Source organism: Dyella sp. 05T440, assembly GCF_056395965.1.
In genome coordinates, this window is record NZ_JBFTKN010000008.1 from 115344 (window position 1) to 172527 (window position 57184).

Here is a 57184-nt window from a genome sequence, read left to right on the forward strand (position 1 = left end):
AAACCGGTCCACAGCGAGAACACTGCCCATAGCGCGTGGCGCGCGCTCTTGCGCAGGATTTTTTCGCGCGTCCATGGCGACGCATCGAGCTTCATGCGCTTGTTGCGATCGCCTTCGCACCAGCGTTCGATCCACAGCGACACTTCGGTCCATACCGTCTGCGGGCAGGCGTAGCCGCAGAACAAGCGACCTGCCAAGGCGGTGAAGAAGAACAGCGCCAGCGCCGCGATGATCAACAACACCGAAAGAAACAGGAAATCCTGGGGCAGGAATAGCCATCCAAACACATGGAATTTTCGGGCAGGCAGGTCCAGCAGGACGGCCTGCCGCCCCTGCCAGGTCAGCCAGGGAAAGCTGTAGTACATGCCCAGCAGCCAGATAACCGCTGCCACCCGCAGACGGTTGAAACGGCCCGAGACATCGCGCGGATAGACCTTGCGTTCGCTGACGTAGTACGAATCGCTCCCGTCATCGATGACCTGGAGCGGAATGCGGCGACTCATGGTGTCTTACCCGAACGTGGAAGTGATCGCACCGCACGACTCGGGCGCAGCAGGATCCAGGTGAACAGGCTGGACGAGGCCGTCGCCAGCCAGATCAGGAAGAAACCCAGCGTGTAGCCGAGTTCACGTCCGATCTTCAACGCGGGAAAGGTGATGTCGCGCAGGGCGATCGGATCGATGAAGGCAAAGAACACCACCGTCACCACACCAGCCACGAAGAAGCTTGGCCAGAGCAAGGCACCCAGACTCTGCGCGACCGGCGCGGGCTGGTGTCCGTGGGTGACGGTGGTATTCCTGTCGATCATTCGGCGACCACCGCACCCGCGGGTGGCGCATCCTTGTGGGGCGACAACGTCCATACATAAGCACCGACCAATCGCGTGCGCGTATCGCCAAGCACGGGCTTCCACGCAGGCATGACGCCCTGCCGGCCTTCGTTCAGCGTTTTGTGCAACGAGGCCTTGCTGCTGCCGTAGAGCCAATAGCTGTCGCTCAGGTCGGGGGCGCCCACGATTTGGTTGCCCTTGCCCTGGGGACCATGGCAGGCCACGCAGATCGTCTGGAACAGCTTCTCGCCGCGCTCGCTTGCCTCGTCCCTGGCTTGCGTCGGCTTGGACAAGGACAACACATAGGCAATGGTGTCGTCGACGGCCGTCGGGCCGCCTTGCGCGGTAAGCGTGGTCGCCCAGGCGGGCATGACCGCCTGCCTGCCCTCCTGGATCGTCTCCAGGATGCGATGCGGTGTGCCGCCCCAATGCCAGATGTCATCGGTCAGATCGGGAAAGCCGGTGGCGCCGTGGCCGGTCGAACCATGGCAGGCCGCACAGCGATTGATGAAGATCGTGCGCCCCATCGCGACCGCCTGCGGGTTCTTCGCCAGCACGTCGATGGACTGGCCGGCATAGAGCTTCAGGGCGTCGTCCAGGCGTGCGTCTTCGGCCGCCGACTCCAACGCCCATTCCTTGTGCGAGCTCCAATGTCCCAGGCCCTGCAACGTGCCGACGCCGAACCAGATCAGGTAGCCCACGGCGAACACGATGGTGATGTAGAACAGATTGATCCACCAACGCGGCAGCGGCTTGTTGTACTCGGTGATATTGCCGTCCCACACATGGCCGGTTTCATCAGGCTTGGGATCGGTGGGGCTACGGCGCGTATTGGCGCGCAACAGCCACACGCAGCCGACCAGGTTGGCTACCACGATGGCGATGACGTACCAGGTCCATCCGGAAGTCATGCGATTTCCTCCTTGTCATCTTCCAGCGGCATTTTCGCGGCGGCGTCCATCGCCGGCTTCGTGGCCGGACGCCAGATCCAGATGCAGGCGCCGACAAAAAGCACCAGCAGGAATGCGGTGATCAGTCCAGGAACCATGTCACTCCGCTCCTTCGGCAGCCTGCATGTCGGCCTGCGACACATGCGTGCCCAGCGCCTGCAGATAGGCGATCACCGCATCGAGCTCGGTCTTGCCTTCGACGGCCTTGGCCGCGCCTGCGATGTCTTCTTCGCTATACGGATCGCCGATGCGTTTTAGCGCACGCATGTGCGTGGCCACTTCCTCGCCGTCGAGCTTGTTGTCCGCCAGCCACGGATAACCGGGCATGTTGGACTCGGGCACGACGTCGCGCGGGTTGTGCAGATGCGCGCGATGCCAGTCGTCGGAATAGCCGCGCAATCCCACGCGGGCGAGATCCGGACCGGTGCGCTTGCTGCCCCATTGGAACGGATGGTCGTAGACCGATTCGCCCGCCAGCGAGTAATGGCCGTAACGCTCGGTTTCAAAACGCAGCGTGCGCACCATCTGCGAATGGCAGTTGTAGCAGCCTTCGCGGACGTAGACGTCGAAGCCCGCCAGCTGCAGCGCGGGATACGGCTTGACGCCCGGCAACGGCTTGATCGTTTCGGCCTGGAACATCAGCGGCACGATTTCGGCGAGACCGCCAAAGGAAACGGCAACTGCCACCAGGATGGCCATGAGGCCGATGTTCTTTTCGAGTTTTGCGTGTGTCTGGCTCATGTCTGTTCCTTCAGGCACGGGCGTCGGCGGCATCGGGCGCCAGCAGCGGTTGCGGCTCGGTGCTCGCGGCGGCCAGGCGGAACGTCTTGAACACGTTCCAGCCCATCACCAGCATGCCGGACAGCACGATCAAGCCGCCGCCGATGCGCACGAGGTAATACGGCTTGGTGGCGTTGAGCGCTTCGACAAAGGCATAGGTGAGCGTGCCGGTGTCAGGATCGGTGGCGCGCCACATCAGGCCCTGCGTCACGCCGGCAATCCACATCGCGGTGATGTAGACCACCACGCCGACGGTATGCAGCCAGAAATGCAGATCGATCAGCCTGGTCGAATACATCCTGGGCAGGCGCAGCAGGCGCGGCAGCATCGCGTAGATGGAGCCGATGGAAATCATCGCGACCCAGCCCAGCGCACCCGAATGCACGTGGCCGATGGTCCAGTCGGTGTAGTGGCTGAGCGAGTTGACCGTCTTGATCGACATCATCGGTCCCTCGAACGTGCTCATCATGTAGAACGAGAGCGAGACGACGAGGAACTTCAGGATCGGATCGGTGCGCAGCTTGTACCAGACGCCCGACAGCGTGAGGATGCCGTTGATCGCACCGCCCCACGAGGGCGCCAGCAGCACCAGCGAAAACACCATGCCCAGGTTCTGCGCCCAGTCGGGCAATGCGGTGTACTGCAGGTGATGCGGACCGGCCCACATGTAGATGGCGATCAGCGCCCAGAAGTGCACGATCGACAGTCGATACGAATAGATCGGGCGATCGGCCTGCTTGGGCACGAAGTAATACATCATGCCGAGGAAGGCGGTGGTCAGGAAGAAACCCACCGCGTTATGGCCGTACCACCACTGCACCATCGCATCCACCGCACCCGAATACACCGAGTACGACTTCATCGGGCCGGCCGGAATGGCCAGATGGTTGACCACATGCAACAACGCAATGGTGATGATGTACGCGCCGTAGAACCAGTTGGCGACGTAGATGTGCTTCACCTTGCGCTTGACGATGGTGCCGAAGAACAACACCGCATACGCCACCCACACGATGGTGATCAGGATGGCGATCGGCCACTCGAGTTCGGCGTACTCCTTGCCCTGGGTATAGCCCAGTGGCAACGAAATGGCGGCGGCCACGATCACCAGTTGCCAGCCCCAGAACACGAAGGCGGCGAGCTTGTCGGAGATCAGGCGCACATGGCAGGTGCGCTGCACGGTGTACAGGCTCGTGGCGAACAGCGCGCAACCGCCGAACGCAAAAATCACCGCATTGGTATGCAGTGGGCGCAGTCGGCCGTAGCTGAGCCACGGGATATCGAAATTGAGGGCGGGCCAATACAGCTGGGCAGCGATGAAGACGCCCACCAGCATGCCGACCACGCCCCAGACCACGGTCATCACGGAAAACTGCCGTATGACCTTGTCGTTGTAACTCCCCTCGACGCCCACCATGAAGCCCACTCCTAGGCATAACTGAACGGAAGGGAGTCTGGGGGCCGGGCGGAAGTGGCCAATTGATCTGGATCAATGGCGACGCCGTCATCGCCTGCCGCGGTTTGTCGCAGGCGGGCGCGGCAGCGAGGCTGAACGCCCACCCTGGTCTAGACATCTCTATATCGCGAGAAAGAGATATATACTCTCGCCCAACGCCACCGCAGGGACCATCCCGATGTCGAGCATCAGCTTTGAGTTCTTCCCGCCCAAGACCGACGAACAGCGCACGCAGCTCGACCAGTCCGCGGCGCTGCTGAAGTCCCGTGCGCCCGAGTACGTCTCGGTGACGTTTGGTGCAGGCGGGTCAACGCTGAGCTACACCGGTGAAACCGTGCACCGGCTGCACACGACCCACGGGCTTAGCGTGGCGCCGCACCTTTCCTGCGTGGGCGGCACGCGCGCGGAGCTGGGCGCCCTGCTCGACGACTATCGCGCGGCCGGTTATCGACGCATCGTCGCACTGCGCGGCGACCTGCCCTCGGGCATGGCCACGCCCGGCGACTTCCGTTACGCATCCGAACTGGTGCGTTTCATCCGCGAGCATTCGGGCGATCACTTTCATATCGAAGTGGCCGCGTACCCGGAAATGCATCCGCAGGCCGACGATGCACTGGCGGACCTTCGCCATTTCAAGGCCAAGGTGGACGCCGGCGCCGATGGCGCGATCACGCAGTACTTCTTCAACGCCGATGCCTATTTCCGCTTCGTCGACGACGTGCGGCGTCTTGGCGTGAAGGTGCCGATCGTGCCCGGCATCATGCCCATCTCCAATTATTCGCAGCTCAAGCGTTTCTCCGATGGCTGCGGTGCCGAGATCCCGCGCTGGATCGCCAAGCGCATGCTGGCCCACGGTGACGATGCCGCTTCGATCCGCGAGCTGGGCGCCGACGTGGTGGCGCAAATGTGTCGCCGGTTGCTGGAAGGCGGCGCGCCGTCGTTGCATTTCTATACCTTGAACCGCGCACGTCCCACGCTTGCGATCCTCGACCGGCTGCACGGATAGGCAACGACATCGGGCGTAAGCTCGATGGATGAAGCGAATCGGCTGCGCGCTACTGCTGTTCCTGTTGCCGCTCTGCGCGATGGCGCAGGACGGCATTCATCGCTGCATCGGCGCGGACGGCAATCCCCTGTTCACCGATCAGCCGTGTGCCGCCCTGCAGGCGACGCCGGTGAATACGCCACCTGCGGCCACGAAAGCACCGGTGACGCAGGACGTCTCGACCCTCGGCGCCAGCACGCCGCCGCCGGTGAGCTGCGCCACGTCGGTAGGCGCGCTGCGCCAGGGCATGATCGACGCGTTCGCTGCGCGCGATCCCAATCGACTGGCCGGGCTGATGATCTGGAACGGCTACGGCCGTGATGCCGTGGTTGCAGACATCCGCTCGCTCGGTTCGCTGATGCAGCGTCCCTTGCTCGATATCGGCACGGCGTCGGAAATCGACGACTCACCGCCGCCCCCCAGCGACGATCCACTGTTGAGCTCGCCCGCCGCCGAGGCGACGCGGCCCCCTTCCTCATCGAGCGGCGACCAGCAACTGGTCGTACGCACGGCATCGGGGGACGCCAGCGGCGTGGCACGCGAGACCCGCTTCACGGTGGTCAAGCGCTCCGGCTGCCTGTGGTTGCGCGCTTCGGGCTGACCCGCATTGGTGCTGCGCAAAATCGCCCATGCCGCCGCCGCGGTATCATGGCGCGATTTTTCCCCGGAGATCCCCCATGGCGCAGCAGTACCCCGATTGGATCTGGCAGAACGGTGCCATCAAGCCCTGGCAGGACGCCACCACGCACGTGATGGCGCATGCGCTGCACTACGGCTCGTCGGTGTTCGAAGGCATCCGCAGTTATGCCACGCCGGACGGCGCGGCGATTTTTCGCCTGACCGACCACCTCAAGCGCCTCTACCAGTCGGCCAAGATCTACGACATGGTCGTGCCCTACTCGCAGGACGAGCTCGCTGCAGCCTGCCGCGACGTGGTGCGCAAGAACGGCCTCTCGGCCGCCTACCTGCGCCCGGTGGCTTACCGCGGCCTGGGTGGTTTCGGCCTGTCGGCGGAAACGCCCATCGATGTGGCCGTCGCCGCCTGGCCGATGGGCCCGTATCTCGGTCCGGAGGCGTTGGAAAGCGGCATCGATGCCTGCGTGTCGAGCTGGCAGCGCTTTGCGCCCAATACCATTCCGGCCGGCGCCAAGGCCGGCGGCAATTACCTTTCCGGCCAGCTGATCGCGCGTGAAGCGCGCCGCCTGGGCTTCGGCGAAGGCATCGCCATGGCCTCCACCGGCCTGCTCAGCGAAGGCGCGGGCGAGAACCTTTTCCTGGTGTTCGACGGCGTGCTGCACACCACTCCGGCCAGCGCATCCATCCTTGCCGGCATCACGCGCGACTCGATCAAGACGCTGGCCCGCGAGGACGGCATCGAAGTGGTCGAGCGCGATATCCCGCGTGAATACCTCTATTTGTGCGACGAACTGCTGATGTGCGGCACGGCCGCGGAGATCACGCCGATCCGCGCGGTGGACGGCAAGCAGATCGGCAGCGGCAAGGCCGGCCGCGTGACGCGTCGCCTGCAGGAGCTGTTCTTTGGCCTGTTCAATGGCAAGACCAACGACCAGTGGGGTTGGCTGGAGCCGCTTTGAGTTTTTGAAGGAAAGCGGCGGTCATGAAGGCGGCGCCGTGATGGCGCCGCTTTTGTTTTGATGGGCTCTAAATCGCGGCGCTCTCAGGTGCAGGCTGCCTTCCTACTCGTCATTCCGGCGCAGGCCGGAATCCAGTAGCGTCTGTGCCCGGCTGTCGCGTCATGACACCCTGCTGTGAAGGCTCTTGCGAAAACTTAGCTGGATCGCCACTGGATTCCGGCCTGCGCCGGAATGACGAGCAAACAACGAGGCGCACCTCGCGCAATGTGATCAACCGAACACGATGCTCGCGACGGCCCCATTGGTATCGGTACGCGGACGCATCGACACATCCCAACCGTAGAGATCACACAAGCGGCGCACGATCGCCAGGCCCAGCCCCGCGCCGCTGCCACCGGCACCTTCGCCGCGCACGCCACGCTGGAAAAGACGCTCGGCATCTTCAGGCTTGATGCCCGGGCCGGTGTCGATCACTTCGATGCGATCGGCGCTCACCTCCACCGTGACACGCCCTTCGAGCGTGTACTTGATGGCGTTGCCGATCAGGTTGGTGAGCGCCACGGCGAGCACCGATGCCGGCGCATTGATGCTTGCCGAATGCTTGACTCGCAGTTCCACTTCCAGCGGCTTGTCGCGCATTTGCGGACGCTGGCTTTCGATCACGTCCGAGGCCACCTTGCACACGTCGGTGGTTTCGCCACGCGTGGGGCCGCGACGTTCCGCGCGCGACAGCAGCAGCAAGGCCTCGATCAGTTCGGTCGCCTGACGCGACGAGCGCTCGATGCGCTTGAGGCGCTCGCGCAACTTGTCGGTGAGATCAGGCGAGCCCTGCAGCAGTTCGGTGGTGCTGGAAATGACCGCCAGCGGCGTGCGCAGCTCGTGGCTCACGTCGGAGTTGAATTCGCGGTCGCGCTCCACCATCGCGGTGAGTCGTTGCGAGTATTCGTCGAGTGCGAACGCGAGCTCGCCCACTTCGTCATCGGCAAAATGCGGCGCCAACGGTTCGGCTTTACCGTTCTTACGGAAGTCGCGCAAACGACGCGCCAGTTCGCTGACCGGCTTGAGTACCTTGCGCGACAGCCAAAAACCAAGCACCAAGGACAACAGACCAAACAGGAACACTGCGGCGATCACGCTGATGACCAGCTGGCGCTTGCCCAGCTCTTCACGCGATACGTCGTAGCGGACAAAGCTGATGATGCCGTTCTCGCGATACACGGCCAGCTTGTAGTGGTGTTGCGTGCCGTCATCCGCTACTTCGTTGATGTCGTGCACACCCGTGTCCAGGTTCTGCCACGTCAACGGCGCCTTGTAGAGGGTGCGCTCGCTCTTGGTCATGCCGGTGATCAGGCGCGACCCGGGCCCGGGCGCATCGGGGTGCGCCTGGGCAAACTGGTTGGCGTATTTCGCATCGTCAATCAGGCTGGAGTTGACCAACTGGTCCTCCACCCTGCTGCGAATATTCAACGCCGCAAACGCAAACAACGCGCTGAGGCCGAAACCGAACAGCGCGAAGGAGACGACCAGGCGAAACCTGAGCTTACGCCTGGACTGCATCCGGTTCGACCATTCGATAACCGATACCGTGACGCGTGTGGATCAGCGGCTTGTCGAACGGCTTGTCGATGGCTGCACGCAGACCATGGATGTGCACGCGCAACGAATCGCTGTCGGGCAGTTCTTCGCCCCACACGCGCTGTTCCAGGTCCTGGCGGGTCACCACCGAGGGGCTCGCTTCCATCAGGGCCTGCAGCAGCTTCAGCCCGATCGGGTTGAGCTGGATCGACTTGCCTTCACGGGTGACCGTGAGCGTGTCGAGGTTGTAGGTGAGATCACCCACCTTGAGGACGCGGCTCTGCGGACCCTTGCCGCGACGGGCCAGCACTTCCAGGCGCGCTGCCAGTTCCTGCAGGGCGAACGGCTTGGTCATGTAGTCGTCGGCGCCAGACTCAAAGCCGGTGAGCTTCTGCTCCAGCGCATCACGCGCGGTCAGCATGAGGATCGGCGTTTGCTTGTGGGCCTCGTGGCGCAGCTTGCGGGCCACGTCCAGGCCGTCCATGCCCGGCAGGGTCAGGTCGAGCACGATCACGTCAAAGTCGTGCACGACGGCCAGATGCAGCCCCGTGACGCCATCGCCGGCGAAATCGACCACATGGCCGCGGTCTTCCAGATAATCGCCGATGTTGGTGGCGATATCGCTGTTGTCTTCGATCACCAGTACGCGCATGCGTCCTCCATACGCAGCCGGCATGAGGCCGGCCGAGGCAACAAGCTTAACAAGCTTGTGGTGGGGAAAGGGGCCTCGCGGGGAAGAAAGCTGAACGAGGCCGGGCATCGGGCAAGAAAAAAGCCCAGGCCGCTCGACTCGTGGTCGCTCGCCTGGGCTCAAGCTACTGCCCCGATACCGAAATCTGCTGTCACCAGCCCTTACGGAAGTGCCAACAAATTGCAGTGGGGACTTTATAGGTGTCGTGCAGTTACACGGCGGTTAACCGCTACTCACAACGCCGTTAATGGGCTTAATTGCCGCCCCGCGGATTCTGGACCTTCATCATGTCCTGCTTCATGCGCTGCGACTGATCATTCTCTTCGTTGATCTGACGCTGGGTCTTGCACACCGTCTTGGGAATGTTCGAGCCCATCGGCTTGACCTGCTCGCACACTTCGCGATTGCCGTCGTTGCGGGTCAGGATCGCGTTCACTTCCGACTGCTTGTTGTACAGATCGACCTTGGCCGACTGATCCATGGCGTCGACCGTGCCGAACTTGTCGTACAGCGATTCCATGCTGCTGAGGTCGCGATCAACCGTCGCCTGGTCGCCTGCCTTCACGGAATCGAACCGACCGCCGGGAGCCATCTGCTGACGAACATGGTCGGCTACCGCAGCGAATTCGTCCTTGGTAGTGGCCTTGACGTCAGGCTTGGTTTCCTTTGCTTGAACCGTCGCCACCTGCAACACGAGCATCATCGCCGCCGTGACCGGCAGCCAGTACTTCCGCTTCATTGATTTCCTCCACCCTGCGGCATCCCCCCTCGGGACGCGCCCTGCAGGAACTCCCATGCTAGGCCGGCTTTCGGCGTGGGGTCAAAGGCCAAAAGTGGTAGTCCTGCACAAATGAACTCAGCCGGCCCGTTGCGAGCGCCGTTTGATGGGGGCCGCAACGGCGCCCGACTCGTTTTCCAGGAGCTGGATGATCGCGCCCGCCACATTCACGCCGGTGGCGGCCTCGATGCCCTCCAGGCCAGGCGAGGCGTTCACTTCCAGGATCAAGGGGCCGCGTTTGGAGCGCAGCATGTCCACGCCGGCCACGCCCAGGCCCAGGGCCGCGGCGGCACGAACGGCAATCCGGCGCTCCTCGGCGCTCAGCGTGGCGGCCTTGGCGGTGGCCCCGCGATGGATATTGGCGCGGAATTCGCCCGGGCTGGCCTCCCGCTGCATGGCCGCGACCACCTTCTTGCCCACCACGAAGCAGCGCAAGTCGGTACCCTTGGCCTCGGCGATGAACTCCTGCACGAGGAAGTTGGCGTAGAGGCCGCGGAAGGCTTCGATGACGCTCTGCGATGCACTGCGCTTTTCGGCCAGCACCACGCCGGTGCCCTGGCTGCCTTCATTGAGCTTGATCACGTGCGGCGGCTCGCCCAGCATGGCCAGCACGTCGGCGGTGTCGTCGGGGTTGTCGCCGAACACCGTGGCCGGCATGTCCAGGCCCTTGGCCGCCAGGATCTGCAGCGAGCGCAGCTTGTCGCGTGCGCTCAAGACCGAGTCGGAGGTATTGGGCGTGTACACACCCATCATTTCCAGCTGGCGCAGCACGGCAGTGCCATAGAACGTGCTGGTGACGCCGATGCGCGGGATGACTGCGTCAATGCCCTTGATCGCCTTGCCCTTGTAGCGGATGGACATATTGCCCGGCGCGATGCGCACGTAGCAGCGCAGCGGATCGAGCACGCGCACGACGTGTCCCCGCTCGCGCGCGACATCGACCAGGCGCTGCGTCGAGTACAGACGAGTGTTGCGCGAAAGTATGGCAATTTTCATGAAACACCCGTCGTGCCCGCCCGGATCGGTCGAGGCTGTGTGTAGGAAAGCGCAGGATCCACCGCAAATCGCCCGTGCAAGGCGCTACGGCCGAGCAGCATGGGAAACAGCATATGGCGCCTGTCGGTCAGATTGATGTCGACGGCAAAGCGCTCACCGCCCACCACCACGTCGGTGCGGATAAACCAGCGCAGCGTGCGCCGGCCACCCGTATCGGTGACGGCACGCCGGTCCAGCGCGAGGGTTTCGCAGGTCACGGCAACACGATGGCGTCCACCCACGGTGACGGAGAAACGCAGCCACGTATCGCCGGCGCGCACAAAGCTTTCCAGCGAGTCCACGTGCAACGAACTGCTGCGCGCGCCGGTATCAAGTTTGGCCTTGAGCAGAGGAATGCCGAGCATCGGCAATGCCAAGCGCTCCCGCCAGCCGAGGGTAGTCACATCCGCCATGATCAGCGCACGCCGCAAGGGTTACGTGTAGGGAGCTCGGTGGGGTCCAGAGCAATGGAGTCGAGAGCAACGGGGTCGAGACCAACTATGGAGCGGGTGAAGGGAATCGAACCCTCGTCAGTAGCTTGGGAAGCTACAGCTCTACCATTGAGCTACACCCGCATCGTTCGACGATGGTAACCCGCCTCCGCGGGGCTTGGGAACCGCCGCCCCCGGATGAGGACTGCGCATCAATGGCCGCGGGTTTACGGCGCAGTTTTCCCGGTATGCCTGGATTTGGCTATCCCAACCCGGCGTGAACCGGACATGGCGGCCGGCTGAACCACTTTTTGACGCGGCCTTGCCAGTCCTTGCTAGGGATGGATCGCTCATCCGCATAATGCAGCCGTCGGCGCCGGCAATCCCCCATGCGTTCTTGCGGGCGACGAAACCATTCCGCGATAACCATCGCGTCCAGCTCCGGAGAACCCGATGCGTGTGCTTTCTGCTTTCCTGACATCGCCGCAAAGCTGGCGATGGATGGCAGCGGCCCTGTTGATCTGCGCCAGCGGGCTTAGCCAGGCGCAGACGCAGGCGCCACCCGATGACAATGGCGCCGGCGATCCGCCTTCGCGCGTGGCACGCCTGTCCTATCGCACCGGCGACGTGGGTCTGCTCCCCGCTGGCGAAAAGGATTGGGGCGATGCCAGCCTCAACCGCCCGCTGACCACCGGCGACCGCCTTTCCACCGGCGACGGCGGGCGCGCCGAGTTGCAGCTGGACAGCGGCGTCCTGCGTATCGCGGACGACTCCAACTTCGGCTTCCTCACCCTCAACGACCAGCTGACCCAGGTCGAACTGACCCAGGGCACGGCTAACGTGACGGTGCAGGGGCTCGACGATGGCCAGAGCTACGAAATCGATACGCCCACCGTGGCCCTGGTGATCGATCAACCGGGCAGCTATCGCATCGATATCAGCGAGGATGGCAAGTCCACCCGCGTCACCGACTTCGCCGGGCACGCCACGGTCTATGGCGAGGGCGGCGCGCAGCGCATGGTGGCCGCGGGCCGCTCGTACGAGTTTGTCGATTCCTCGCTGAGCGTGGTGACCATCAACGACATCCAGGGCGGCGACGAGTTCGACAACTGGGTGGACAGCCGCAACCAGCAGTATGCCTCCATGCCCGCCGACCCCAATGTGTCGCCGGACATCGTGGGCGCGCAGGATCTCAACCAATACGGCAACTGGCAGAGCGATCCCGATTACGGCCAGGTCTGGTATCCCGCAAGCGTGGGCGCCGATTGGTCGCCTTACAGCGATGGCCACTGGTCGTACGTCGGCCCGTGGGGCTGGACCTGGGTGGATGCCGCGCCCTGGGGTTTCGCGCCCTATCACTATGGCCGCTGGGCCCATGTGCACAACCGCTGGGGCTGGGTGCCGGGGCCGGTGGGTGTGCGCCCGGTCTACGCGCCGGCGCTGGTGGCCTTTGTCGGTGGCGGCGTATCCATCGGCGTGGGCGGCCCGGTGGGCTGGTTCCCGCTCGGGCCGGGCGAGGTCTACAACCCGTGGTATCGCGCCAGCCGTGGCTACTACACCAACGTCAATGTCACCAATATCTATGTGCGCAACAACCGCAACCTGGTGATCAACCACATCAACGAGCGCTACAACTACTACCGCGACGGACGCGCGGCGCCCAACGAGCGCTACATCAACCGCGACGTGCCGCATGCGTTCCGCGCCATGTCGGGCCAGGATTTCGTGGCGGCGCGCAATGCGCGGCAGCATATGGCGGGTATGGATCCGCGGCGGTTCGCCGATGCCCAGGTCGCCCCGCGCGGCGTCGCCGGGATCGCGCCTGTACGCAGCAGCTTTGCGCCGCCGCGCGCCAACAACGGACGCCCCCTGCCGGCTGGCGGATTCCAGCGCGAAGTGGTGGCTCGTACCCCGCCGGCCGCGAATTTTGGCGGTCGCCCGGCCAACGTCGCCGGCAATCCGCGCATGACTCCCGAGCGGGATAATGTGCGACTCCTCAATGGCCAGGGGCCGGCCATGCGCGCCGGTGCGCCCAATCGCCCGCAAGAGGTTGCCGCTGGCCAGCCCAACCCGTCGATGCGCGGCAACCCGGCCGCGCCCATGGCGCGCCCGCAACCCCGCGGCGACAACGAACCGGGCGCCATGCGTCCGGGCGAGCTGCCGTCCTCGCGTTTTGTTCGACCGAACGGCCAGGCCCAGATCCAGCGCGGCGGAGACAACCAGCCGCGTCCGGGCGTGAGCTTCATTCCCAGCGCGGAATCCGATCGCATGCGCAGCCAGCAGGTGCCCCCGGGCAGCCTGCCCACGCCGCCGCGCATCGAACCGGCTCAACCGCAACAGGCGCGCCAGGACAACACCGCGCAGCAGCGCCAGGACATACAGCAACAGCAGATGCAGCAGCGACGGGCCGCGCAACAGCAGCAATTGGAGCAGCGCCAGCAAACCCAGCAGCAGGACGTCCAACAGCGCCAGGTAATGCAGATGCAGCAACAGTCGCCGCAACGCGACCTGATGCAGCAACGCCAGCAGATGCAGCAGCAAGAATTCCAGCAGCGCCAGGCGATGCAACAGCAGATGCAGCAGCGTGACGCCGCGCAGCAACGCCAGCAAATGCAACAGCGGCAGGAGATGCAGCAGCGCAACGAGGTGCCCCGCGGCAATCCTCAGCCGCAACAACCCCAGGCGCGGCCGGAGCAGCGTCAGCCGCAGCCCAACCATGAGGAGCACCGGGCGGCTCCGCGTCGGGACGACCAGCAGCGCAATTGACACGCCCTTTGATGTCCTCTGGAGGCCCGGCACCGCCGGGCCTCTTCACGCCAGGGCGGCATTCGGGCCGGCAGCCGCTACAATGGACGGATGCACATCACGCTCAATGGCAGTCCGCGCGACTGCGCCCCCGCCACCACCGTCGCCCAATTGCTTGAAGACGCCGGCTACGGCCAGCGCCGCGTCGCCGTGGAAGTGAACCAAGAGATCGTCCCGCGCAGCCTGCACGCCAGCCATAGCCTGGCCGACGGCGACCGCGTGGAAATCGTCCATGCCATCGGCGGCGGTTGATCGCCCGGGCATGCGCGTTCATGCGACGCCCAGTCGTCGCCGCAGACTGAAGACCTCACGATGAATATCAAGACGCTCGATGCTTCCGACCCGCTGATCATCGCCGGCAAGAGCTATGGCTCGCGCCTGCTCACCGGCACCGGCAAGTACAAGGATTTCGACGAGACCCGCCGCGCCAGCCAGGCCGCCGGCGCCGAGATCGTCACCGTTGCCATCCGCCGCGTGAACGTTGGCCAGGACGCCGGCCAGCCCAACCTGCTGGACGCGCTGCCGCCCGAAGAATTCACCCTGCTGCCGAATACCGCCGGCTGCTACAACGCAGTGGACGCCGTGCGCACCTGCAAGCTCGCACGCGAGCTGCTCGACGGCCACAAGCTGGTGAAACTGGAAGTGCTGGGCGACCAGCGCACGCTCTTCCCCGATGTGGTGGAAACGCTCAAGGCGGCCGAAGTGCTGGTGGCCGACGGCTTCGACGTGATGGTCTACACCAGCGACGACCCGATCCTGGCCAAGCGCCTGGAAGAGATCGGCTGCGTGGCGGTGATGCCGCTGGCCGCGCCGATTGGCTCGGGCCTTGGCATCCAGAACCGCTACAACCTGCTGGAAATCATCGAGAACGCCAAGGTGCCGATCATCGTCGACGCCGGCGTGGGTACTGCCTCGGACGCCGCCATCGCGATGGAGCTGGGCTGCGATGGCGTGCTCATGAACACCGCCATCGCCGGCGCCAAGGATCCGGTGCTGATGGCGCATGCGATGAAGCTGGCGATCCAGGCCGGGCGCGCTGCCTTCAAGGCTGGACGCATCCCGCGCAAGCGCTTCGCCTCGGCATCCAGCCCCATCGACGGCACCATCGGCTGACCATGAGCGACCTGCACGACCACGACGGCGAGCACGAAGACGCCGGACAGCCGCCCTTCATGCGCCGCATCCGCAGCTTCGTGCTGCGCGAAGGCCGCATGACGCCAGCGCAGCAACGCGCCTTCGACGACCACTGGGCGCGCTTCGGCATCGATTACAGCGGCACGCCGCAGGACTTTGCCTCTCGCTTCGGCCGCACCGCACCGCTGGTGCTGGAAATCGGCTTCGGCAATGGCGAGGCGCTGGCCTGGGCCAGCGAGCACGACCTCGCCCGCGACTTCCTCGGCGTGGAAGTGCACGGCCCTGGCGTGGGCCGCCTGATGAATGCACTGGCCGCTCGCGATGCCAGCAATGTGCGCCTGTACAAGCACGATGCGGTGGAAGTCCTTGAAAACGAGATTCCGCCCGGCACCCTCGCCGAAGCACGCATCTGGTTCCCGGACCCGTGGCACAAGAAGCGCCACAACAAGCGCCGCATCATCCAGCCCGACTTCGTCGCCCTGCTCGCCTCCCGCATGGCCCCCAACGGCCTGCTGCACCTGGCGACCGACTGGCAGCCTTATGCCGAGCACATGCTCGAGGTGATGGAAGCCGCTCCCGACTGGCGCAATGACCTCGGACCTGGCCAATACGCTGAAAAGCCCGCGTGGCGCATCGAGACCCACTTCGAGCGGCGTGGTCTCAAGCTGGGTCATGGGGTGTGGGATTTGTTGTACCGCAGGCGCTGAACGCAGCGCTTTGCACCCCCTCTCCCCTGCCGAAGGCGCGCCTCTCTAGAGCCAAAGAGTGCCTGTAGGACCGCACCCTGTGCGAGACCAGCCGACGAAGCGGCACGCCGCAGCGCGGCGGTCGCGCACAAAGGGCGCTCCTACAAGGGTTGCGCAGGGTCGTGGGCATATCGGATGAACGTTGCGATCCGCCATCTTGTGGGAGCGCACCCTGTGCGCGACAAGCCTACGGAGCGGTACACCCCAGCGTGGCTGTCGCGCACAGGGTGCGCTCCCACAGACAAGCAGGCGCGGCAAAGGTAAGGAGAGCGGACCAAAGCCGATGCGCAGCGACGCCCCGCATTAAGTCCTCAGCGATTCGGGCGCGTTGCGAAGCGCTTGGAAGTATCCCCTGTGTACCCTCGGAGGTTGTCCCACAACGACGCGCCTCAAGCGTTCGGGCTTATCCCAACACGATGCTGCGGGCGTTATAGGCCATTCTCTTTGGGTTACTTTTCTCTTGGGCCAGCAAGAGAAAAGTGACTCGGTCGGCGGCAGCCGATCGAAACGCCCGCCGCGTAGGCGGCACTCTGGCCTCGACGCGACAATCGAAGCGCAAAGTCACTGGATTCCTGCGTTCGCAGGAATGACCAGCAAGACCAGATACCCGCCCGCGCCGGGATGACGAGCCCACAACCAAAACCAAAAATCGCGCCCACTTTGCAGCCTGGGTTCACCAGCCCACCTCACCACGCGCTTATACTCACGTCTCAAACAGGGACGAGTCGTCGTAGCGTGAAGCTCCCACTGCCCACATCCAGCCGTCATCAGGACGCCCAATTCGGGGGCGCACCCTAGTGGGACTCGCCCTCACCCCTGAAATGATCCTGGTGCTGGGGCTGGTGGGCTTCACCATGCTGATGTTGGTGCTGGAGTGGATCCGCGCCGACATGGTGGCCCTGCTGGTGGTGGTCGTGATCGGCCTCACCGGGCTCATCCCTTCCGATCGCGTGTTCAACGGCTTCGCCGGTAACGCCGTTATCGCGATCATCGCGATCATGATCATGGGCGCGGGCCTGGACCGCGCCGGCGTACTCACGCTTACCGCCAGCTTCGTGATGCGCATGGCGCGTGGCGTGGAATCGCGCCTGGGCCTGGTCATCAACCTGGTCACCAGCCTGTTCAGCGCTGTGATTCCCAGCCAGGCGCTGGCCGCGTTGATGATTCCCGTCACCAGCCGCCTTGCCGCGCGCACCGGCGTGCCGATCTCGCGCCTGCTGCTGCCGATGGCGTTCTGCATCCTCACCGCCACCAATACCACGCTGATCGCCAACTCGCCGCTGATCGTGCTGAACGACCTGGTCGCCAGTTCGAACGCGAACCTGCCCGCCGGCGCGCACACGATTCCCAAGTTCGGCCTCTTCAGCGTCACGCCCGTCGGCCTGGTGCTGGCGCTCACCGGTGTCGCGTTCTTCTACTTCTTCGGCAAGAAACTACTGCCCGAGCGCGAAGACGAACGACTCAAGGTGACCCCGGGCCGCACGGAAAGCTACTTCGCCGACACCTATGGCATCGTCGGCGAAACAGCAGAGCTCACGGTCACGGCCGAAAGCCCGCTGGTGGGCATGAGCATCGGCGAAGTCGAGCAGCTGTACGGTGCGCCACTGATCCTCGCCATCAAGAGCGGCAACGATGCGCGCATGGCGCCACCGGCGGATCACGTGATCTGGGTGGGCTCGGTGCTCGGCGTCCTGGGCCCGCGCGACCAGCTCAACCAATTTGCCAACAACCAGCTGTGCAAACTCTCGCCGCGCATGCGGCAGTTGGGCGAGCTGTTCAACCCGTCGCGTGCGGGTATTTCAGAAGCGGTGATTCCGCCGAGCTCGCGCTTCCTCAAACAGACCGTGGGCGACCTGCGACTGCGCAAGCGTTACGGCATCTCGGTGCTCGCCGTGAATCGCGGCGACCAGGTGTATCGCGACGACGTGCGCTCGGTGAGTCTGCGCGCGGGCGACACGCTGGTGCTGCACTCGAGCTGGCGCGACCTCGTGCTGGCCAGCGAAGACCGCGACCTGGTGATCGTCACCGACATTCCGAAGGAAGAACAACGCCCCGGCAAAATCTGGCAGGCGGTCGGCTTCTTCCTTCTCGCCAAGTGCCTTGCCTTGTTCACCCACCTCGACCTTTCCGTGGCCATGATGACCGGCGCCATCGGCATGCTGCTCACCGGCGTGCTTAACATGGACGAGGCGTACAAGGCAATCAACTGGAAGACCATCTTCGTCACCGCCTGCCTGATTCCGCTGGGCTGGTCGATGGACGCCACCGGCGCCGCTGCGTGGCTTGCCCAAGAAGTGCTGCATCAACTGGGCCACACCAACCACTGGATCCTGCAACTGTCGCTGGCCATCCTCACCTTGCTGTTCTCGCAAGTGATGTCCAACGTCGGCGCCACCGTGATGATGGTCCCCATCGCCATCAGCGTCGCCGTAGCCACCGGCAACAACCCATCCGCCTACGCGCTGATCGTCGCCGTCTCCTCCTCCAACACCTTCCTCCTCAGCTCAGGCCACCCCGCCCTGATGATGATCGCCGGCCCCGGCGGCTACCGCGGCAAAGACTTCCTCCGCGTAGGACTGCCACTCACTGCGATTGTGCTGGTGTTGACGTTGGTGACGATTAATTTGATGTATCACTAGGCTTGCAAAAGCCCTAAGAAAGATCCGGCTCTTCATTGGCTCTCACTCAGAAGAGCCTGGGAGCTAAACCAATATCCGATCGTCATCCCGATTTATCGAAACTCTCGGATGCCCTTGAGATCGCTGGCTGGAGTGCCACCGCCAAGCACTTCCAACGATTTCGTCCAGACCGCAGAACTGCGGCTTCCAGCCAAGCTCGACGCGAGCTTTTGCGTTCGATGCAACGAGCACCGCTGGATCGCCTGGGCGCCTTGGCGCGATGTCATAAGCGACCGAGTGCTTCGTAATTCTTTCTGCAGCGGAAATCACTTCGCGCACCGAAAACCCTTTGCCGCTCCCTAGGTTGAATACGTGAGCGCCGTCGCGGTCAGACATATAGTCGAGCGCCAATTGATGCGCTTGTGCCAGGTCTTCAACGTGCACGTAGTCACGAACACACGTGCCGTCGGCGGTAGGGTAATCGTCCCCGAAGACCTTCAGACCAGCGCCACCTCCCAATACTGATCGAAGCACATTGGGAATGAGGTGAGTTTCCGGCTCATGCGCTTCGCCAATATCCCCATCTGCGCTGGCGCCGGCCGCATTGAAATACCGAAGGCAGACGGAGCGCAGACCATAGGCGCGCGCGGCGTCCGACAGTATCCGCTCTACCATCAACTTGCTCTGCCCGTAAGGGTTGATCGGGTTCAGTGGGTGGTCTTCGTCGATCACGCCGTGCAGTGGATGCCCATAGACCGCGGCCGTGGATGAAAACACCAATCTGTCCACTCCGTACTTGCGCATGACTTGGAGCAGATTGAGCGTGCCGCACACGTTGTTGGCGTAATACTCGTAGGGCATGGTCATGGACTCGCCCACAAGTGACCTAGCGCAGAAGTGCATCACGGCATCGATGCGGCGGCCGGAAAAGACATTCTCTAGCGAAGTGCCGTCCAGCAGATCAGCTTCAACGAAATCACCCCACTGGATAGCGTCGCGGTGCCCGGTCGATAAATTGTCGAGCACCGTCGCAGAGAAACCACGCACGGCAAGCCATTTGGCCATGTGGCTCCCGATATAACCGGCACCGCCGCAAAGCAGAATATTCATCGAGCCTCTCAACGAGCAAAGCCAAACCGACAAGTGACGCGCAATCCCAGTCTTCGGGCGGCGCCAGACGCTGGGATTTCGCGGTTCACGCTTAGGACTCAAATGTCCCGCAGCACTTCCGTCTCATCCGAAGGATTAGAACGGATCGCCAATACGCTTTGGACGAACAGATCAATCTCTTCACGAAAGCGTTTGGCCGAAAATTTCTCGGCATGGGCACGGCAGCTCTCGGCACTAAAGCTATGCCTCTTCGTTTCAAAGGACAGCACCGCGGACTTTACGGACGCTGCGCTTTGTTCTTCGAAGAACACTCCTGTCGGCTCGCTTCCGCTTGCACGAACGGTTTCGAGAGAGCCCCCTTTTCCAAACGCTATGACGGGCGTCCCGCAAGCCTGCGCCTCGACTGGAGTGATGCCAAAGTCTTCCTCGGCGGCGAAAACAAAAGCGCGTGCCTTGCCCATGAGTTCACGCAGGCGTTCATCAGATTGGTAGCCCAGGACCTCTACATTCTTTCCAGCCAGTGCCTTGATCTTTGCGTAGTCCGGCCCATCGCCTATAACGACCAATCGACAGTCGGGCATTTGGTTGAACGATTCGACGATGAGATCAACCCGTTTATAAGGAACGAGGCGCGAAGCGGTGAGATAGAAATCCTCTTTCTCCTTGACCATCTGGAAACGATCGCAGTCAACCGGAGGGTAGATCACCTTCGCTGTTCTTCCGTAGACCTTCTTGATCCGTCGTGCAATGAACTTCGAATTGGAGACAAAGTGATCCACGCCTGGTGACGTACGTATATCCCACAGGCGCATTTTGTGCAGAAACCAACGCGCGAGCCACGCTTTGATCCCACGATCCAGATTGGATTCCCTCAGGTACTGATGCTGCATGTCCCATGCATAACGAATCGGCGTGTGCACATAGCTCACGTGGATCTGGTCGGGGCCAGTCAAGACACCCTTGGCGACGGCGTGCGAGCTGGATATCACCAGGTCATATCCGGAGAGGTCCAGTTGCTCGATGGCCAAAGGCATGAGCGGCAGATAACTGCGATACCGTCGTCGCGCGAAAGGGAGTCGCTGGATGAAGGTCGTGCTCACCTTGCGCCCCCCGATAAATGCACGCTCGTGATCGGGCAGGAAGTCACAAAGGGCAAACAGATCAGCCTGAGGATAGATCGTCAGTATCTGCTCCAGAACGCGCTCTGCACCGGCGTAGGTGACGAGCCAATCATGGACAACCGCAACCTTGATGTTCATCGAGCGGTCTCCGCGACGATCTTCAGCATGCGGTCCATGCGCGCCTCATACGTGTGCTGGCGAGCCAGACCCAACCTATCGTCCAGGCTCGCGCAACGACCAGACAATGCATCTGAAATGCCGTCAATGAACTCGTGAGCGGATTTGGCAAGGCACGCGTGCTTCTCGTATGCCTTGAGCGAGGCTAGCGATGTACTGACGACTGGCCGGCCCGCAGCGAGGTATTCAAAGAATTTCATGGGAAACATGGCCGCCGTATAGTCATTGAGCCTGTTCGGCAGGATCGCCACATCAAATCCTTTGAGATATTGCGGCAGCGCCGAGTACGCCCTCGGTCCCAACAAATGGATGTTCTTTGCGCTTTTCAGGACTGATGGATCGGTCCAGGGATCACCCTCGCCGACCTCGCCGATCATCACGAGGGACCACTCCGGCCGCTGTTCGGCCACTTGGCGCAGCAGGTCAAAATCGATCTTGTAGCCGCTGATTGCGCCAATGAAACCAATGCGAGGCCCGGGAATCAACGCCAGATCTGCCGGTATGGCCGTGTCGCCGCTCATGGCCTGCGAAAAATGGTCGTAGTCCGCAACGTTGGGCAAATAGTACGTACGCGGATTGATTTCCCTGCGCGACAGCTCCAGCGTGGTGGACGTCACGAAGACCACGTCAGCCTTTTGGACCAGCTCGCCTTCGGCTTGCTCGAGGACAGAGACCGGCATGCCCGGCTGAGCCTTTATCTCGTCCACACAGTGATACACGACCCGCGGCCAAGAACGTAAGCGAAGCAGCTGATCGCTGAGAGGGTTGTACGTCCACAACCATGCGTCTCCCAGCCCGAGCCATCGCTTCCAGCACCACAGGCCCATTTCAAGGAGGCGCCGATTCAGAGCGCGAACAACTGGCAGGCCATGAAAGGGAAGCAAAATGGGGGACCAGACCCAGAGATTCGGGCGCACGCGTCGTGGCGACCGAACGCCCTTCCTGAGGCGCCGCAGAACACGTAGAAAGTCTCGCGAAGACAGACTAGGCCGACGCAAGCCCAAAGAATCCACGTAAAGAACACGAAAGCCGCGTTTGGCCAGACTCACCGCGACGTGCTGCTTATTGGTCCAGAACGGATTGTCCCAATCAGCCGTCGATAGGAGAACGATGTTATTTCCACTCATGCGGATCGGAGCCTCCACTTTCTCCACAAAGGCTGCAGGTCTTGGCGCAGGGCCGGCACAAGGGCGACATAGGCAATCCAATAGACAGCGAACAGAGCACCTGCGCTTACGACACCCGCCCAACCACGTGAGGGAATCAACAAGGTCATCGGGCCATAAGCGGCCGAACCTACGGCAAGCCAGATCAATCGCGAAGCGACCAGATATTGCACACCAAGGGCCCGTGCACTCAAAGCTAGAAGAACTGCGCCGTAGACGCATCCTCCCAAGCCCAGTACCACCGGTCCGAGCCATCGATAAAGCCCGAAATTGACAGCTGCGTTGCACACCAGGGCGATCGCCATAAAGCGAAATACTTCCCTGTTTCGCAACTGCGCACTGAGTGCCTTCATCAAGACATAGCTCACAACTTGCGCCCAGAATCCAATCGCGAAACCCCAGAGTATGGTTTTCGTGAGCGTCGTCGATGCTTCGCCGAAGTTCCCCCGCTGATAGATGATCGAAACAACCAGTTGGCCATGCATAGCCAAGGCGACAGACACGGGAATCGTCGCCAGCAGCAGAGGTGGGATTACACGAGCCAGCAGTTCCGTCGTCTCGGAAGCACTCATACGGCTGATCGCAGATAATCCAGCCAGGCCAAGCGGCACCGCCAGCAGTAGCACGCCCGTATCCGTAATGAACTTGGCATAATCAAGCGCTGCAGAGACATCCACACCGAGGAGCGACGCGACAGCACGCTCAGCCGCAATGTTTCCTTGCAATAGTAAGGGGAGCAGTAGCAGCGGTTTGACGACGCCCCAGAACTCCGCACCAATGCCCCGCATCTCGACTCGCGTCAGCCCTTGCGGTCGTGGCGCCCACCCCCGTCGTACTACACGTATGCCACCCCACAACGCAAAAACCAGGTAGGCGGCCGTGAATCCCCATGCGAGAAGCGAGGGCGCCTGCAACACATAGGCCGCGAGCGTGCCCACTATCATCCCCGCGCTCTGTAACGTAGCGCGCGCTGATGCCAGACCGTAAGAGCCGTGCCCCATCTCGAGGTACGAAAAAAGGCCACCGGCGATATAGAACGGCACGCCTAGACCCATGATTCTGACGAACTGGATCGTTTGCTCTCGTTCGTCTCTGCCAAATCCCGGGACGAGAAGGCTGATCCAGCTCGATACGCCCAATAAAAGAATGCCCAACACCACCAACGATGCCAGGAGCAACAGCCCGGCCACCCACCAGAAAAGGGCGCCGGCTCTCCTGGGATCTATCTGGTGATAGCGGCTATATAACGGCAGAAATCCGGCCGACAGACTATCGGCGGTGAAGAAGTTCACCGGAATTAGGGTTGCGGACTGGGCAGCGCGCAGTGCGGCGACCACGCCGGACGTACCAAACAGTGCCGCAAGTAGCACCTCGCGCAACGCACCGACCAGCTTGCCTGCCAGTGAGCCCCAGAACAGTTTCAATGATGCCTTCAGCACTACAGGCATCTCCGTGGTTCGAGCGCCTGCCTAGCCTCGACGAGCTCATCGAAGAGTCGTCCGTATGCGCGAGCACACCCAGCCAGCGAATACTCCTCTTTCAATACCGGAGTGAACGCGAACGGCATCGCCAAGGCGGATGCCATTGCGTTCGCTACAGCTGGGGCGTCGCGTGGGTCGACCTGCAATACGTGGGTGTCACTGGGCTTGGTATCCACCTCGAACAAGTGACTGGAGATCACCGACGGCAGTCCGCAAGCCAACGCCTCGAGCACATTCAGCGGCAAACCTTCGACACGCGTAGTCGAAAAGAGCATCACGTCGGCGCTCTGGAGATAGGACGCTATTTCCTCGCGCTCAACGCTGCCAGTGAAGCAAATTTTCTGCGCAAGCCCGAGGTCCTCGGCCTGCTGCTTGAGCGCGTTGAGTTCGGGTCCATCACCAATGATAAGGTATCTTGCGCTGCCCACGCGGGTGGCCAACAAGGCGAACGCATTGATGCCAAGGTGCACTCCCTTTTGCTTGTGCAGGCGGCAAGCTGTGACTACGACCTTCGCGTCATCAGGCCAGCCGTTTTGAGCACGCAACGTGGTCCGACGAGTGGCTGACGCCTTGAATTTCCCAGTATCCACGCCGTTTGCGATGGCATGAATTCGCCGACTATCGATGGACCAGCTGTAGGGCGGACATCGCAAGTCGTTGGCCACGGCCTGACCCACTGCAACGATGGCATCGAATTGACGATAAGCGAGTGAGTCTTTGACCACCCAAAGCAGGTTTCGTAGCGACGTTAGGAGAGCCTTGGCGGAGAGCGTTCTCCACTTGGAAACGGCTTCGCCCCAGGACGTTCCATGTGCCTGCATGACGAAGGGCGTGCCGGGCATCTTGTCGCGCAGCGGCAAGAGACCTATCGCACCGGCGCTGATGCTGAGCACCACATCGCAGTCGTCCATGAGGTGGCTCTGGAAGTACTCCCTCGATCTTCGCCACCAGCGTGCACCGTAGCGACGCCAGTTGGTTCCAGGCACGGCAAAGATGGCTACGTCTTGATCGACGAACCGCTCCGATTTGCCCTTGATCTCCGTAGTTAAGATGCTGACGCGCGCGCCCGCATGGACGAATTCGCGCGCAAGATCCCAAGCGACTGCCTGCATACCGCCAATACTGTGGTGAGGCAACACGCGCGTAAGGATCACGAGATGCTTCATAGCAGACCCCGATAGATTTCAGACAGCACGGCAGACTGCTGCGCCAAGTTGAACTGCGTCTCTACTCGACTCCGTGCAGCGGAACCCAGCTGATCTCTCAGCGAAGCGCTTCCGACCAGAGTGCAAAGATGATCAGCCAAGGCATTGGCATCTCTCTCATCGGAGAGCAGGCCTGTGACTCCATCCAATACAGCCTCGGGAATACCTCCATGCCTGCTAGCAACAACAGGAATGCCCGCTGCCGCGGCTTCCAGAAGGACAATGCCAAAGCCTTCCGTCTCTCCGGCTTGAGTGGTGTTGCTCGGCAGGCAAAGCACCCAGGCGCGTCGCATCATCTCCACTACTTCCGCGTGTGAGCGAGCACCAAGAAAACGGACTCGATGGCCCAGGCCGAGCCAGTTAGCCATGGAACGAAGTGACGATTGGAGAGGACCGTCCCCAACCAGATGTAGTTCTGCCTCGGGATGACGGCCTGCGAGCGATGCGAAGGCCTTCAGCAGAGTATCGACGCCCTTCACCTCCACATGGCGACCCACGTGGAGGATGAGGGGGACAGGCGATTTCAGCCCCGGCGTGATGCCGTCGGTGTCTACGCCGATGTAATGAACGCGTGTTCTGGCCTCGGGAAACCCAAGCTGCAGCACTTTGCCGCGAATGAACTCTGAAACGCAGAGAAACACGTCGCCACGGCGAGCAAGGACTTTGCGTCGCAACAGATAATTCATCCGGGCAGGTGAGCGCGAATGCAGATGAGCCCTCACGCTTGCCGTGGCGTCGAACCCGTGGAATGTCGTGACCAGAGGCACCGACATTCGGGAGGACACGCGTTCCGCGTACACAGCATCCACGCCGAAATGGGCATGAATAAGTTCGGTGCCACTGTCCCGAAGCAATCTTGTGACCGGCTCGGGATTCATCGTGACGGCATGATTCACCCGGCGCAGCAAGCTGCCCTTGGGCCAAAAGTCCGCAAGTGCGACGCTCTTCAGAGAAGAGTGACCCGGGCCAAGCCGTTCTCGCCCTATGAGCAAGGGGGAAACGCCAACAAGGTGCTTGGCCTGCTCCGCAATGAAGGGCTCTGACCGCTTAAACAGTTGGTGCCGGTAGATAGCGACATTACGCATTATTTCGGTCCGTCTTGGCGTCAAATGCCACGAGGCGCGCGCGAAACAACGCCATCATGGCGGCCAACACCGGCGCCATATGCGTTTCACCCAGCAGACCAAGGTTTTCACCCAGGCCCTGAGACGTCAGCCAGAGAAAGCCCATCCCCAAAGCCAAAGCGAGGCCTCGGCACTCATCATCCACGTGCCTGATCTGCGCAAACGCTCGCTTCAACACGGCGACGGCGAAGCACAAGCCCAGAAGCATCGCCAGAATGCCGCTTTGCGACCAGAGATAGAGAAACGTATTGTGCGGCGGAAAATTGGGCGAAAGCCCCACCTGCCGCGCGTACGCTGGAAACGTGGCCTGCCAGCCTCCAAAACCCTGGCCAAGCAACGGACTCTTCGCCAGGCTGCTCACTGCAAACTCCCAGATCAGGAAGCGAGTATCCGTCGTGCCTTGCACTTCGCTACCGAAGCCAGCTGCCGAGCTTCTTGTCTCAATGGGGCCCAGCAAGCCGAGGAGCAGCAGAATGACGAGCCCTCCGCTGATAGCCAGGAATCCTTGTGCCACACCACCCTTTCGGAACAAGTACAGCAGATAGAGCAAACCACACATTGCTCCGATCAGCATGATCCCCGCCTTGGAGCCCGTAAACGGAATCACCCCTATCAAGACAATCGAGCTGATTAGCAGCAGGCGGTCACCGTAGGCGCGCGACACACCGAAAAGCATCATGGCCAACATGCCAAGCTCCGTCGAAGCAACGTTGGCGTTGACAAAGCCGAAGCCTCCTGACTTCAGCGGGTCGAAAACGTTGTTCTTGCCATCCAAAAAGAGCTCGTTGAGCACGTTTGCGTTAATGAAAATGCTGCCTAGCGGTGATTGAAGGAAGCCCATCTTCACCAGAGGCAGCAAGCGAAAGGCAACAACGCTGAAAGCGAGGAAAAGGGCGGCCAACGCCATCAGCCTCGTGCCACGGACGATCCACTCTGCACCGCGGCGTGACTGCGCGGTAAAACCTGCGTAGACAATGAGAAAGCCGAGTAGATTGCTTAGTGCGGCAAGAGCAAGGTGCAGATCGACCGACCAACTAAAGCTAAGAATCGTCACCAACACTAGTCCCAGCAGCGCGAGCGTCGGCCGGAAGTTGATGATTGACCTCGCCTCCCTAATAGCGTCGGGCCAAAATGAGCACGACAAAACAAAGACGAGAGATACAGGAGAGTCGCCTAGGCCCAACCCAGGCGGATAGATCTGCAGAATGCTGCTCGGCAAGATAGCTGCGATGCGCCACCGTCGCGGAACCACTGGCAGCCCGGCGATCAAGGCAAGTACAACCAAGAATGACATCGACTTAGACCTGCTAGCGCTCTTGCACATCAAAAGTGAGGATGGACTTACAAGCGCCTCGACTACGGCGCATCAGAGAGGACGTTCACTACAAACTCCTTTGTCCACGGGCACCAGGATCGGCTCTTGCGTCAGATGCAACAGGTTCGAGCTGCCGTCCTTTACTCTTGGCCCGTCCTTGGGATCACACTCGATCTGAATTGACCCAGCCCCAGAGCCTGCATTCCAAGCAAGAAACCCTTGCTCCGGCCCATCGGCGGCAAGCAGGCGAATCGCTACAAAACCCTCTCTCAGTTCGGACTTTTCACTGAGCTCAAGATCGTGACTCCGAACAAAGCCCGCGATCTTCGCCATGGCGAGATAGGCCGGCTTGGGTGAGTAGTCTTGCCGCAGCAAACCGAAACGGCTTTCTTTGTCGGCAGGGTTGGCTCCATCGTCGACGAGGTCGTACCACCAGACCCCGCGGACATACGGCAAGGACATCAGTAGCGCAGTGACCCTAGTGGCAAAACCGCCCACCACGGACTCGGGCGTGCCGAATCGTCCTGTATTGGTTGGCCAGCCGATCTCAGTGATGTAGAAGTCGATGCTCGGCCTGCCTGTCATTCTCGAAAGCCTTGCCTGCAGGGCGCGGATATTCACCGCCACGTCCTCTGGCCCGAGCAGGCTACCCTTCTGATAGTTGTAGGGATGAACTGCGATCCCGTCGGCTTGTTGCAGCACGCCGAGTTTGGCCAATCTTTCATACCATCCCGGCTTTACACCCGCCCCGACCAAAAATCGTGTATCAGGAAAGGCGTCTTTCAGCGCGGGATAGACGCGTTTAAAGAAAGCCGCATAGTCCTCGGGGCTTCCATCAGGGAAACCACCGGTATGGTTGTCCCACTCATTCCAAATCTCAAACGTCTTCACGCGCCCATGGAAGTGACGAACGACGAATTGCGCGTAACGGACGAAGCCATCAATAGCCTCCGAAGAGCGCGGCTTGTCACCGCCGTCGTAAGACGGATTTCCATAGTCAAGGATGAGCACTGGCTGGATACCGCGCTTCAGGGCTTCATCCACGAAATGATCCCAAGACGCCGGCACTGCCATCTGTCCCTGGACTTGCTCCACGTACTTCCAAGCCGCGTCGGTGCGCACGGAACCAAGGCCGGCCCTCTGCACCAGATCCAACTGACTCGTCTGCGCATCAGCGCCGATGCCGATTGAGTGAACACCTACGCCGACCAACTTCGTCGACACTTGGGCAAGTGCAGGAAGCGCCAGCCATGAAGCCAGCAACGCGAGGCCCGCCTGCGCCAACAATTTGCACACTTTCATGGAATTCCGCCTGCCAATGAACAACTCGCAGGTCCAGAAATCGTGCGAGTCAACGAATCTGTTGGTCTAACGACATCAACGGCCGACGAGCCGTTGTGCCGAGCATGCTCAGTACGCGTTCTTTCCCCTCAGCAGAACCAAGGGGGTTCGAATGATGATTTTTATATCGAGCCAAATCGACCATTGCTTGATATAGGAAATGTCGCATTCGACGCGCTTCGCCATCTTCTCTAGCGTATCCGTCTCGCCGCGAAATCCCTGGATTTGTGCAAGCCCCGTCATGCCTGGCTTAACGCCGTGACGCTGCATGTACCCGCGCAATCTTTCGCTGAATTGATGGTTGTGCTCCACGGCATGCGGTCGCGGGCCCACGATAGACATGTCGCCGCGCAGCACGTTGATGAGCTGGGGGAGCTCATCGAGGCTGCTCGCTCGCAAAAATCGACCAAAGGGAGTAACACGGAAATCTTTGCGCTTGGCCTGCGTAATATTCCCGGGTGTTTCCGAATGCACTCGCATCGAGCGAAACTTCATCACTTCAAATTCTTTGCCGCCGAGTCCGTGGCGCTTCTGTCTGTAGATGGCGGGGCCTGGGGAACTAAGTTTGACGCCAAGCGCAATCAGCATCATGAGCGGTCCGAGGACTGCCACAAGAAGAAGAGCGATTGAACGATCCTCTACTGCCTTCCACAAACCAGCGTGGCCTTCGACCCTGCTGGAACGCAGGGTGATCACAGGCACGCCCGCAACAGCTGCAGCATGGTGGTTGATCAGCTCATAACCGAAGAAATCGGGTACCAGGCGAATCGTCGTAGGCGTATCCAGGGTCAGCTGCAGTATTTTCTGGATGGTTTCCTCGGCGCGCATGGGCAGCGCGATCCATATCTGGTCCGGGGCGCATTCGCTGACAATCGGCGCGAGATCAGGCAGCTCACCGAGATGAGGCACTCCTGTGATCTCGGCCTGATCATAGGGAGTACTAATGTAGCCAAGCACATCCAGGCCCAACCACGCGCTGTTGCGCGCAGCGGCTACGATGCGCTGTCCAGCCTGGGTACTTCCGATAACAAGCACGCGACGCGAATCCACGCCGCGTATACGGATGTGTCCAAGAAGCCAGCGCAGTGCCAGACGATCGATCGTCAAGAGCACCCCGGCGGCAATGAACCATGTACCGGCACCCACACGTGAATACGAGCCTGTCGTCTTAAGGGCCCAGGCCATGGAAAGGAGCACAGCCATCGTGGCTGACCACGCCATCCAAAGCCGCCCTATTTCGCGAAGTCGGCTTTCTCCTCGCCAACTACGGTAGAGACCCAAGGCAGGAAAGATCACCAGCACCAGCAAGACCGTCCGTATCAAACCGGAGACGTAGTGAAGGCCCATCTCAAGATTTCCGAACTCCAGGCGATAAACTGCCAACGCCACCAGAGTGATGACGAATACATCGCTCACTCGCAGCGTGATGTCCAGAAGTGCCGCGTATTTCGAAAAGAAATGGGATTCCGCTCTTTTCAGCTGCGGAAGACCTGGAATCGTCAACATTACCGCACTCCATCCATGTAGCTGTCTGCGACCGACGTGTTCTCACGGCAGCACCACGTTAGACACTGCTGCGGATCACCAGCGCAAGACCGCCCATCCTTCGGGCTGCGCCACTTGCTTTCATTGCCCCTCATTCACTCCCCCCGTGAAAGAGCCGCGAGATCATCACTGATCGCACGTCAAGCAACCAATAGACTGTTCGTACTACCCGGACCCGCAGGCCCGGTCACAATTTCCCACAAGAATTTTCTCGAACCTGCTTACGCGGGACTACTGCTGTACTCGTAGTAGCCGTACGAGTAGTAGCCCGTGCTCCTGCGTTCAACGGCGTTGAATACCGCGCCCTTGATCTGCACGCCGTTCTGTTCGAAACGCTGCTTGGCGAGCGCGATCTCGCGCGCCTGGTTAAGGCCAAAACGGATCACCAGCAGACTGGTGCCAACGTGATGGCCCATGATCGCGGCGTCGGTCACTGCGAGAATCGGCGGCGTATCGATGATCACCAGGTCGTACTTCGGCTTGAGCGTTTCGAGCAGGTCTGCGAAGCGCACGTGCATCAGCAGTTCGGACGGGTTCGGCGGCGCCTTGCCGCGCGAGATGAAGTGCAGGCCTTCGACGTCGCCCACTGTACGCAGGGCATCTTCCAACGAAAGCTGGCCGGCGATCAATTCAGACAATCCCTTATCGGGACGCCCGCCAATCACCGTGTGAAGCGCACCTTTGCGCATGTCGCCGTCAATCAGGAGCACGCGCTGCCCACCTTTTGCGATCACCGCGGCCAGGTTGGACGAGATGAACGTCTTGCCGGCCCCCGGGCTGGCGCCGGAGATCATGAGGATGTTGTTCTTCGCTTCGATGCGCGCGAAGTGCAAGCTTGTGCGCAGGCTGCGTAGTGCTTCCACGGCCAGGTCGGCCGGAGCATTGACCGCCAGCAATTTCTGTTTGCCGTCCGCGCGCCCGCGACGTCCCTGCAGGAAGCTCTGCTTCTCGGCCACGCTGCTGGGCACCGATGCATAAACGGAAAGGCCCAGCTGTTCGATCGCGGTTGGATCTTCCACGCCGCGGCTCAGCATCTGGCGCACCAGCACAAAGGCCACCGCCAGGAGACCGCCGAGGAAGGTGCCACCAAGGGCAACCAGCGCCTTCTTTGGCTTGGCCGGCTTGGAGATATCCACAGATGCGGGATCAATCACGCGTACATTTCCTACGGTGCCCGCACGCGCGATATCGAGCTGCTGTGCCTGATTGAGCAGACCGGTGTAGGTCGCATTGAGGACTTCGACGTCGCGGGTCAGGCGCAGCAGTTCCTGCTGTGTGTCGGGCAAGCCGCCCACCTGCTTATCGATGCCGTTTTTCTGTGCCTGAAGCTGCGCAATCTGTTCAAGCAATGCCTTATAGGCGGGATGTTCGGCGGTGAAGCGTCGCTCCATGTCGGCCTGCTGCATGCGCAACTGCTGGATGCTCGTCTCGATGGCGACGACTTGATCCAGCAGACCTTTGGTCTGCAGCGTGATATCGACTGAATGCGCCTTGGTCTGGAAGGCGTTTAATGCGGTCTGCGCCTTGTCCAGATCCTGACGGATACGCGGAAGTTGCTCGCGTACAAATTGAAGGCTATTGGCGGCCTCGGCAGAATTGCGCTCGACGTTCTGCTTTACGTAAGCCTGGCTCACATGATCTAGCAGCTGGCCAGCCAACTCCGGATCCTCGTTGTCGTACATGAGCTGGATGATGCCGGAGTCCTTACCCTGCTCCGTGGCGTTGATATCCAGTTGCAATTGATTGATCACGGCAAGCGCCGTGTGATGCACGACGGCAAAGTGCGTGCCGGGATTGGCGCGCAGCTCGCGCACCTGCATGGTGAATCCATGGCCAGTCGCCACGGTGCCCACCTGACCGGTCAGCATCACGTCGCCGCCGTAGTACAGCGAGTAATTGCCGTGCTCACCTGCGATGAGCACGAGCTTCTTCTCTTGCAGCGACGCAGGCACCTTCAACTGGAAGATGTCTAGCTTGGAGCCGCCCCAGTCGTAACGGCTAAGACCCATGAGTGGCGACGCCACGTCGGTGGGCTGGTCCGGCACGTAGTGACGCGCGGCCCAACCGCCAAAAATCGGAAAGTGGTAAGGCGCCACTTCGATCTGCAGGTTGAGCTCACCCACCGCCTTGCCAATCACGGAGCGCGAGGTGATGAGAGCGATCTCGGTAGTTGCCTCCGAACTGGAGGCGCCCAGCGTCTGCGTAATCGCGCTCAGGCCGGGTAGATTGGGCACCTTCTGTTCCACCTGCACCAACGCATCGGCTTCGTAGATCGGCGTGCCGAGCACCGCATAGCCCACACTGAGCACAAAGAACACGCCGGTAACGATACCGATCAGCCACTTGTGATCAAGCAGCGTGCCCAGCAGTTCGCGCAGGTCGATTTCGTCGTCTTGCGGCGCGGCGGTCTGTGTTGCGGTCATGCTGAGCTAGTCCAGGAAGGTCAGATTAGGATGGATGAAATTCGCGAGGCCTTATATCGGAACTCTCCGATACTGCTTTAAAGGCGCTTTCTTACCGGTTCCACGCGTCACTACGTACGCAGATACGGCAACCAACTCTGCACAGCACGATCGATCAGTTGGTAGACGTGTTCGAAAGCCTCGCGGCTCTGGCGATACGGATCAGGAATGTCGCCGCCTCGCCCCCAGCGATCCAGCAACATCACTTTGCCGCTGGCCTCGGGCGCCATGCGCATCAGGCTGGCGACGTGTTCGCGCTCCATGGCCAGTACGAGGTCAGCATCGCGCAGCATCGATGTGCTGATTTGCCGCGCACGGTGCTCGCCGCCATCCACGCTGTGTTCGCCAAGAATCTGCAAGGCCTGTGCATCCATCGGCTTGCCCACCAACGCGCCCAGGCCGGCGCTCTCGATGGAAGCACCAGCCGTGGAAAGGTGATGACGGAACAAGTACTCGGCCGTAGGACTACGGCAGATGTTCCCCACGCAGACGATCAAAATCCGTTTGAACACAAACACCAACTCTTCCGATACGCATCCACTGCCCAAGCGCAAGCCTCGCGCTAGCGCGAGCTTTGTCGTTCTGGCAGGCCCCTGTAAAAACGCGTCGTATGCCGATCTTGTTATCTGGACGGGAGGCGCAACACCTTACCCGTCAAGTGAATCAGATCACAAAATAGCAACACTACTCTTGCGCTCAGCTTACAATCATAGCCACAAGTTTGATGGCCGTCACCGATCGGGAATCAGGATCGTCCCGTTCATTTTCCGGTAAGGTTGTGTTTAGATGTGCCCGAATGACCACCAGAATGGAGTTCTCGTGAAGAAGTTGCTTGCAGTCGTTTTGATGACGGCCATGATCGGCCAGACCTTTGCCCAGACCGCTCCGGCCCCGGCTGCTCCTGCTCCGGAAGCAGCCCCGCAGGCTGGCGCAGCAGCGGGCGCAGCCGGTGCTTCGGGCGCCGCCGCCGGCACCCTGACGGCTGCCTATGTTGGCGCTGCCGTACTTGGCGCAGCCGCAGTCGCCACGGCCGTTGCCGGCGGTGGCAGCGATAGCCACGGTAACCAGAACACCCCGCCGAGCACCGGCGGTGGCACGGGCGGCACCGGTGGCACGGGTGGTACGACCGGCACCACCGGCACCCACTAACCACTCCGCAGTACACGGCACATCCATGCTGGATTCGTCCGGCATGGATGTGTGCTGTCTGTAACTCAAAGAAACCGAAGTCATGAACGTACGCACTGCCGTGGCGCTTGCCGCCGCGACCCTCCTGCTGCACGGGTGCATTTGGGCTCCCGGCCAGCACATGTCCACTCACAGCATGACGCGCAGTGAGGACGAAAACAGTCGCGTCGACATCGTGCCCATCACGCCCAAGCAGCTGGCGATGGACAAGGCCGGGCTCGCTGCAGCGGCGCTGCCGTCGGAGCTGCTTGCTTACAAGCCCGAGTCGTATCGCATCGGCGCGGGCGATACGCTGTACATCACGGTGTGGGATCACCCGGAGCTGACTTCGCCCGCCGGCCCGCAGCAACAGACCCTCGCCAACGGTCGTCTCGTGCGTTCGGATGGCACGTTGTTCTACCCGTATGTGGGCGAACTGAAGGTGTCTGGCCTGACCATCGAGGAACTGCGCAAAGCCATCAGCGACAAGCTGGCCAAGTACGTGGAAAAGCCGCAGGTCGACGTCAATGTCATCGGTTATGGCAGCCAGCGCGTCACCTTCCAGGGCGCCTTCGTCAAGACCGATCCGCAGCCGATCACCGCTATTCCCACCACGCTGGCGCAAGCACTGGGCGCGGCAACGATCAACACCGAGCAGGCCGATCTCTCTGGCCTGGTGCTATCGCGTGACGGTCACGACTACCGTATCGACCTCGATGCGCTGAACACCAACAAGTCGATGGCTCAGGATGTCTACCTCAAGCCTGGCGACCGACTGTTTCTGCCGTACAACGACCACCACGAGGTTTACGTCATTGGCGAAGTGAATCGCCCGATGGCGCTCACCTTCAAGACCTCCAACCTCACCCTGACCCAGGCGCTGGGCCGTGCCGGCGGACTCAATCCGTCAACCTCCAAGGGCAAGGCGGTGTACGTGATCCGCGGCATCGAGGGTCTGGACATGGCCAGGGGCACGGTCTATCAGCTGGATGCGCGCTCGCCGGATGCCTTCATCCTGGCGGACCAGTTCAAGGTGAGGCCGGGTGATGTGGTGTTCGTCGGGCCTGCCGACGTGACGCGCTGGAACCGCTTCCTGTCCCAGTTGTTGCCGTTGACCGGCATCATCAGCAACGCGGCCAACGCCTCGTACAACCTCGACCACTGATGTTGTCGCGGCGCCCGAACAACGGCCGGCGCAAGCCGGCCTTTGCGATGCCCTTGCGTCCCGCGCGGGGGCATCGTTCGTTCGCGCGCCGATGCGGGGAGCGGCTCGCGGTGGTTGCGGCATCCGGCCTTCTGCTCGCCGGATGCACCAGCGTCTCGCGTTCCACCGTGGACACCTTGCAGCTGGTTTGGCAAGGCACGCCGAAGCTCTCGCCCACCATCGAACAGGTGCAGGCCAAGCCCTATTTCCAGCTGCGCGCCATCACCGCGCATGGCGATGCGATTCTCATCCTCGGCAATGTCGTCGGTGCTCGCCAGTATTGGTACGGCACGAGCGGCGTGGCCCTGGTGTTGGAACACGGTCGCGTGGTGCAGACCATCGGTCTCGCACAGAATCTCGACGGCAGCCGTATCGATCGTGCCAACGATCCTTTCGTCCATGGGCTGCAAACGCTTGGCGCCGCCACCAGCTACGACCGCATCGACGACTGGTCGCCTGGTTATCGCTACGGCATTCCGGTGCACGCGACGCTCAAGCCCGCAGGTGAAACCAGCATCGACATCCTCGGCACGGCGCATCGCGTCTTGCTGGTGACCGAAGAAGTTTCCGCCAAGGTAGCCGGCCTTCGCGTCAGCAATCGCTATTGGGTCGACCCCAGCGATGGCTTCGTGTGGATGAGCGAACAGGAAGTCATGCCTGGCATGACGATCAAGCTGGTGCAGTTGCGCCCGTATCGCGGGAGCAAATCGTGATGCGCCGATACATGCTGCTTGCGGCCATGATCTGCCCGCTCGCCGCGCATGCAGTGGACGTCCAGATCACGGGCGCCGTAACCGCTCCCGGTTTGAAGCAACTTTCCGGTCACGCGCGCCTGAGCGATGGCGCGCTGGCCAGCCCCTTGGGTGCCGATGCGTATCCGCTGGGCGCGTCGTGGCAGCGACCGTCGCTTCAGGTGGAGCAGTCGCGCCTGAAGGCAGGCGTCCTGTTTGACCTGGATAGCGCGCGGCTGCAGGCGTTGCGCGATAACCGTACCGCCTTGGCCGACACCCTCGCTTCGCTGCGCGACTGGTTGCAGCCGATGCCCGTGACGGGGCGTGAAGTGGCCTTGCTCGACCCGCGCTCGGTGGAAGTGAACGCCGTCGAAAATCGGCCTGTGGGCGAAGGCGACACGCTTTTTTATCCCCGTCGCCCAACCACCATCCAGGTGGTCGGCGCAGTGAACCAGCGTTGCGTGCTGCCGTTCGTGCCGATGCAAAACGCGCAGGACTATCTCGACGCCTGCAAACCGTCGAATGTGGCCGATGGTGACTGGATCTTCGTGATCCAGCCCGATGGCCGCATCACGAAACAGGGCGCGGGGCTGTGGAATCGCGGCCCATCCATGCCATTGGCGCCAGGAGCGGTGATCTACGTGCCACTGCGTGAAACCGGCTTGCATGGCGTGTCGCCGGAGCTCAACCAGGCATTGGCCGCCTTTCTGGCGACCCAGCCGCTAGCTGCGGCGGAAGGCGATCGATAATGCGCAAGCGGACAGGACGTCCCTCGGGGATCATCACCACGCCCCGAGGCCGCACCCAGTTGCGGCGGCGTTGCGGTTGCCTGCTGCCCTTGCTTGGCGGCTTGCTGATGGGCACGGCGTATGCCGACAACGCTCCCACGCAAAGTGATTTTGGCGGCGTCGGCCTGTGGCAGACGCCCACCGCACGCATGGCCGACGATGGCGAAGTGGCGCTGACGGCCAGCCATGTCCAGCCGTACGACCGCTACAACGTTTCGTTGCAACCGCTGCCGTGGCTGGAAGGCATCTTCCGTTACACCGCGGTGAGCAATCGCCGGTATGGCCCGGAATCACTGAGCGGTAGCCAGAGTTACAAGGACAAATCCATCGACGTGAAGATACGTCTATGGAGCGAAAGCCATTACCTGCCCGACCTCAGCGTGGGTGCCCGCGATATCGGCGGCACCGGTCTGTTCGCCGGCGAATACGTGGTGATGAACAAGCGTTTCGGGCCGATCGACGCCAGCCTGGGCATGGGCTGGGGCTATGTCGGTGCGCGCGGCGACATCAACAATCCGTTGTCCATCATCAGCGACAAGTTCGATGTGCGCCCGAGCGATAGCGACGGCACCGGCAAGTTCTCCAGCAATCGTTATTTCCGCGGCCCGGCAGCACTGTTTGGCGGCATCAGCTACCAGACGCCGTGGGACTGGCTGGTGCTCAAGGCCGAGTACGACGGCAACAACTATCAGCACGAGCCGCAGCACAACAATCAGAAGCAGAGCTCGCCGGTCAACGTCGGCGCTGTGTTTCGTCCCGGCCGCAACCTCGATCTGAGCGTGGCGATCGAGCGCGGCAACACGGTGATGTTCGGACTGACACTGCACGCCAATATGGCCGAAGGCACCGGACCGACGAAGTTGCTGGATCCGGCGCCGCCCAAGCAGAACACCGCACCCGTGACGCAGACGCCGGAAGAGGTCGACTGGGCGAACGTCGCGCGAACACTTCGCGACAACGCGGGCATCCAGGTGTCGAGCATCACCCGCCGCGGCAGCGAAGTGGTGGTGAAAGGCGAGCAGGAGACCTATTTCTACAGCGCCAAAAGCGTGGGCCGTGCGGCGCGCGTGCTCGACAACGCGCTTGGCGCCGGCGTCGACTGGTTCACCATCGCCTCGCAGCAGGAAGGCCTCACCACGGCGGAAACCAGCGTCAACCGCCAACGTTTCGATGAGCTGTTGAACCACGACATCACGTTGGGTGAATTCCGCCAGAGCGTGGAGCAAAACGCGCCGACACCGCGCAATGATGACGTGCTCTACCACGCCCCGACCAAGCGTTTCGACCAGTCCTTTGCACTGGTTTACGCGCAAAATCTCGGCGGCCCGGACGCCTTCCTGCTCTATCAGATCGCCGCCGTCTACAACCTCGATTTCCACTTCACGCCCAACCTCTGGTGGAGCGGTGTGGCGTCGGTGGATCTGCTCGACAACTACGACAAGTTCAAATACGACGCACCCAGCGACCTGCCGCGCGTGCGTACCGATGTGCGCAAGTACATCACCAGCTCGACCGTCACCATGCCGGTCTTCCAGCTGACTGGTACGCAACAGCTCGGCCACGATCTTTACGGCATGGCGTATGCCGGCATGCTGGAGAGCATGTTCGGCGGCGTGGGCGGCGAAGTGCTCTATCGCCCGTTTGGCGAGCGCTGGGCGATCGGCTCGGACATCAACTGGGTCAAGCAGCGCGGCTACGACCAGGACTTCTCGTTCCGCGGTTATCACGTGGTCACCGGCCACGTCACCGGCTATTTCGACCTGGGCTACAAGGATGTGCTAGTCGCGGTGAGCGCCGGTCGCTATCTGGCTGGCGACTGGGGTGCGACGGTCGACGTGTCGCGCGAGTTCCGCAACGGCGTGCGCATGGGTGCGTATGCGACCAAGACCAATGTGTCGGCGGCGCAGTTTGGCGAAGGCAGTTTCGACAAGGGCATCTATGTGTCGATTCCGTTCGACCTGATGCTGCCCCGCTCCACGCTTTCGCGCGCCGCCTTTGTCTGGGATCCGCTGATCCGTGACGGCGGCGCGAGCCTGGGCCGGCGCTACTCGCTCTACTCGCTCACCAGCGATCGCGACCTGGACAACTTCAACAGCAATCTCGACAAGATCGTCGAGTAAGGCTTTGGGCCCGAATAGTCACCGGGCCACCTCGCCTGCGAATGCATCGACATTCTTAGCCGTCGAGCCACACCTCGCCGTCGGTGACGCGCACGCCCACGCTGCGCAAGTGCTCGCCGCGACACGGGCCGCCGATGCAAAGCCCATCGACATCCTGGAACGACGCGCCATGCGCCGCACAGATCAGCAAGTTGTCCTTGATCAGGAACTTGCCCGGCGCCCAGTCCAGGCGGCGTCCGGCATGCGGACAAATATTGAGATAGGCATACGCCGCGTCATCGCGACGCAGCACGATCACGTTCTCCTCGCCGTCGCGCAGCACGGCATCAACCGCGATGGCGCCGCCATCGGGAATATCGTCCAGTCGGCAAAGCGCCTGGTCGGGTGTTGCTGTATCCATCGGCACTTGCCTCTTTCGCCCTAAGGCCCCATCGTTACGCACGTAAGTCGTTGATTTTACCACACGGATTTTTAACACATGCGCTTTTCACTGCCCATGCCGCGTCGCTCCCGCCATCCCCTGGTCCGCGCTTTGTCGCTGCTCGTGGGCCTCGCCGTGGTGGGCATCTTGCTGGTGTTTGGTCTCGTGGTAGCGAGCGTGCTGCTCGTTGGAGGCGCTGTGGTATTCGCGCTACGCCAATGGTCGCGCAAGCGCAGTGCCGTGTCGCCTGTGGGCACGCGCAGCCACAAGCCCGAAGTCATCGAAGGCGAATTTGTGGTGCTGCAGCGCACGCATCACGTCGCGCATTGATGATCCGGCCTGCGGGCCGTCCGGCAATCAGCAAGTCCTGAAGCGTCGGCGCCGACGACGCTGGTGCTGCGTCACGCACCCAGGAGACTAGCCGCGCAAGATCCGGATGGCTGGCCAGGCAGACTGGCACTAGGCTGGACTCATCGGTTCTTCGGAGGTCCACCATGACGACCCGCCACACCAACGAATCCACCCTCGAACAGGTCCGCTTGCTGCTGGAACGCGCCGACGAAGCGCCGACCCTGCAGGATCTTGCCGAGGTTGCCAAGCTCAGTCCCAGCCATCTGCAGCGGGCGTTTCGGCGTCGCTACGGCATGAGTCCGGCGGAATATCATCGCGCGCGCCGTTTCGGCCAGCTCAAGACGGCACTGCGCAAAGGCGCGGCGGTATCCGATGCGGTCTACGACGCCGGCTTCGGTTCGGGCAGCCGCGTCTACGAACATAGCGACCGGCTGCTCGGCATGACGCCCGCCAGTTATCGCGCCGGCGGCGCGGGCGCTGCGATCCGCTACACCACCACCGAGACCTCCCTGGGCCGCCTGCTGGTCGCCACCACTTCACGCGGCATCTGCTCGGTAACGCTGGGCGATACCGATGCGGAACTGGAGCAGCGGCTCGCCGACGAGTTCCCGCACGCAACCCGCGAACGCGTGGATGCCGGCCGCGAAGAATGGCTGGACGCGGTGATCGCGCGCATCGCCGGCGAACTGGGCTGGAGCACCACGGATGCACCGGATCTTCCGCCGCTCGATGTCGCCGCCACGGCCTTCCAATGGCGGGTGTGGAATGCACTCACGCGCATCCCCGCCGGCACCACCAAAAGCTATGGCGAATTGGCCGCGGAACTGGGCATGCCTCGAGCTGCCCGCGCCATCGGCAATGCTTGCGGCAACAACCGGCTCGCCTTGATCGTGCCGTGCCACCGCATCGTCCGCGAAGATGGCTCGCTCGGCGGCTGGCGCTGGGGCGTGGAACGCAAGCGCGAGCTGCTTGCCAGCGAACAGCGTGGCGGCCGTCAGCAGGGCAAGCGCTCAGCCGCCTGACTTGAGCAGCGCTCAACCCTGCCTTGCGGAAGCCTCGCTTCTGCCGCCGCTGCGCCCGGACTATGTTGCTTGTGCCTGTAAACTATGAGCGGCATCCACCCCGCGATGCTCCCCGCGCAGCCTGCCATGACAGATACCACGACCACCTCCGTCGCCCCCGCGGCGACCGCGCCCTTTGCCGACACCCGCGTGCTGGTGCCGTTGGCGCTGTTTGCGCTGTACATCATCTGGGGTTCGACCTACCTGGGCATCCGCTATGCCCTGGAAAGCTACCCGCCCTTCCTGCTTGCGGGCATTCGTTTTCTGGGCGCCGGCGTTGCGCTGTTTGCCTTCCTTCGCCTGCGCGGCGTGGCGCTGCCCACGGCGCGTCAGTGGCGCAATGCGGCCATCACCGGGTTCTTGCTGCTCGGCGTTGGCAATGGCCTGGTCTGCTTCGCCGAGCAGCGGGTGAGTTCGGGGATTGCCGCCGTGGCGGTGGCCAGCATGCCGCTGTTCGCGGCGCTGTTTTCGGGTCTCTATCGGGAGTGGCCGACGCGCCGCGAAGCCATTGGCCTGGTGATCGGTTTCGTGGGCGTGATCGTGCTCAACCTTGGCGCCGGACTTTCCGGTTCGCGTATCGGTGCGATCGCGCTGCTCGTGGCCGCGATGAGCTGGGCCTTCGGCGCGACCTGGAGCCGTCGTCAGGATATGCCGGCTGGCCCCATGAATACGGCGGCGCAAATGCTCTGCGCAAGCGTGGCCATGTTGATCGTAGGCTTCGCCAGCGGCGAACAGCTGCCAGCCCATCCCACCGCACGCGCCACCGCAGCGCTGGTCTATCTTGCGGTGTTCGGCTCGATCATCGCGTTCAGTGCCTTCCTATATGTGCTCAAGCACGCGCGGCCCGCACTGGCGACCAGCTACGCCTATGTGAACCCGCCAGTGGCCGTGCTGTTCGGCGTGTTGCTCGCTGGTGAAAGCGTGGGGCCGTATGACTTGATCGGCATGGCCATCATCCTGCTGGGCGTGGGCGCCATCACCTTGGCGCGCCAGCGCCGCTGATCTCCAGCGCTTTTCCAGAGCCCGCACTTTCCGACGCCGGCAGCGGCGTGAAGGTTGGGCATGCCGTGTGAGGTGATGCCAAGGCATGCATCCAGTCGAGCAAGGGTTGCATCAGGCGGTCCGTGCGCAACGGCAGGCTGAGGTGATTTTCGCTCGGGACTTCGACATAGCGCGCCTGCGGTGAACTGGCGGCCAGTGCTTTCAAGGCTGTCGCCGACACGAGCGGATCGCTGGCGCCACGCAACATCAAGGTGCAGGGTGCATGTCGCAACGCGCTGGCGGTGTCGATGTGCTCCAGATCGACGCCCAGATCGCTGGATGCACGCGCAATGGCCGCATCCACGCTGGATCCACCTATGGCATGACCTAACCAGCGCGGACCGAACAAGCCCGTCGATGGCGCGCGACGAATGACGTCGGCCGCATTGCCATATGGCTCCAGCGCGATCACACCATCGACATCGTCCAGCTCAGCGGCCGCGAACACCGCTGCGGTGGCGCCATAGGACACGCCCATCAAATACAGCGGCGACGGCAACCGCCCCGATGCACGAAGGCTGCGCACCAGCTCGGCCACGTCCTTGCCTTCACGCGGCCCGTAGCCGACTGGTGCGATGTCAGAATCACCCTGGCTGCGCAGATCCGGCATCACCGTCACATAGCCTGACGATGCAAACCGATACGCCCAGGTTGCCAGCATGGCGCCCTCGCCTTCCCACGGGTGCAGCAACACGATGCTGCCCTTTACTGCGAGCCGCGAACCATCGAACGGGGCCTGCGGCATTTGCCACTGCCATCGGAGGCTCGAGCCATCGGCTGATGCCCTGAAGGTTTCCTGCATGGCGTATGCATGCGGCTGACCCAGCCAATAGGCCATACGCACACCATCGGACGTGCGTATCGATGCCTGCACAAAGCCCTGCTGCCGCAGGTTGTCGTGGATGGCTAGTTGCAACGGCGTATGGCTGCGCGCCGGATGTTCGATCTTGTGGGTCACATAGCTTGCACAGCCGGCAAGCCAAGGCAGCAGGGCCAGCCCTATCGCATATCCCTTGCGCATGACGATCTCCCCAGGCGTCACCGACGGCGCGAGCGTTGCGCGGCGCCGCCAGATTCGCAAGCGGTGGCGCGGTGAGGCCGCGCCACCGCCGCTCTTACAGTTCGCGCAACGCGGTCGTCACCGGCAATCGCGCGGCGCGGATGGCCGGGAAGATGCCGCCGATGAAACCGATGGCGAGCGCCCATTTGAGACCTGTCCAGAGCAGGGCTGGCGACACGCGCAACTCGAAGCTCAATTTGCCCACGGTGCCCGCAGCGAGCGTCGAGGCGCTATAGCCATTGAAGATCACCCAGGCGAGCAAGCCACCGAGCAAGCCTCCGATCAGCGCCAGCAACATGGTTTCCAGCATCACCGCGACGACCACCGGCACGCCGCGAAAGCCAATCGCACGCAAGGTGGCGATTTCGCGCGCACGTGCGGCGACTGCGGCGAACATGGTGTTGAGTGCGCCGAACATGGCGCCGATGGCCATGATCAGGCCGACCGTAATGCCGACTACCTTGATCACCTTGGTCATGCCTTCGGACTGCTTGCTGAAGTAATCCAAGGTGGTGCTGACATCCACCTTCAACTGCGGATTGCCTTCCAGCTCGGCCTTGAACTTGTCGTAGGACTTGGGATCGGCCAACCGCACCATCACCGACGCACGACTGCTGCCGCGACGATAGGTGTCGGCCACCACGCTGGCGTCGCCCCATATTTCCGAATCCATGGCATCGCCGGACGAGAACACGCCAACCACCGTCCACTGCTGGTTGCCCAGTTTTACGGTATGGCCAGGCACCAGGCCATCGAACTGCTTGGCCGCGCCCTTGCCCACGATCAACTCGCGCATGCCGGGCTGAAAGTTGCGTCCCTCGATGACTTTCACGTTGGGACGCACGGCCCAGGCCTGGTCGCCGACGCCGCGCAGCTGCACGCTGCCTTCGTCGTCCGGGTTGCCGCCCTTGAGTGGAAGATTGGCGGCTACCACCAGCTCCGGCGAGGCGATGGGCTGGCCTTTGCTGTCCTTGGCGATGCCCGCGGCCTGCGGAATAAGCGTCACGCTGTCGTGATCGAGCACCGACATCACTTCGGCCGCCGATGAACCGCGCATCACGATGGCGGTGTCGGCACTGCCGGTCTTGCGCAGCGTCTCCGCATAGCCCTCGCCCATCGCCAGCAAGGCGACCAGCACGCCAACCACGCCGGCAATACCGATCACGATGACCGCCGACGAGCCGATGCGCTGCCTTAGTGTGCTGATGCCGACGCTCGCCACCGATGCCGCACGCCGACCGCTGCGGGTGAACGCCATCCACAAGGCAAACACCACGGCTAGCCCGATGACGCCCTGCCAGGGCAGGATGACCCAGGCCCACAGCACGATGGCGATCACGATCAGCAAGCCCAGATTGAACAGGAAATTCTTCATGTCGCTCTCCTTAGCGGCCAGCCAATGCATCGACGATGTTCAGCCGCATCGCCCGCATGGCCGGCAATACGCCCACCAGCAGTCCGATGGCGATCATCAGCACCAGGCCCAGGATCCAGCTGCCCGCACCCACGCTGGGCAGGTTGAGCATGCCGCCGCTGCCGGCGCTCACGACGGGAATGATCAGCGAGGCCAGGCCAAGCCCGATCACACCGCCGAGCAACAACAGCAGTACGGACTCGGCCAGCACGATGGCGAGCACGGCCTGATTGGAGAAGCCAATCGTCTTGAGCACCGCCAGTTCGCTGGTGCGTTCGCGAACCGCCTGCATCATGGTGTTGCCGGACAACAGCAACAGCGTGAAGAACACCGCGCCCATGATCGAGCCCACGATCAGGCCGATATCAGCCAGCTGCTTCATCCAGTTGGCGGTCGCCGCCTGTTCGGTCTGGGTACGCGTCTCGTGATCGGAGTTGGCTGAGATCGCGTCGATCGCCTTGGCCACCTTGTCGGCCTGGTTCACATCGCTGACGCGCGTGACATACCAGCCCACGGTGCCGCGATTGAACGGCGTGGTCTCGTCGAAATACTTCCAGTGCAGCAACAGCATCTGGTCGAAGAAGCCGCCGCTCTTCTTGTCCTTCGAATGCAGGATGCCGACGATGTCGAACGTCCAGTTCTTGCTGCCCTGGCGATCCGGGAAGATGGTCGACTGCAGCGGTATCTTGTCGCCCACTTTCCAGTTGAAGCGCTTGGCCAGTTTTTCGCCGACGAGGATGCCCGTGCGCGTATCGTCAAAGGCCTTGCGCTCGGCCGCACTCACCTCGATCTCCGGATAGAGGTCGATGTAGTTCGGTTCCACCGCAAAACTGAAGACCTGGTTGTGCGGGTCCTGATAGGCGCCGCCGAACCAGTTCGCGTAGGTCACCATCTTCACGCCGGGCACCTGCGCAATCTGGGATTCCAGCGATTGCGGCAAGGTCTGGATGAAGGAGAGTTTCGAACCGGTCTGCAGGCGTTGTGCGCCATTGGCGCTCTGGCCCGCCTGGTTGAACGAGGTGCGCACCGCGTCGAGCATGCCAAACAGCAGGAACGCGGCAATGATCGACACGAGCGTAAGCAAGGTGCGGGTCTTGCGCCGGAACAGCGCCGCCCAGATGAGATGGAGATATTTCATCGTCGCATCCTCACGCCAGTGCCTGTTCGACCAGCGTACCCTTGTCCAGATGCAGCGTGTGGTTCGCGTATTCGGCCGCCTTGGGATCGTGCGTGACCATCACGATGGTCTTGCCGTGCTCGCGATTGAGCACGCGCAGCAGCCCGAGCACTTCCTCGGCGGACTGGCGATCGAGGTCGCCTGTCGGCTCATCGCAAACCAGCAGCGTGGGATCGGAAACAATGGCGCGGGCAATCGCCACGCGCTGTTGCTGGCCGCCGGAGAGTTCGCTGGGCTTGTGCGTCGCGCGCTCATCCAGACCTACCAGCTGCAATGCGATCGACGCGTTCTTGCGTCGCTGCGCGGCCGAGAGCTTGGTGAGCAGCAACGGCAACTCCACGTTGCGCTGCGCGGACAGCATCGGCATCAGGTTGTAGAACTGGAACACGAAGCCCACATGCGCCGCCCGCCACTTCGCCAACTGGCCACCGCCGAGCTGGTCGAGGCGCTGACCCGCCACCGTGATGCTGCCGCCGCTGGGCGTATCCAGGCCTCCGATGAGATTGAGCAAGGTGGTCTTGCCCGAACCGGACGGCCCCATCAACGCCAGGAAATCGCCTTCGGCAATATCGAGGTTGATGTGATGCAGCACTTCCACTTTCTGCTTGCCGCGCTCGTACACCTTGGAGAGGTCGCGGGTTTCGATCAACGTGCTCATGCGTTAGCTCCTGATGCGAATTGTTTGGCACCGCTCCAGGCGATGCATCCGATCACGCGTTGACGAGACGGATCACTGCGCGGCTTTTGCCGCCAGCTTGACCCGGTCGCCGTCCTTCAATGGCTCCGGCGGCGACACGACCACGGTGTCGCCCACCTGCACACCTGTCGGCAGCAGGCTCTGGTCGCCGATCTTCGAGGCGGCCGGGGATACCGTGCGCTGCTGCACGGTGTCGCCGCTGACGATGAACACCACGCCATGACCGTCGCGCTGCGCGATGGCCGCGGTCGGCACCAGCGCGCCCTGCGGTGCCTGTGCCTGCGGCGCTTCCTGCTTCTTTTCCAGGAAGGACACGCGCACGCCCATGTCCGGCACGATGCGTCCGTCCTTCTTCTCCAGCGCCACGCGCACTTTCACCGTGGCCTTGCCGCGATCGGCGGCAGGAACGATGGCGATGACGTGGGCGGGAATCTTCCAGTCCGGATAGGCGTCCAGCACGGCCTCGGCCGGCATATGCGGCTCCACGCGGCCGATATAGGCCTCGTTGACGTCCACGTCGACTTCCAGCGAATCCATGTCCACCACGGTGCCGACGCCCGTGCGGGTGAAACCGCCGCCGGCGGAGAACGGCGAGACGATTTCGCCGACTTGCGCGTCCTTGGTGGTGATCACGCCATCGAACGGCGCGCGGATCACGCAATAGTCGAAGTTGACCCGCGCCTCAACGACCTGCGCATCGGCCGAGGCCGCACTGCGCTGCTGCGAGAGCAGCTGCGCGCGCGTGCTGTCCACCAGCGTGCGCGATTGCTCGGCGACCTGTTTGGCGACCAGGCCTTTCACGGCGAGTCCTTCGTTGCGCACCGCGTCGCGCTCGTTCTGTGCAAGCTGCACCTGGTACTGCGACACCAGGGCGTGCGATGCGGCGGCCGCCGTACGGGCCGCATCAAGTGCGGCCTTGTACTGCGAGTCATCGAGGCGTGCCACCACCTGGCCCTGCTTCACGTGATCGCCCTCTTCAATCAGCACGTCGGTCAGCGTGCCGGTGATCTGTGCCGACACGGTCGCCTGCCGCCGCGCGGTGACATATCCGGTGGCCTGCAGCACCGCACCGGCCGCCGCATTGGCGACCGGCGACTGCGCCTGGGCCGTCTGCACTTCGATGGCCTGCCGGCCCAGCACCAACCACGCCACCCCAGCCGCGACCAGCAAGACGAGCAGCACGCCGCCAACGATCCACGGCCAGCGACCGGGTCCCTGGCCATGCTCCTCGCGCAGGTGTTTCTCGATGCGCAGTTCCTTCAATAGATCCGCATTCGCCACACGCTCTCCCTGCCGGTCCGAGCCGGTTCCATGATGCGATACACAATGCTGGAGCGACGCTTCCGCCTCCAGAGGCCCTCATCAGCCAAAGGCGGTGACAGCTGTCACACGGGCTGACTTGATCGAGGGCAGAGAACGGCCCGGTTGTACTCGCAAGCCCGGATCGAAAAAAGCTGACGTGACAGGGGACTGGCAGGACGGGTCAGCGGTGATACCCTTTCGGCCCATGTCATACGCCATTTCTCCCCCGCCTGTACCGAGCCTGCCGATCATCGGCAGCGACCAACGTTTCCCGCTGCGCCGCATCTTCTGCATCGGCCGCAACTACGCCGAGCACGCCCGCGAAATGGGCGCGACGGTGGACAAGGACACCCCGCTGTTCTTCACCAAGCCGGCCGATGCCGTGGTCACCGACGGTGCCGACGTCGTCTACCCGCAAGCCACCCACGATCTGCACCACGAAGTGGAAATGGTGGTGGCACTGGGCGCGGGCGGACGTGACCTGACCGAACAGCAAGCCGGCGCGCTGATCTGGGGCTACGGCGTGGGTCTGGACCTGACCCGCCGCGACCTGCAGGCCGTGGCCAAGGCCAAGAGCCATCCCTGGGACGTGGCCAAGGGCTTCGATCATTCCGCGCCCGTCTCCGCGCTGCGCCCGGCCAGCCAGGTGACGCTGGATGCCGATACCGCACTCACCTTGACCGTGAACGGCCAGCAGCGCCAGCACGGCCGCCTCGGCGACATGGTGCACAGCGTGAACGAGATCATTGCCCTGCTCTCGACGCTGTTCGAGTTGAAGGCCGGCGACCTGATCTTCACCGGGACGCCTGCCGGTGTTTCAGCGATGCAACGCGGCGACCGGTTTCATGCCGAATTGGCCGGTGTGGCCACGCTCGAGGGCAAGGTCGTCTGAACTTGCGGGCGCGGCTACATGCCGCGTCCACACGGCCCTGAGCTAGAGTGTCGCTGCCATCAAGCCCAGGGAGAGAAGCATGAGCATGCTCAAAGAGTTCAAAGAATTCGCCATGCGCGGCAACGTGATCGACCTCGCGGTCGGTGTGGTGATCGGCGGCGCGTTCGGCAAGATCGTCACCTCGCTGGTGGACCAGATCATCATGCCGCCGATCGGCCTGCTCACCGGCGGCGTCGATTTCTCGCAGATGAAGTGGGTGCTCAAGCCGGCCGACAATACCGATCCGGCACACAAGATTGCCGAAGTGGCTATTGGCTACGGCAACTTCATCAATACCCTGATCCAGTTCCTCATCATCGCGTTCGCGATCTTCCTGGTGGTCAAGGCGATCAATAAACTCACCCGCCGCGAGGAAGCCGCACCAGCGCCTCCGCCGGCAGACGTGGTGTTGCTCACCGAGATCCGCGACCTGCTGAAGGCGCAGAACCCGAAGTAAGCGACGAGGAACGTTGCGCGGAAAAGGCGCCCAGGGCGCCTTTTTTGTTTTTGATGTTTTTATCCCCGCACCGTGACTTCTGGCCTAAGCAGCCGGAGGCATGCGGGCCATAATCGAAGTTTCCGCCCAAGGAACGTCCCCATGCGTCAACTGCCGCTCACCTTGCTCGCCGCCAGCCTGATGTTTGCCATCGGCTCGGCCAACGCCGCCACCCAGACCACGGTTCCCGCCGCAGCCGTAAAGACGGCCGAACAGCTGCGCGACAAGGCGATGAACGACAACACGGCCTACCAGATCGTCGAGTCGCTGACCACGGAAGTGGGCCCCCGCATTGCCGGTGGCCCGGCCGATGAGCGCGGCCGCGAGTGGGCCATCGCCAAGTTCAAGGCACTGGGTTTCGACAAGGTCTATACCGAGCAGGTCACCTATCCGCTGTGGGAACGCCGCAGCGAACACGCAGCCATCGTGGCTCCGTTCCCGCAGCCGCTGGACCTGATCGCACTGGGCTACTCGGCCGGCACGCCCAAGGGCGGCCTCACTGCCGAAGTGGTGCGCTTCGATAGCCTCGATGCACTGAAAAAGGCCGATCCCGCCAGCGTGAAGGGCAAGATCGTTTACGTCGATGCGCACATGCAGCGCCACAAGGATGGCGCGGATTACGCCATCGGCTCGGGCGTGCGCGTCGGTGGTCCGGTGATCGCCGCCAAGATGGGCGCCGCCGGCTTCCTGCTGCGCTCGGCCGGCACCGACGCCAATAGCCGCACGCCGCATACGGGCGTCACCGGCTTCACCGATCCGAAAGACGCGATTCCCGCGGCTGCGCTCTCCAATCCCGATGCCGACCAGCTCACGCGCATCCTCGGCTATGGCAAGCCGGTGAGCGTCAAGCTCGATCTCGATGTCGGCTTCAACGGCAGCTATACCGGCGCCAACGTGATCGGCGAAATCACCGGCAAGAAGCACCCGGATCAGGTCGTGGCGATCGGCGGCCATCTCGATTCGTGGGACCCGGGCACCGGCGCCATCGACGACGGCGCGGGCGTGGCGATTGCCATGGCCGCCGGCAAACTGATTCACGACATGCCGCAGCGTCCGGACCGCACCATTCGCGTCATCGCGTTTGCCAACGAAGAGATGGGCCTGTGGGGCGGTCGCGCGTATGCCGACAAGCATGCCAAGGAAGTCTCGAAGTTCCAGCTCGGCACCGAGTCGGATTTCGGCGCGCGCAAGGTGTGGCTGATGACGGCCAGCGTGAAGCCCGAAGCGCGCGGCGCCATCGAGCAGATCGCCAAGGTGCTGGCGCCGATCGGCGTGGACTACGACGCCAAGAAGCCGGGCGGCGGTGGTTCGGACTTGTCGCAGATGCACGGCAAGGGCATGGCCGCGCTGTCGCTGGTCCAGGACGGCACTGATTACTTCGACTACCACCACACCGCCAACGACACGCTCGACAAGATCGACCCCAAGGAGTTGGCGCAGAACGTGGCGGTGTATGCGGCGTTCTCGTACATGGCTGCACAGGCCGATGGCGATTTTGGCTCGGCACCGGGGGCGTTTGCGAGTGACGGGGCGGAGGAGTGATCGCTCACCACGTGTGATCAAAAGGGCGGCCCACGGCCGCCCTTTTTTTGTCCAGCCATTCACTGTGGGAGCGCACCCTGTGCGCGACAAACCTACGAAGCGGAGACGACGCCTCGCCGCAGTCACGCACAGGGTGCGCTCCCACAGGAGGTGAGGTGAGGTGACGCTCAGTGGGCTGCTTCGGCTTCGCCCACACGCCGCTTGCGCGACAACCGCGCATTCAAGCGATCGAGGTACAGATAGATCACCGGCGTCAGATACAAGGTGAGCACCTGCGACACCAGCAAGCCACCCACCACGGCCAGGCCAAGCGGACGACGCGTGTCGGCACCCGCGCCCAATCCCAGCGCAATCGGCAAAGTGCCAGCAAACGCGGCCATCGTCGTCATCATGATCGGGCGGAATCGCACCTGGCACGCTTCGACGATCGCCAACGCCGGCGCAGTGCCTTCGCTGCGCTGCTTCTCCAACGCAAAGTCGATCATCATGATCGCGTTCTTCTTCACGATGCCGATCAGCATCACGATACCCACGAAGGAGAACAGGTCCAGCGGCGCGTGGAAGATCATCAGTGTCAGCAACGCACCCACACCGGCCGATGGCAGTCCGGAGAGGATCGTCAACGGATGGATGAAGCTTTCGTACAGAATGCCGAGCACCAGATAGATCACGAACAGCGCCATCACCAACAGCAGGCCCATGCCCTGCATCGAGTCCTGAAACGCCTGCGCCGTGCCCTGCACGCTGCCGGTGATGGTGGGCGGCAGGTTCATCTGCTTCATCGCGCCATCGATGCTCGCAACGGCCTCGCTGAGGCTCACGCCCGACGCGAGGTTGAACGAGACCGTCACCGCGGGAATCTGGCCCTGGTGATTGACGGTGAGCGCCTGCGGCTTGCGCTCGAAGCTCGCCACCGCATTGAGCGGCACCAATCCGCCACTGCTCGAGGTGACGTAGATCTGCGACAGCACGTCCGGATCATTCTGCAACGCGTAGTAGACCTGCAGGATCACCCAATACTGTGATGACGCGCCGTAGATGGTGGAAATCTGATTGGCGCCGAACGCCGAACCCAGCGCCGTCTGCACCTGATCCATGCTCAGGCCCAGCGTCGCCAGCTTGTCGCGGTTCACATTCACCACAATGGATGGACCGTTGAGGTCCAGGTCGCTGGTGACGTCCTGGAAACCGGGCAGCTTGCTGAAGGCGGTGATCACCTTGCCCGACCAGTCGTACAGCGCTGGCGTGTCGATCGACTGCAAGGTGTACTGGTATTGCGCCTTCGATTGACGTCCGCCCACCTGGATCGGCGGCGGGTTCTGGATATAGGCGCGGATGCCGGGCACTTTGGCGAACTTGGCGCGCAGCTCCTGGATGATTTCGTTGATGCCCTGCTCACGCTCGCCGGCGGGCTTGAGCGTGAGCGACAGGGAACCGTTGTTGGTGGTCGTGCGCGCACCGCCGCTGCCGACCGACGACATATAGCTCTGGATGTTCGGATCGTCGCCCACGATCTTGGCCAGCTGCTGCTGGCGTTGCGCCATGCTGGCCACGGAGGTGTCGTCCGGACCTTCGACGTTGACGTTGAGCTGCCCCGAATCGCCGGCCGGGATGAAATCCTTGTCGACCACCACGAAAAGCACCGCCGTGGCGACCAGACTGGCCACGAACAGCCCCATGATGCTGCGCGGATGATGCACGGCCCAGGTCAGCGAACTCACGTAGCCACGGCGCACGCGCTCGAAACCCGCGTCGAACCACAGCACGATTTTCGCCTTCTTTTCGTGCTCGGCATGCTTGAGGAAGCGGCTGCACAGCATCGGCGTCAGCGTGATGGAGACGAAGCCGGAGATCAGGATCGCCACACTCAGCGTCACCGCGAACTCATGGAACAGGCGACCGACGATGCCGCCCATGAACATCACCGGCAGAAACACCGCCACCAGCGACAAGGTCATCGAGAAGATGGTGAAGCCGATTTCGCTGGCACCTTTGAGCGACGCCTCGTACGGATCCATGCCCTCTTCCACGTGACGCACGATGTTTTCGAGCATCACGATGGCATCGTCCACCACGAATCCGACTACCAGCGTCAGGGCGAGCAGCGAAAGATTGTCCAGGCTGTAGCCCAGCGCAAACATCGCGCCGAACGTACCGACGATGGAGACCGGCAGCGCCAAGGCAGGAATCAAGGTGGCGGATGCATTGCCAAGGAACAGATAGATCACCAGCACCACCAGCGCACCGGCGAGCAGCAGGGTGAACTGCACGTCGTTCACCGATTCGCGGATGGATACCGAACGGTCGTACAGCACGGCCAGCTTGATCGACGGCGGCAAGGTCGCTTCGAAGGTGGGCAGGACCGCGCGAATGCGATCGATGGTAGCCACCGTGTTCGAGCCCGGCTGGCGCTGGATCGCGAGCACGATGGCGCGCTCGCCGTTGTACCAGCTGGCGACCTGGTCGTTCTGCACACTGTCTTCGGCCTTGCCCAGGTCCGACAGCCGTACGGGTGCGCCATTGCGGTAGGCCACGATGATGCTGTTATACGCATTGGCCCGCTGCAACTGGCCGTCCGAACGGATTTGCAGCAGCTGGCGATTGCCGTTCAAGGAGCCCGTTGCCAGATTCACGTTGGCGGCGGCGATGGCGTTCTGCACCGTATCGATGCCGATGCCGCTGGCTGCCAGCTTCTGCGGATCCACGCTGACGCGCACCGCGTATTTCTGCGCGCCATATACGCTCACCTGCGCCACGCCGTCGATCATCGACAGGCGCTGCGCCAGCTGGGTCTCGGCGTAATCATCGACCACGGAAAGCGGCTGCGTGCGTGAGCGCAACGTGAGATAGAGAATTGGTGCGTCCGCCGGATTCACCTTGCGGAAAGTCGGCGGCGTGGGCATGTTGGTGGGTAGCTGGCGCTGTGCGGCGGAAATGGCCGCCTGCACGTCCTGCGCCGCGCCATCGATATTGCGATCGAGCTCGAAGGTAAGCGTGATCGAGGTGGCGCCCAAGGCACTGGTCGAGGTCATCGACTGGATGCCGGCAATCGTCGACAACTGATTTTCCAGCGGCGTCGCCACCGCCGTCGCCATCGTTTCCGGCGCCGCGCCCGGCAAGCTGGCGCTCACCGTGATGGTGGGGAAATCGACATTGGGCAATTCGTTGACCGGCAGCTTCGGGTAGGCGACAACGCCAAACACCAGCAACGCCACCATCAACAGCGTGGTCATCACCGGGCGTTGGATGCACAGGGCAGGCAGGTTCATGTGCCGCCTCAGCCCTTGTCAGTCACGACGTGCACATGGGCGCCGTCGACCAGCAGCAGCTGGCCGTCCGTCACCACGGTCTCGTTGCCGTCCAGGCCTTTCTCGATGACGATCTGCGCGCCCGTCGTGGGGCCCGCCGTGACCATGCGCTGCTGCACCGTGCCGTCTGCATTGGCCACAAACACGAAACTGCCCAGCGGCGAGTTCTGCAGAGCCACCACGGGCACCGTCACCACATTGCTCAGGCGCGTGGTAGGCAACGCCACTTCCACGAACTGCCCCGGCGTGAGCCGGTCGTCGTCGTTGGCGTAGCGCGCCTTGAGCTGGATGGTGCTGGTAGTGGCATCCACCGAGTTGTTGATGAAGTCCAACTCGGCAGCCATCGGCGCTGACTTGGTGCCGGGGATATTCACGGCCACGGGCACCTTGCCGCGCGTCATGCTGGCCTTGATGCCATCCAGGCCCGTCTCGGGCACGGAGAAAGTCACGTGGATCGGGCGTATCTGATTGAGCACGACGATCGAGGTGTCATTGGCAGTGAGCTGCGCGCCGGGATAGACCAGCGGTGCACCGGCGATGCTGTCGAACGGCGCCTGGATCTGCGTATAGCTCAGCTGCGTGCGCGCCAGTTCCACGGCCGCCTGGTCGGCCTTCACCGCGGCGGTATAGATGCTCTGGTTGGCCTTGTACGTGTCGTAGTCCATCTGCGAGACATAGCCCTTGCCTAGCAAGGGCTGGTAACGCTTGATGACGGTGTTGGCGTTGTCGAGCTGCGCCTGGTCCTTGGCGACATTGCCCAGCGCCTGATCGAGCTGCGCCTGCAGCAGGCTCGGATCGATGCGGATGATGGTGTCGCCCTGCTTCACCTGTCCGCCGGGCCTGAACAGCAAGGCCTGCAACTGGCCGCTGACGCGCGCCTGCACGTTCACCGTCGAAAAGGCTTCGGCGCGACCAATCACCTTCAAGGTGAGATCGAGATCGCCGCGATGCGCGCTGGCCACCTTCACCGGCACCGATGAGGGTGTGACAGGCGTCTTGGCGGCGGCACGCTCGCCGCCGCGGAACATCTGCGCGGCCACGATCGCGGCGACGATGATCGCTGCCAGCACTACGAGTTTCTTGCGGGACGAACCTTGCATGATGTCTCCGACCACCCACCGCTACCGGCGCGCCCGTCATGCGCCGGGGCGCCGCCACAAAAGGCTGCGCTGCCTGTCCAAAAAGGGGATTGCCGCACCGAAGCATGCCCTCTTTACATGGGCATCCCTCACTTCCCCGGTGCGTCGCACCAGGCATTGTGATGCAGCCAGCGTCCGTGACCCGCACGACCGACAGCACTTGGCAAATCGTCCGCCGTCAGGCAGACGACATGTTCATCGCAAAATAGTATGGCGGCAGCATGACGCACACCTGCCATAAGGCCTGGGCCGGGGCTTGCTGGGGCGTTGGATCAGACCTCGCCGTCGTCGGGGCTGGCCCCGTTGTCCAGCGCCTGCAGGTTTTCCTTGATGCGGTTGAGCACGCCCAGCGCCTGCTCCAGCTCAGGCACGCTGATACCCTGGGTGGCATCCTTGCGTACACCCTTGGCGATCAGCTCCATATCGGCGATGACGCCGCGCGCCTGGTCGGTGACATAGAGCCGCCATGCGCGGCGGTCCTTGGGATCAGGCCGGCGTTCGACGAAACCGGCGGCCTGCAGGCGATCGATCACCCGGCCCACCGCGATGGGCTCCATCTCCAAGGATTCAGCCAGCTCGGTCTGGCGCAGGCCTTCGCGGTGGTAGAGCATCTTGGTGGCCCGCCACTGGGCGCGGGTCAACCCGAATTTCACGGCTCGCCTGTCGAAGTGCTTGCGGAACAGCAAGGTGACATCGTTGAGCAAATAGCCAAACGAAATGTCTTCTGCCTTAGTCATGGCGATGGGTCATTCCCTGCGGGATGGTGTCGTAGCCCAAGCATACGTCGCAACTATTTACGAAGCCAAGGCCTATGAACATAGACATCATTGTCGGCGACATTACCGCACTGGACGTGGATGCCATCGTCAACGCCGCCAACAGCGCGCTGCTGGGCGGCGGCGGCGTGGATGGCGCCATCCACCGGGCGGCGGGCCCGAGGCTGATGGAGGCCTGCCAGGCCATACCCGAGCTCAGCCCCGGCGTGCGCTGTCCTACCGGCGAAGCGCGCATCACCGCCGGATTCGACCTCAAGGCACGCTACATCATCCATACCGTCGGCCCGATCTGGCTGGGCGGCCAGAGCGGCGAGCCTGAACAGTTGGCCAACTGCTATCGGCAAAGCCTGGTGCTGGCGACAGAATATGACCTCAATTCGATCGCCTTCCCCGCGATCAGCTGTGGGGTCTACGGCTATCCGCCGCATCGGGCCGCGCGGGTGGCCGTGCGCAGCCTGCTGGATGCGCCGCAGGGCGGTCCATCAGAGGTGCGGGTCTGCTGTTTCAGCGAGGACATGGCCGCCATCTGGCGCGAGGCGCTCAGCGACGCACATTGAACGGATAGAGCGGCGGCAGCGGCGAGGCGTTCGACGCTTGCGCCAGGGGCTGCCACGCAAATCCATTTTTGAACGCAGCAACGAGGCGCTCGTTCAGCCCGGCATCGTCCGCGCCGGCATAGCGTTTGCGCTGCAAGGCATCGATGGCTTCGCGTTGAGCTCCTGCAGACAAAGCCAGGGCGAGTTCACCGAGATTGCGTAGCGCAGGCCTTTCCACCTGGGCCCAGGCGAGCAAGGAGGCCGCCTGTCCTGCCGCATCCTTGCCACGGGCAGCAGCAAGAAAGGCCGCGCGCAGATGCGGTGCCGTGGCCTGGGTTTCCCGTGGCGGCGCATCCGCCGCCAGCCCGCCGCGTCGACGACGCCAGATCAGCCAGGCCAGCACCGTCAGTACCCACAAGCCGAGGCTGGCGAAGGCGATACTGCGCCACCAGGTGTGTTGGACGACGACGGTGGCCTGCGCCGGCGCGACTTCGACAGGTATGGCGTTGCTTTGCGGCGTGGGCGCTGCCGACGCCGCTGGCGCGCCTGCCGCCGCCAGCACGTTGAACGTCTGCGCCGGAATGCGCGCTGTTTCGGCGTGGTTCTCCACCACGTTCCACCAGGTGAGCGTGGTTTCCGGAATGCTCAGCTTGCCGACGCGATTGGGCACCACGGCGAAGCTCTGCTGACGACGCCCCACCAGCCACGGGCCTTCCACGCGCGTGCCATTCACCGGCTTGTCCGGATACACAGTGGCGCCGTCGAGCGAGGGCAGGCTGAGCGCAGGCAAGGCCTCGTACGGCAGGCCGACGGCCTGCACGTTCATCACCAGGTTCAATGGTTCGCCCACATGCAGATCGCCATGCGACGGGCCGCCATCCAGCGTGAGATTGAGCGAACGCGCAGGCAGCCATGCCGCCTGCGCCGCCCGCGTGGGGGCCGGCCGTACATCGATGTCCACCACCGGCGACGCCGCCGTGATCGGCGTGCCGTTGCCGAAGAAGGCGTCGGGGTTGGCCATGTTGACCGACTCGCCCTGGAAGGCCACGGCTGGAATCTGCAGATGGCCTTCGCGCTGTGGCGTGGCCGCGTAGCGGCGCTCGATCACGTTGTAGCGACGACCGCCCCGCTCCGCCTGGTAGGTGATTTCATCGCCGAGGCGACGGAAGTCGATGCCGGTTACTTGCGGGTCTTCCAGGGCCCCGCTGGTCAGATCGGTGGCGTAGAACAAGCGCACCGTATAGACGATCTGCTGGCCGACATACGCGCTGGCGGGATCGACCGTCGCCTCGACGAAGACGTCCTTGCGACCCGCCGCTGCTGCGCTGGCATCGGGCTGCACCACCTCCAAATCCACTGGTGCGGTGGTCCCGCCGGCAAAGGACAGCGCTGGAATGCGCAAGGTGC

At 62.7% G+C, this 57184-nt stretch carries 52 protein-coding genes and 1 tRNA gene (2 of these 53 only partly in view); 20 read left to right on the forward strand and 33 right to left on the reverse strand.

Annotated elements, in window-relative coordinates:
* The 6 genes in view from AC1DE1_RS12390 to ccoN are tightly spaced (at most 10 nt apart) and all read right to left on the reverse strand, a layout consistent with a single transcriptional unit that may run on beyond the window.
* Positions 1-503, reverse strand: the beginning of a protein-coding gene (locus tag AC1DE1_RS12390; RefSeq protein ID WP_477175004.1) for a 4Fe-4S dicluster domain-containing protein. It extends 1051 nt beyond the left edge of the window; the window shows 503 of its 1554 coding nt (coding positions 1-503); its start codon is at positions 501-503; the stop codon falls past the left edge of the window.
* Positions 500-808, reverse strand: coding sequence for a hypothetical protein (locus tag AC1DE1_RS12395; protein ID WP_441604437.1), 309 nt, complete (start codon positions 806-808; stop codon positions 500-502). The genes AC1DE1_RS12390 and AC1DE1_RS12395 overlap by 4 nt, the downstream gene beginning before the upstream one ends.
* On the reverse strand, positions 805-1740 hold the full coding sequence (gene ccoP / locus AC1DE1_RS12400) for a cytochrome-c oxidase, cbb3-type subunit III (protein WP_477175005.1): 936 nt from the start codon (positions 1738-1740) through the stop codon (positions 805-807). Before ccoP ends, AC1DE1_RS12395 begins: the two co-directional genes overlap by 4 nt.
* Positions 1737-1877: a cbb3-type cytochrome c oxidase subunit 3 gene (locus AC1DE1_RS12405; RefSeq protein ID WP_477179103.1), complete on the reverse strand. Its 141-nt coding sequence runs from the start codon at positions 1875-1877 to the stop codon at positions 1737-1739. The genes ccoP and AC1DE1_RS12405 overlap by 4 nt, the downstream gene beginning before the upstream one ends.
* Position 1878: 1 nt before the next feature.
* Positions 1879-2520, reverse strand: a complete 642-nt coding sequence (ccoO, locus tag AC1DE1_RS12410; RefSeq protein ID WP_477175007.1) for a cytochrome-c oxidase, cbb3-type subunit II — start codon at positions 2518-2520, stop codon at positions 1879-1881.
* A 10-nt stretch (positions 2521-2530) separates the two neighbouring features.
* Positions 2531-3976 (reverse strand): cytochrome-c oxidase, cbb3-type subunit I, encoded by a 1446-nt coding sequence (ccoN, locus tag AC1DE1_RS12415; protein ID WP_441604441.1) that lies wholly within the window; start codon positions 3974-3976, stop codon positions 2531-2533.
* Positions 3977-4193: 217 nt separating this feature from the next.
* Here ccoN and metF point away from each other — a divergent pair, with 217 nt between their 5' ends.
* The 3 genes from metF to AC1DE1_RS12430 all read left to right on the forward strand — a co-directional run bounded on the left by metF (position 4194) and on the right by AC1DE1_RS12430 (position 6655).
* Positions 4194-5021 carry a methylenetetrahydrofolate reductase [NAD(P)H] gene (gene metF, locus AC1DE1_RS12420; RefSeq protein ID WP_441604442.1) on the forward strand — a complete coding sequence of 276 codons (828 nt, stop codon included), beginning with the start codon at positions 4194-4196 and terminating at the stop codon, positions 5019-5021.
* A 28-nt stretch (positions 5022-5049) separates the two neighbouring features.
* Positions 5050-5661: a DUF4124 domain-containing protein gene (locus tag AC1DE1_RS12425; RefSeq protein WP_477175008.1), complete on the forward strand. Its 612-nt coding sequence runs from the start codon at positions 5050-5052 to the stop codon at positions 5659-5661.
* Positions 5662-5737: 76 nt separating this feature from the next.
* Entirely contained in the window at positions 5738-6655 is a 918-nt protein-coding gene (locus AC1DE1_RS12430; protein WP_441604444.1) for a branched-chain amino acid transaminase, read from the forward strand.
* A gap of 270 nt (positions 6656-6925) precedes the next feature.
* On the opposite strand, the gene AC1DE1_RS12435 is transcribed toward AC1DE1_RS12430, so the two are convergent.
* The 6 genes from AC1DE1_RS12435 to AC1DE1_RS12460 form a co-directional block, all read right to left on the reverse strand.
* Complete coding sequence (locus tag AC1DE1_RS12435) at positions 6926-8212, reverse strand: sensor histidine kinase (RefSeq protein ID WP_046972193.1); 1287 nt, start codon at positions 8210-8212, stop codon at positions 6926-6928.
* Positions 8196-8882 (reverse strand): response regulator transcription factor, encoded by a 687-nt coding sequence (locus tag AC1DE1_RS12440; RefSeq protein ID WP_046972192.1) that lies wholly within the window; start codon positions 8880-8882, stop codon positions 8196-8198. Before AC1DE1_RS12440 ends, AC1DE1_RS12435 begins: the two co-directional genes overlap by 17 nt.
* A 292-nt stretch (positions 8883-9174) precedes the next feature.
* Positions 9175-9660 (reverse strand): hypothetical protein, encoded by a 486-nt coding sequence (locus tag AC1DE1_RS12445; RefSeq protein WP_441604446.1) that lies wholly within the window; start codon positions 9658-9660, stop codon positions 9175-9177.
* Positions 9661-9777: 117 nt separating this feature from the next.
* The gene (gene rimK, locus AC1DE1_RS12450) at positions 9778-10695 is read right to left on the reverse strand and encodes a 30S ribosomal protein S6--L-glutamate ligase (RefSeq protein ID WP_441604447.1); all 918 of its coding nucleotides are present in this window, start codon (positions 10693-10695) and stop codon (positions 9778-9780) included.
* Entirely contained in the window at positions 10692-11147 is a 456-nt protein-coding gene (locus tag AC1DE1_RS12455; RefSeq protein ID WP_441604448.1) for an ATP-dependent zinc protease family protein, read from the reverse strand. The genes rimK and AC1DE1_RS12455 overlap by 4 nt, the downstream gene beginning before the upstream one ends.
* Positions 11148-11235: 88 nt before the next feature.
* Positions 11236-11309: transfer RNA gene (locus AC1DE1_RS12460), tRNA-Gly, on the reverse strand.
* A gap of 309 nt (positions 11310-11618) precedes the next feature.
* On the opposite strand from AC1DE1_RS12460, the gene AC1DE1_RS12465 reads away from it, so the two are divergent.
* The 5 genes from AC1DE1_RS12465 to AC1DE1_RS12485 all read left to right on the forward strand — a co-directional run bounded on the left by AC1DE1_RS12465 (position 11619) and on the right by AC1DE1_RS12485 (position 18489).
* Positions 11619-13931, forward strand: coding sequence for a DUF6600 domain-containing protein (locus AC1DE1_RS12465; protein WP_477175009.1), 2313 nt, complete (start codon positions 11619-11621; stop codon positions 13929-13931).
* Positions 13932-14021: 90 nt separating this feature from the next.
* On the forward strand, positions 14022-14222 hold the full coding sequence (gene thiS / locus AC1DE1_RS12470) for a sulfur carrier protein ThiS (RefSeq protein ID WP_121882580.1): 201 nt from the start codon (positions 14022-14024) through the stop codon (positions 14220-14222).
* 60 nt (positions 14223-14282) lie between these two features.
* Positions 14283-15083: a thiazole synthase gene (locus tag AC1DE1_RS12475; protein ID WP_441604450.1), complete on the forward strand. Its 801-nt coding sequence runs from the start codon at positions 14283-14285 to the stop codon at positions 15081-15083.
* Between the two features lie 2 nt (positions 15084-15085).
* Positions 15086-15811: a tRNA (guanosine(46)-N7)-methyltransferase TrmB gene (trmB, locus tag AC1DE1_RS12480; protein WP_477175010.1), complete on the forward strand. Its 726-nt coding sequence runs from the start codon at positions 15086-15088 to the stop codon at positions 15809-15811.
* Positions 15812-16671: 860 nt separating this feature from the next.
* Positions 16672-18489, forward strand: coding sequence for an SLC13 family permease (locus tag AC1DE1_RS12485; protein WP_441604517.1), 1818 nt, complete (start codon positions 16672-16674; stop codon positions 18487-18489).
* Positions 18490-18552: 63 nt separating this feature from the next.
* On the opposite strand, the gene galE is transcribed toward AC1DE1_RS12485, so the two are convergent.
* The 11 genes from galE to AC1DE1_RS12540 all read right to left on the reverse strand — a co-directional run bounded on the left by galE (position 18553) and on the right by AC1DE1_RS12540 (position 33027).
* Entirely contained in the window at positions 18553-19578 is a 1026-nt protein-coding gene (gene galE, locus AC1DE1_RS12490; RefSeq protein ID WP_477175011.1) for a UDP-glucose 4-epimerase GalE, read from the reverse strand.
* Positions 19579-19676: 98 nt separating this feature from the next.
* Positions 19677-20837, reverse strand: a complete 1161-nt coding sequence (locus AC1DE1_RS12495; RefSeq protein ID WP_477179104.1) for a glycosyltransferase family 4 protein — start codon at positions 20835-20837, stop codon at positions 19677-19679.
* Positions 20834-21583: a glycosyltransferase gene (locus tag AC1DE1_RS12500; RefSeq protein ID WP_477175013.1), complete on the reverse strand. Its 750-nt coding sequence runs from the start codon at positions 21581-21583 to the stop codon at positions 20834-20836. The genes AC1DE1_RS12495 and AC1DE1_RS12500 overlap by 4 nt, the downstream gene beginning before the upstream one ends.
* A gap of 416 nt (positions 21584-21999) precedes the next feature.
* Positions 22000-23490 (reverse strand): murein biosynthesis integral membrane protein MurJ, encoded by a 1491-nt coding sequence (murJ, locus tag AC1DE1_RS12505; RefSeq protein WP_477179105.1) that lies wholly within the window; start codon positions 23488-23490, stop codon positions 22000-22002.
* Entirely contained in the window at positions 23481-24689 is a 1209-nt protein-coding gene (locus tag AC1DE1_RS12510) for a glycosyltransferase family 4 protein (protein ID WP_477175015.1), read from the reverse strand. Before AC1DE1_RS12510 ends, murJ begins: the two co-directional genes overlap by 10 nt.
* Positions 24686-25813 carry a glycosyltransferase gene (locus AC1DE1_RS12515; RefSeq protein ID WP_477175016.1) on the reverse strand — a complete coding sequence of 376 codons (1128 nt, stop codon included), beginning with the start codon at positions 25811-25813 and terminating at the stop codon, positions 24686-24688. Before AC1DE1_RS12515 ends, AC1DE1_RS12510 begins: the two co-directional genes overlap by 4 nt.
* Positions 25806-27146 (reverse strand): O-antigen ligase family protein, encoded by a 1341-nt coding sequence (locus AC1DE1_RS12520; protein ID WP_477175017.1) that lies wholly within the window; start codon positions 27144-27146, stop codon positions 25806-25808. Before AC1DE1_RS12520 ends, AC1DE1_RS12515 begins: the two co-directional genes overlap by 8 nt.
* A gap of 72 nt (positions 27147-27218) precedes the next feature.
* A complete protein-coding gene (locus AC1DE1_RS12525) occupies positions 27219-28469 on the reverse strand; it encodes a glycoside hydrolase family protein (RefSeq protein WP_477175018.1) in 1251 nt (416 codons plus the stop codon).
* A 108-nt stretch (positions 28470-28577) separates the two neighbouring features.
* Positions 28578-30014 (reverse strand): undecaprenyl-phosphate glucose phosphotransferase, encoded by a 1437-nt coding sequence (locus AC1DE1_RS12530; protein ID WP_477175019.1) that lies wholly within the window; start codon positions 30012-30014, stop codon positions 28578-28580.
* 260 nt (positions 30015-30274) lie between these two features.
* Positions 30275-32476: a polysaccharide biosynthesis tyrosine autokinase gene (locus AC1DE1_RS12535; RefSeq protein WP_477175020.1), complete on the reverse strand. Its 2202-nt coding sequence runs from the start codon at positions 32474-32476 to the stop codon at positions 30275-30277.
* Positions 32477-32586: 110 nt separating this feature from the next.
* Positions 32587-33027, reverse strand: a complete 441-nt coding sequence (locus AC1DE1_RS12540) for a low molecular weight protein-tyrosine-phosphatase (RefSeq protein WP_441604463.1) — start codon at positions 33025-33027, stop codon at positions 32587-32589.
* A 307-nt stretch (positions 33028-33334) separates the two neighbouring features.
* Here AC1DE1_RS12540 and AC1DE1_RS12545 point away from each other — a divergent pair, with 307 nt between their 5' ends.
* The 5 genes from AC1DE1_RS12545 (at position 33335) to AC1DE1_RS12565 (ending at position 38525) form a co-directional block, all read left to right on the forward strand.
* Complete coding sequence (locus tag AC1DE1_RS12545; RefSeq protein WP_441604464.1) at positions 33335-33664, forward strand: hypothetical protein; 330 nt, start codon at positions 33335-33337, stop codon at positions 33662-33664.
* 82 nt (positions 33665-33746) lie between these two features.
* Positions 33747-34847 (forward strand): polysaccharide biosynthesis/export family protein, encoded by a 1101-nt coding sequence (locus tag AC1DE1_RS12550; protein ID WP_477175021.1) that lies wholly within the window; start codon positions 33747-33749, stop codon positions 34845-34847.
* A gap of 110 nt (positions 34848-34957) precedes the next feature.
* Positions 34958-35599 carry a YjbF family lipoprotein gene (locus AC1DE1_RS12555; protein WP_477175022.1) on the forward strand — a complete coding sequence of 214 codons (642 nt, stop codon included), beginning with the start codon at positions 34958-34960 and terminating at the stop codon, positions 35597-35599.
* Positions 35599-36366 carry a capsule biosynthesis GfcC family protein gene (locus AC1DE1_RS12560; RefSeq protein WP_477175197.1) on the forward strand — a complete coding sequence of 256 codons (768 nt, stop codon included), beginning with the start codon at positions 35599-35601 and terminating at the stop codon, positions 36364-36366. The genes AC1DE1_RS12555 and AC1DE1_RS12560 overlap by 1 nt, the downstream gene beginning before the upstream one ends.
* Positions 36366-38525, forward strand: coding sequence for a YjbH domain-containing protein (locus AC1DE1_RS12565; protein WP_477175023.1), 2160 nt, complete (start codon positions 36366-36368; stop codon positions 38523-38525). The genes AC1DE1_RS12560 and AC1DE1_RS12565 overlap by 1 nt, the downstream gene beginning before the upstream one ends.
* Positions 38526-38580: 55 nt before the next feature.
* Here the strand turns inward: AC1DE1_RS12565 and AC1DE1_RS12570 are convergent, their stop codons facing one another.
* On the reverse strand, positions 38581-38925 hold the full coding sequence (locus tag AC1DE1_RS12570; protein WP_441604469.1) for a Rieske (2Fe-2S) protein: 345 nt from the start codon (positions 38923-38925) through the stop codon (positions 38581-38583).
* A 78-nt stretch (positions 38926-39003) separates the two neighbouring features.
* On the opposite strand from AC1DE1_RS12570, the gene AC1DE1_RS12575 reads away from it, so the two are divergent.
* The 3 genes from AC1DE1_RS12575 to yedA all read left to right on the forward strand — a co-directional run bounded on the left by AC1DE1_RS12575 (position 39004) and on the right by yedA (position 41360).
* Entirely contained in the window at positions 39004-39276 is a 273-nt protein-coding gene (locus AC1DE1_RS12575) for a DUF1129 domain-containing protein (RefSeq protein ID WP_441604470.1), read from the forward strand.
* A gap of 164 nt (positions 39277-39440) precedes the next feature.
* Positions 39441-40319: a methylated-DNA--[protein]-cysteine S-methyltransferase gene (locus AC1DE1_RS12580; RefSeq protein WP_477175024.1), complete on the forward strand. Its 879-nt coding sequence runs from the start codon at positions 39441-39443 to the stop codon at positions 40317-40319.
* A 126-nt stretch (positions 40320-40445) separates the two neighbouring features.
* The gene (gene yedA, locus AC1DE1_RS12585; RefSeq protein WP_441604472.1) at positions 40446-41360 is read left to right on the forward strand and encodes a drug/metabolite exporter YedA; all 915 of its coding nucleotides are present in this window, start codon (positions 40446-40448) and stop codon (positions 41358-41360) included.
* Here the strand turns inward: yedA and AC1DE1_RS12590 are convergent.
* The 5 genes from AC1DE1_RS12590 to AC1DE1_RS12610 form a co-directional block, all read right to left on the reverse strand.
* Positions 41335-42420, reverse strand: coding sequence for an alpha/beta hydrolase (locus tag AC1DE1_RS12590; RefSeq protein ID WP_477175025.1), 1086 nt, complete (start codon positions 42418-42420; stop codon positions 41335-41337). The genes yedA and AC1DE1_RS12590 overlap by 26 nt on opposite strands.
* A gap of 94 nt (positions 42421-42514) precedes the next feature.
* The gene (locus AC1DE1_RS12595) at positions 42515-43834 is read right to left on the reverse strand and encodes an ABC transporter permease (protein WP_477175026.1); all 1320 of its coding nucleotides are present in this window, start codon (positions 43832-43834) and stop codon (positions 42515-42517) included.
* 10 nt (positions 43835-43844) lie between these two features.
* A complete protein-coding gene (locus tag AC1DE1_RS12600) occupies positions 43845-45011 on the reverse strand; it encodes an ABC transporter permease (RefSeq protein WP_477175027.1) in 1167 nt (388 codons plus the stop codon).
* A gap of 10 nt (positions 45012-45021) precedes the next feature.
* A complete protein-coding gene (locus AC1DE1_RS12605) occupies positions 45022-45708 on the reverse strand; it encodes an ABC transporter ATP-binding protein (RefSeq protein ID WP_441604476.1) in 687 nt (228 codons plus the stop codon).
* A 72-nt stretch (positions 45709-45780) separates the two neighbouring features.
* Positions 45781-47028, reverse strand: coding sequence for an efflux RND transporter periplasmic adaptor subunit (locus AC1DE1_RS12610; RefSeq protein ID WP_477175028.1), 1248 nt, complete (start codon positions 47026-47028; stop codon positions 45781-45783).
* A 226-nt stretch (positions 47029-47254) separates the two neighbouring features.
* Here AC1DE1_RS12610 and AC1DE1_RS12615 point away from each other — a divergent pair, with 226 nt between their 5' ends.
* The 3 genes from AC1DE1_RS12615 (at position 47255) to AC1DE1_RS12625 (ending at position 50018) form a co-directional block, all read left to right on the forward strand.
* Positions 47255-47941 carry a fumarylacetoacetate hydrolase family protein gene (locus tag AC1DE1_RS12615; protein WP_441604478.1) on the forward strand — a complete coding sequence of 229 codons (687 nt, stop codon included), beginning with the start codon at positions 47255-47257 and terminating at the stop codon, positions 47939-47941.
* 79 nt (positions 47942-48020) lie between these two features.
* A complete protein-coding gene (gene mscL / locus AC1DE1_RS12620) occupies positions 48021-48437 on the forward strand; it encodes a large-conductance mechanosensitive channel protein MscL (RefSeq protein WP_477175029.1) in 417 nt (138 codons plus the stop codon).
* Between the two features lie 141 nt (positions 48438-48578).
* Positions 48579-50018, forward strand: a complete 1440-nt coding sequence (locus tag AC1DE1_RS12625) for a M20/M25/M40 family metallo-hydrolase (RefSeq protein WP_477175030.1) — start codon at positions 48579-48581, stop codon at positions 50016-50018.
* Between the two features lie 167 nt (positions 50019-50185).
* On the opposite strand, the gene AC1DE1_RS12630 is transcribed toward AC1DE1_RS12625, so the two are convergent.
* The 3 genes from AC1DE1_RS12630 to AC1DE1_RS12640 form a co-directional block, all read right to left on the reverse strand.
* Entirely contained in the window at positions 50186-53287 is a 3102-nt protein-coding gene (locus AC1DE1_RS12630; RefSeq protein ID WP_477175031.1) for an efflux RND transporter permease subunit, read from the reverse strand.
* A gap of 8 nt (positions 53288-53295) precedes the next feature.
* A complete protein-coding gene (locus AC1DE1_RS12635; RefSeq protein WP_477175032.1) occupies positions 53296-54426 on the reverse strand; it encodes an efflux RND transporter periplasmic adaptor subunit in 1131 nt (376 codons plus the stop codon).
* Positions 54427-54737: 311 nt separating this feature from the next.
* Positions 54738-55202, reverse strand: coding sequence for a MarR family winged helix-turn-helix transcriptional regulator (locus tag AC1DE1_RS12640; RefSeq protein ID WP_441604483.1), 465 nt, complete (start codon positions 55200-55202; stop codon positions 54738-54740).
* Positions 55203-55276: 74 nt separating this feature from the next.
* Between AC1DE1_RS12640 and AC1DE1_RS12645 the strand changes: the two genes are divergently transcribed.
* The gene (locus AC1DE1_RS12645) at positions 55277-55798 is read left to right on the forward strand and encodes an O-acetyl-ADP-ribose deacetylase (protein WP_441604484.1); all 522 of its coding nucleotides are present in this window, start codon (positions 55277-55279) and stop codon (positions 55796-55798) included.
* On the opposite strand, the gene AC1DE1_RS12650 is transcribed toward AC1DE1_RS12645, so the two are convergent.
* Positions 55782-57184, reverse strand: the 3' portion of a protein-coding gene (locus tag AC1DE1_RS12650) for a BatD family protein (RefSeq protein WP_477175033.1). It continues 295 nt past the right edge of the window; the window shows 1403 of its 1698 coding nt (coding positions 296-1698); its start codon lies off the right edge, out of view; it ends in the stop codon at positions 55782-55784. The two genes, AC1DE1_RS12645 and AC1DE1_RS12650, sit on opposite strands and share 17 nt — an antisense overlap.

Coding starts and splice junctions, on each gene's coding strand:
- AC1DE1_RS12475 (WP_441604450.1), top strand. CDS start 14,283: ATGAATATCAAGACGCTCGATGCTTCCGACCCGCTGATCATCGCCGGC.
- ccoN (WP_441604441.1), bottom strand. CDS start 3,976: ATGGTGGGCGTCGAGGGGAGTTACAACGACAAGGTCATACGGCAGTTT.
- AC1DE1_RS12640 (WP_441604483.1), bottom strand. CDS start 55,202: ATGACTAAGGCAGAAGACATTTCGTTTGGCTATTTGCTCAACGATGTC.
- AC1DE1_RS12580 (WP_477175024.1), top strand. CDS start 39,441: ATGACGACCCGCCACACCAACGAATCCACCCTCGAACAGGTCCGCTTG.
- metF (WP_441604442.1), top strand. CDS start 4,194: ATGTCGAGCATCAGCTTTGAGTTCTTCCCGCCCAAGACCGACGAACAG.
- thiS (WP_121882580.1), top strand. CDS start 14,022: ATGCACATCACGCTCAATGGCAGTCCGCGCGACTGCGCCCCCGCCACC.
- galE (WP_477175011.1), bottom strand. CDS start 19,578: ATGAATATTCTGCTTTGCGGCGGTGCCGGTTATATCGGGAGCCACATG.
- rimK (WP_441604447.1), bottom strand. CDS start 10,695: ATGAAAATTGCCATACTTTCGCGCAACACTCGTCTGTACTCGACGCAG.
- ccoO (WP_477175007.1), bottom strand. CDS start 2,520: ATGAGCCAGACACACGCAAAACTCGAAAAGAACATCGGCCTCATGGCC.
- AC1DE1_RS12440 (WP_046972192.1), bottom strand. CDS start 8,882: ATGCGCGTACTGGTGATCGAAGACAACAGCGATATCGCCACCAACATC.
- ccoP (WP_477175005.1), bottom strand. CDS start 1,740: ATGACTTCCGGATGGACCTGGTACGTCATCGCCATCGTGGTAGCCAAC.
- AC1DE1_RS12595 (WP_477175026.1), bottom strand. CDS start 43,834: ATGAAGAATTTCCTGTTCAATCTGGGCTTGCTGATCGTGATCGCCATC.
- mscL (WP_477175029.1), top strand. CDS start 48,021: ATGAGCATGCTCAAAGAGTTCAAAGAATTCGCCATGCGCGGCAACGTG.
- AC1DE1_RS12625 (WP_477175030.1), top strand. CDS start 48,579: ATGCGTCAACTGCCGCTCACCTTGCTCGCCGCCAGCCTGATGTTTGCC.
- AC1DE1_RS12565 (WP_477175023.1), top strand. CDS start 36,366: ATGCGCAAGCGGACAGGACGTCCCTCGGGGATCATCACCACGCCCCGA.
- AC1DE1_RS12525 (WP_477175018.1), bottom strand. CDS start 28,469: ATGAAAGTGTGCAAATTGTTGGCGCAGGCGGGCCTCGCGTTGCTGGCT.
- AC1DE1_RS12510 (WP_477175015.1), bottom strand. CDS start 24,689: ATGAAGCATCTCGTGATCCTTACGCGCGTGTTGCCTCACCACAGTATT.
- AC1DE1_RS12635 (WP_477175032.1), bottom strand. CDS start 54,426: ATGCAAGGTTCGTCCCGCAAGAAACTCGTAGTGCTGGCAGCGATCATC.
- AC1DE1_RS12570 (WP_441604469.1), bottom strand. CDS start 38,925: ATGGATACAGCAACACCCGACCAGGCGCTTTGCCGACTGGACGATATT.
- AC1DE1_RS12465 (WP_477175009.1), top strand. CDS start 11,619: ATGCGTGTGCTTTCTGCTTTCCTGACATCGCCGCAAAGCTGGCGATGG.
- AC1DE1_RS12575 (WP_441604470.1), top strand. CDS start 39,004: ATGCGCTTTTCACTGCCCATGCCGCGTCGCTCCCGCCATCCCCTGGTC.
- AC1DE1_RS12630 (WP_477175031.1), bottom strand. CDS start 53,287: ATGAACCTGCCTGCCCTGTGCATCCAACGCCCGGTGATGACCACGCTG.
- AC1DE1_RS12395 (WP_441604437.1), bottom strand. CDS start 808: ATGATCGACAGGAATACCACCGTCACCCACGGACACCAGCCCGCGCCG.
- AC1DE1_RS12590 (WP_477175025.1), bottom strand. CDS start 42,420: ATGCGCAAGGGATATGCGATAGGGCTGGCCCTGCTGCCTTGGCTTGCC.
- yedA (WP_441604472.1), top strand. CDS start 40,446: ATGACAGATACCACGACCACCTCCGTCGCCCCCGCGGCGACCGCGCCC.
- AC1DE1_RS12485 (WP_441604517.1), top strand. CDS start 16,672: ATGATCCTGGTGCTGGGGCTGGTGGGCTTCACCATGCTGATGTTGGTG.
- AC1DE1_RS12605 (WP_441604476.1), bottom strand. CDS start 45,708: ATGAGCACGTTGATCGAAACCCGCGACCTCTCCAAGGTGTACGAGCGC.
- AC1DE1_RS12430 (WP_441604444.1), top strand. CDS start 5,738: ATGGCGCAGCAGTACCCCGATTGGATCTGGCAGAACGGTGCCATCAAG.
- AC1DE1_RS12550 (WP_477175021.1), top strand. CDS start 33,747: ATGAACGTACGCACTGCCGTGGCGCTTGCCGCCGCGACCCTCCTGCTG.
- AC1DE1_RS12520 (WP_477175017.1), bottom strand. CDS start 27,146: ATGTCATTCTTGGTTGTACTTGCCTTGATCGCCGGGCTGCCAGTGGTT.
- AC1DE1_RS12560 (WP_477175197.1), top strand. CDS start 35,599: ATGCGCCGATACATGCTGCTTGCGGCCATGATCTGCCCGCTCGCCGCG.
- AC1DE1_RS12600 (WP_477175027.1), bottom strand. CDS start 45,011: ATGAAATATCTCCATCTCATCTGGGCGGCGCTGTTCCGGCGCAAGACC.
- AC1DE1_RS12615 (WP_441604478.1), top strand. CDS start 47,255: ATGTCATACGCCATTTCTCCCCCGCCTGTACCGAGCCTGCCGATCATC.
- AC1DE1_RS12515 (WP_477175016.1), bottom strand. CDS start 25,813: ATGCGTAATGTCGCTATCTACCGGCACCAACTGTTTAAGCGGTCAGAG.
- AC1DE1_RS12530 (WP_477175019.1), bottom strand. CDS start 30,014: ATGTTGACGATTCCAGGTCTTCCGCAGCTGAAAAGAGCGGAATCCCAT.
- AC1DE1_RS12425 (WP_477175008.1), top strand. CDS start 5,050: ATGAAGCGAATCGGCTGCGCGCTACTGCTGTTCCTGTTGCCGCTCTGC.
- AC1DE1_RS12495 (WP_477179104.1), bottom strand. CDS start 20,837: ATGAACATCAAGGTTGCGGTTGTCCATGATTGGCTCGTCACCTACGCC.
- murJ (WP_477179105.1), bottom strand. CDS start 23,490: ATGCCTGTAGTGCTGAAGGCATCATTGAAACTGTTCTGGGGCTCACTG.
- AC1DE1_RS12435 (WP_046972193.1), bottom strand. CDS start 8,212: ATGCAGTCCAGGCGTAAGCTCAGGTTTCGCCTGGTCGTCTCCTTCGCG.
- AC1DE1_RS12535 (WP_477175020.1), bottom strand. CDS start 32,476: ATGACCGCAACACAGACCGCCGCGCCGCAAGACGACGAAATCGACCTG.
- AC1DE1_RS12455 (WP_441604448.1), bottom strand. CDS start 11,147: ATGGCGGATGTGACTACCCTCGGCTGGCGGGAGCGCTTGGCATTGCCG.
- AC1DE1_RS12645 (WP_441604484.1), top strand. CDS start 55,277: ATGAACATAGACATCATTGTCGGCGACATTACCGCACTGGACGTGGAT.
- AC1DE1_RS12405 (WP_477179103.1), bottom strand. CDS start 1,877: ATGGTTCCTGGACTGATCACCGCATTCCTGCTGGTGCTTTTTGTCGGC.
- AC1DE1_RS12445 (WP_441604446.1), bottom strand. CDS start 9,660: ATGAAGCGGAAGTACTGGCTGCCGGTCACGGCGGCGATGATGCTCGTG.
- trmB (WP_477175010.1), top strand. CDS start 15,086: ATGAGCGACCTGCACGACCACGACGGCGAGCACGAAGACGCCGGACAG.